We start from the raw sequence: 56,900 nt of genomic DNA on the forward strand, positions 1-56,900 counted from the left end.
GCGGATCTTGCTGGTGGAAGACGATGTCATGATCGGCGAGGCCATTGTCGGAGCGCTCAAGGACGCGGGCCACGCCGCCGATTGGGTGCGCAATGGGGGCAGCGCTCTGGCCGCCCTGGACACCCAGCATTATGACCAGGTGCTGCTGGATCTCGGGCTGCCGGGCAAGGACGGGCTGCAAGTCCTTGACACCCTGCGCCGCGGCGGTAACCCGGTGCCGCTGTTGATCATCACCGCCCGCGACAGCCTGGATGAGCGTTTGCGCGGCCTCGACGGCGGTGCGGATGACTACCTATCCAAGCCCTTTGCCATGGCCGAGCTGTTGGCGCGCATGCGTGCGGTGATGCGCCGCAAGGGCGGAAGTGCGACGCCGCTGTTGAGCAATGGCGTGGTGTCGCTGGACCCGGTCTCGAAGCAGGCGAGCACCGCGCAGCAGGCCGATGTGCAGCTGTCGAACCGGGAGTTTGCCCTGTTGCAGGCGCTGTTGATCCGGCCCGGGGCGATTCTCTCGCGCAGTGAGCTCGAGGACCGCATCTACGGTTGGGGCGACGAAGTGGAAAGCAACGCCGTGGAGTTTCTGATCCACGCCTTGCGCCGCAAGCTGGGCAGCCAGGTGATCAAGAACGTCAGGGGGATGGGATGGATGGTTTCAAAAAGCGTCTGAGCGAGTCGGTCCAGCTCCGGCTGTCCATCGTGCTGTCGACGGCGATCCTGATCGTTGCCCTGCTGGCGGCGGTCTTCGCCTTTGTTACGGCATTCGACGAGGCTCGGGAAATGCAGGACAACACCCTGCGCCAGGTCGCGGCCTTGTTCGAGCGCCAGCAGATGAGCCTGAGGTACTCCGAGCCTGAGCAACCGATCGAGGGCGACAACGAGGAGTCCCGGGTGGTCATCCAGTACCTGGCCGATGGCGCCAGGGCGAGCGCAGATGACGACAGCAGTGCGCCTTTGCCCTTGCCGACCACGCTGGCCGATGGTTGGTCGACGCAGAAAGTGGGGGACGAGCCGTTCCGGGTACTGGTCAAGACCACTGCCCAGGGGCAGCGCATTGCCGTGGCTCAGGAAATGGGCGCCCGGGACAAAGAGGCGCGCGAGAGTGCTGCGCGCAGCCTGCTTCCGTTCCTGTTTTTGTTCCCCGTGCTGTTGCTGGTGCTGGCCAACCTGGTGCGCACGTTGTTTCGTCCGATCGAGGTCCTGGCGGCGGAGATCGATCAGCGAGGCGAGCAGGAGTTGCATCCGATCGATGAAGGGCATTTGCCTACGGAAGTCCGCCCCTTTGTGCGGGCGATCAATCGACTGCTGGCCCGGGTGACCCGTTCCATGGAGGTGCAGCGACGTTTTGTTGCGGATGCGGCCCATGAGCTGCGTTCGCCGATGACGGCCCTGTCCCTGCAGGCCGAGCGACTGGCCACTGTGGAAATGTCGAGCCAGGCCATGGAGCGTCTGCTGCTGTTGCGGCGGGGCATCGAGCGCAGCAAGAAGTTGATCGATCAGCTGTTGAGCCTGGCGTTTGCGCAGTCCGGTGCCGGGGCCAGTGTGGCCCTGGTTTCAGTGCACGGGGTCTATCGGCAGGTACTGGAGGACCTGCTGCCGCTGGCGGAAGAAAAGGCGATCGATATCGGCGTGGAGGGTGGGCAGGACGGCCAGGTGCGCATCAGCGAGGTGGACTTGCAGGTGCTGGTGAAGAACCTGGTGGACAACGCCATTCGCTATACCCCGCCGGGGGGCAAGGTGGATTTGTCGGTGAGCCTGGAGCGCGGCGCGGTGCGGCTGAAGGTCTGCGACACGGGCCCGGGTATCGCGCCGGAGGAGCGTGATCGGGTGTTCGACCCGTTCTATCGCTGCCTGGGGAGCGAGGAGCTGGGTTCGGGGCTGGGGCTTTCCATCGTCAAGGTCATCGCCGAGCGCTACGGCGCCCGGATCTGTTTCGCTTACAGCGATGAGCGGGCCAGGACCGGGTTGTGCGTCTGGGTGGAGTTTGCACGGGGCGAGCCGGGTCGTGAGGATTAGACGCGGGGCAGAATTGGCTTTTGAATGCCCCGGATATTCTGTAGCCTTGCGCGGCTCCAATGCTGTCCGTACCTGATGAACTCACTCTCCCGGCGGGGCCCTAGACGGTCCGGAGCCGGTGGTATACTCGACTTTCGCGCCTAAGCGCCTGCAGGTCTTGCGAACATGACGCAAATTTCCGAACGCCTTCTGGTTCAAGCCCACCTCGACGCCAAACAGCCCAAACCCTTGAGTGCTGAGCAAGAGGCCCATTTTCGTGCCGCCATCGCTGCCGAGCTCAAGGCTCAGGACGCGGTGCTGGTTGCGCATTTCTATTGTGATCCGGTGATTCAGGCCCTGGCTGAAGAGACCGGTGGCTGTGTTTCCGACTCCCTGGAAATGGCCCGTTTCGGCAACGCGCATCCGGCCAAGACCGTGGTGGTGGCCGGGGTGCGCTTCATGGGTGAGACGGCGAAGATTCTCAACCCTGAAAAACGCGTGCTGATGCCGACGCTGGAGGCCACTTGCTCGCTCGATCTGGGTTGTCCGGTGGACGAGTTCTCGGCCTTCTGCGATCAGCACCCCGAGCGCACCGTAGTGGTTTATGCCAATACTTCGGCGGCAGTCAAAGCCCGTGCCGACTGGGTGGTGACGTCCAGCTGCGCGCTGGAGATCGTCGAAAGCCTGATGGATAACGGCGAGAAGATCATCTGGGGCCCGGACAAGCACCTGGGCACCTACATCCAGCGCCAGACCGGGGCCGACATGCTGCTCTGGGATGGGGCCTGCATCGTTCACGAAGAGTTCAAGTCCAAGCAACTGGAAGACATGAAGGCGCTGTACCCGGATGCGGCCATCCTGGTGCACCCCGAGTCCCCCAGCTCGGTGATCGAACTGGCGGATGCGGTCGGTTCCACCAGCCAGCTGATCGCCGCCGCACAGCGTCTGCCGAACAAGACCTTCATCGTCGCCACCGACCGCGGCATCTTCTACAAGATGCAGCAGCTGTGCCCGGACAAGGTGTTCATCGAGGCGCCTACGGCCGGTAACGGCGCAGCGTGCCGTAGTTGCGCCCACTGCCCGTGGATGGCGATGAATACCCTGGAGCGCACCCTGCAGTGCCTGCAACAAGGCAGCAACGAGATTCAGGTGGACCCGGCGCTGATCCCCAATGCCGTTCGGCCGCTCAAGCGCATGCTGGACTTCACTCAGGCGGCGCGGATGAAACTGGCGGGCAATGCCTGATCGGTTGTCTCGTGTGCAAGCAAAAACGCCCCGATCGGTCGGGGCGTTTTTGTGTGTGGCGTATTACTTTTTCTTCTGCTTGGGAATGCGCACCAGCTGGGTGTTGGAGTAAATGTCGTGCCAGCTGCGTTTCTGCTTGTCCACCAGCACCCAGAAGAAGCCCAGGCCAGCGCAGAGCCAGGAGGCAATGGACACCATGAAGCGCAACAGCGCCTGCCACAGGCTGATACGGCTGCCATCGGCATTCTGTACGCGGATGCCCCAGACCTGCATGCCCAGGGTCTGCCCTGAATGGGTCCAGAATTTGGCGAAGAAGCCGAACAGCACAAACAGCAGGACGGTGGAGTAAAGCGGGTCGCCATCCAGAGCGCCGGATTCGGTCAAGGCACGCATCCGCGCTTCGCCGATGATCTGCATCTGGATCAGCTTGTAGAGGCCGCCCGTGACGATCAGCAGGGCGACGCACAGCAGAAAATCATAGAACATCGCTGCCAGGCGACGACCCAGGCCGGCGGCGGGAAACTCGCCTTGGGGGCTTAGCAGATGTTTCGACATGACAGGCTCTCGACTGAAAAAAGAAGCCATTTTACGGAATTGCGCGCACAAAAAAGCCCCTGATGTCAGCATCAGGGGCTTTTTCGTTACAGACGATTAAGCTTCTGCTTGTACTTCGTCAGCTTGCATGCCTTTCTGGCCTTGCACAGCGATGAAGGTCACTTTTTGGCCTTCTTTCAGGCTCTTGAAGCCGTTGCCCTGAATAGCGCGGAAGTGTACGAACAGATCCGGACCGCTTTCAGGAGTGATAAAACCAAAACCTTTCTCGTCGTTAAACCACTTGACGGTACCGCTCTGACGTTGGGACATTTCTTATTTCCTTTGACGCTAAAAAATTAATGACAGTCTCTTCCTCATGGAAGAGTACTGGGCTGGGTTGCAGGAAAGTAAGAGACGTCGAACGGGTTGTAGCAAACTTGTTAGCTACTGCCCAGGTCACGATTCCAAGCGACCCATGCAAACACAGTGGGGAAACTCTACGCCAACTACGGGAGAAAAAACAAGCCCCGCGAAGCCCCGGTTTTACTCAGCTTGCCGAGGTTTGGCGCAACTAGCGTGCAGGGCTTATTCGATAGAGTTGTTCAATTGTTTTCAGACGTTATAAGTGAAATTCAGTATCGAAAATATGCACTGTTTTATGGCGGTTGCGTTACAGATTAGTGCACTTTTAACGCAACCGCGTTACTTATAGAAACAGTCCCTCAGCCTCGATAGTAGCGTTGGGGTACGAATGGCATTTTGCTTACAAGCATTTGCACCTTTTTCCCACGTACTATCGCTGCAACTGGCGTATCAAGTGCGCAGTGCTGGATATCGAGGTAACCCATCGCCAATGGACCACCGAGTGTCGGACCGAAGCCACCGCTGCAAACGCTGCCGATGATGTTCCCTTCGGCGTCGACGATTTCCGCGCCTTCGCGCACGGGGGTACGTTCCTGAGGCAGCAGGCCGACACGTTTGCGAGCGACGCCGCCCTGTTGTTGGGCAAAGATCACCTCGGCACCAGGGAAACCGCCGGCGCGTGGGCCATCCGCGCGCCGGGCCTTGGAGATGGCCCACAGCAGGCTGGCCTGAATCGGCGTGGTGTCGCTGTTCATGTCGTGGCCGTACAGGCACAGGCCGGCTTCCAGGCGCAGGGAGTCGCGGGCGCCGAGGCCGATGGCCGCCACTTCCGGTTCGGCCAGCAGGGCACGGGCGAGTTTTTCCGCGTGCTCGGCAGGGACCGAGATTTCGAAACCGTCTTCGCCGGTGTAGCCCGAACGGCTGACAAAGCAGTCCAGGCCCAGCACGGTCACCGGCTTGAACTGCATGAAGGTCATCTTCGCTACTTCCGGCGCCAGGCGCGCCAGCACTGTGACCGCAGCCGGGCCTTGCAGGGCCAGCAGGGCGCGTTCTTCGAACAGCGGCTGAATGTCGCACTGCTTGCCGATGTGCTGGCGCAGGTGGGCCAGGTCCTGCTCCTTGCAGGCGGCGTTGACCACCAGGAACAGCTGGTCGTCGCCCAGATTGGCGACCATCAGGTCGTCGAGGATGCCGCCTTGGTCATTGGTGAACATGGCATAGCGCTGCATGCCCACCGGCAGGTCGATGATGTCAACCGGCACCAGGGTTTCCAGGGCCTGGGCGGCATTGGCGCCGCGCAACAGAATCTGCCCCATGTGGGACACATCGAACAGCCCGGCCTGCTCACGGGTGTGCTGGTGTTCCTTCATCACCCCCAGCGGGTACTGCACCGGCATGTCGTAGCCGGCGAACGGCACCATGCGGGCGCCGAGTTCCAGGTGCAGGCTGTGCAATGGGGTTTTCAACAGTGTTTCGGTGGACATGGGCAACTCCTGAAAAAACTGCGGATACGGGCGACGTATCAGCACTCGATAATGTTCACGGCCAGACCGCCACGGGCGGTCTCCTTGTATTTGCTTTTCATGTCGGCGCCGGTCTGGCGCATGGTGCGGATGACCTTGTCGAGGGAGACGAAGTGCTGGCCGTCGCCGCGCAGTGCCATGCGCACCGCATTGATGGCTTTCACTGAACCCATGGCATTGCGCTCGATGCAGGGCACCTGCACCAGGCCGCCGATCGGGTCGCAGGTCAGCCCGAGGTTGTGTTCCATGCCGATTTCCGCGGCGTTCTCCACCTGCTGCACGCTGCCGCCGAGGACTTCGCACAAGGCCCCGGCGGCCATCGAGCAGGCCACGCCGACTTCGCCCTGGCAGCCGACTTCGGCGCCGGAGATCGAAGCGTTTTCCTTGTACAGAATGCCGATGGCCGCAGCCGTGAGGAGAAAACGCACCACCCCGTCTTCGTTGGCCCCGGGAATGAAGCGCATGTAGTAGTGCAACACCGCCGGGATGATCCCGGCCGCACCATTGGTGGGCGCAGTGACCACGCGTCCGCCGTTGGCGTTTTCCTCGTTGACCGCCAGGGCGTAGAGATTGACCCAATCCAGCACCGACAGCGCATCACGCAGCGCCGCTTCCGGGTGCTGGCACAACTGGCGGTGCAGGGCGGCGGCGCGGCGCTTGACCTTGAGCCCGCCCGGCAGGATGCCCTCGTTGCGACAACCGGCGGCCACGCAGTCCTGCATCACTTGCCAGATCTTCAGCAGGCCGGCGCGGGTTTCCGCTTCCGGGCGCCAGGCGCTTTCGTTGGTCAGCATCACTTGGCTGATGGACAGGCCGTAAGTGCTGCAGTGTTGCAGCAGCTCCTTGGCGGTCTTGAAGGGGAAGGTCAGGCGAGTGGTGTCTTCGACGATACGGTCGGCGCCGGCGGCGTCTTCGTCGACCACGAAACCGCCGCCAACGGAGTAGTACTCACGGCTGCGGATCTGCAGGCCGGCGCTATCGAAGGCACGGAAAATCATGCCATTGGGGTGATAGGCCAGGGGTTTGCGGATCATTGCCAGGTGTTCTTTCTCGTTGAACGCAATGCTGTGTTCACCGAGCAGGTTGATTCGTCCGCTGCTGCGTATGGCCTGCAGGCGAGCGCCGATGTTCTCGGTATTCACGCTGTCCGGTTGTTCGCCTTCCAGGCCCAGCAACACCGCCTTGTCGCTGCCGTGGCCCTTGCCGGTGGCGCCCAGCGAGCCGTACAGCTCGACCTTGACGCAAACGGTCGGCGCCAGCAGGTCATCGCGGCGCAGGCCTTCGACAAAGCGCGCGGCCGCGCGCATCGGGCCAACGGTGTGGGAGCTGGAGGGGCCGATGCCAATCTTGAACAGGTCGAACACGCTCAGGGACATGTTGGTTCTCCGGTTTCTTGTTATGGAGGCAGCGGCAAGCGGCAAGCTGCAAGCTGCAAGTCAGACGCCGATCGGCTCTTTCTTGCAGCTTGAGGCTACTAGCTTGTGGCTGCCTTAGGCGTAGCTTTCGATCGACGGGCAGGCACACACCAGGTTGCGGTCGCCGAACACGTTGTCGACCCGGCCAACCGGCGGCCAGTACTTGCCTTCGATCAGCGAGGCCACTGGGTACACGGCCTGCTCACGGCTATACGGATGGGACCATTCACCCACCAGTTCCGCTGCCGTGTGCGGAGCGTTCTTCAGTGGGTTGTCGTCCTTGTCCAGGCTGCCGTTTTCCACCGCGCGGATTTCCTCGCGGATGCGGATCATGGCGTCGCAGAAGCGGTCCAGTTCTTCCTTGGATTCGCTTTCGGTCGGCTCGATCATCAGGGTGCCGGCCACCGGGAAGGACATGGTCGGGGCGTGGAAGCCGAAATCGATCAGGCGCTTGGCCACGTCATCGACGCTGATGCCGCTGCTGTCTTTCAAAGGACGCAGGTCGAGGATGCATTCGTGGGCCACCAGGCCGTTGCTGCCGGTGTAGAGCACGGGGTAGTGCTCTTCCAGGCGCCGCGAAATGTAGTTGGCGTTGAGGATCGCCAGCTCCGAGGCGCGCTTGAGGCCGGCGCCGCCCATCATGCGGATGTACATCCAGGTGATCGGCAGGATGCTGGCGCTGCCGAACGGTGCGGCACACACCGCGCCCTTCTTGTTTTCCAGCGCGGCGTGGCCGGGCAGGAAGGGCGCCAGGTGCGACTTGACGCCGATCGGGCCAACGCCCGGGCCGCCACCGCCGTGGGGAATGCAGAAGGTCTTGTGCAGGTTCAGGTGCGACACGTCGCCACCGAACTTGCCCGGGGCGCAGAGGCCGACCATGGCGTTCATGTTGGCGCCGTCGATGTACACCTGGCCGCCGTTGTCATGAATGATGCCGCAGATTTCGCGGATGCCTTCCTCGAACACGCCGTGGGTCGACGGGTAGGTGATCATCAGCGCGGCGAGGTGCTCGCGGTGCTCGATGGCCTTGGCTCGCAGGTCTTCGATATCGACGTTGCCGCGTGCGTCGCAGGCGGTGACCACCACGCGCATGCCGGCCATGTTGGCGGTGGCCGGGTTGGTGCCGTGGGCCGACGAAGGAATCAGGCAGATGTCGCGGCGCTCGTCGCCACGGCTCTGGTGATAGGCACGAATGGCCAGCAAACCGGCGTATTCACCCTGGGAGCCGGCGTTGGGCTGCAGGGACACGGCGTCGTAGCCGGTGGCGGCGCAGAGCATCGCTTCCAGCTCGGTTGTCAGTTGCTGGTAGCCGGCGCTTTGTTCGGCCGGGGCGAAGGGGTGCAGCGCACCGAACTCGGCCCAGGTGATCGGGATCATTTCGCTGGCGGCGTTGAGCTTCATGGTGCAGGAGCCCAGCGGGATCATGGTGCGATCCAGGGCCAGGTCCTTGTCCGCCAGCTTGCGCAGGTAACGCATCAGCTCGGTTTCCGAGTGATAGCGGTTGAACACCGGGTGGCTGAGGATCGCCGACTGACGGACCAGGGCCGCTGGGATGCTGCTGCTGACCGAAGCCGCCAGTGCGGCGAAGTCCGGCGCGGCCTGGCCATCGCCCAACAGGCTCCACAGGCCTTCAACGTCGGCCTGGGTGGTGGTTTCGTCCAGGGACAGACCGAGGCGCTCGGCGTCGATCACCCGCAGGTTGATGCCCTGGGCGCGTGCCTTGTCGTGCAGCGCGGCGGTGTTGGCACCGGTGCGCAGGCTCAGGGTGTCGAAGAAGTTGTCCTGCTCAACGACCAGCCCCAGATCCTTCAGGCCCTTGGCCAGGATCGCGGTCAGCTGGTGGATGCGCTGGGCAATCTGAATCAGGCCCTTGGGACCGTGATACACGGCATACATGCTGGCGATGTTGGCCAGCAGGACCTGGGCGGTGCAGATGTTGCTGGTGGCCTTTTCGCGGCGGATATGCTGCTCGCGGGTCTGCATGGCCAGGCGCAGGGCCGGCTTGCCGAAACGGTCTACCGAGACGCCGACCAGACGGCCCGGCATGTCGCGCTTGAACGCATCGCGAGTGGAGAAGTAAGCCGCATGCGGGCCACCGAAGCCCAGCGGTACACCGAAGCGCTGGGCGCTGCCGATGGCCACGTCGGCGCCGAATTCGCCCGGCGGGGTCAGCAGGGTCAGGGCCAGCAGGTCGGCGGCCACGGCCACCAGGGCGTTGGCGGCGTGGAAGCGCTCGGCCAGTTCGCGGTAGTCGAACAGATCGCCGTTGCTCGCCGGGTATTGCAGCAGGGCACCGAAGAACGGGCTGACGTCGGTCAGCTGGCGCTCATCGCCCACCACCACGTTGATTCCCAAGGGTTCGGCACGGGTGCGCAGTACGTCCAGGGTTTGCGGGTGGCAATGCACGGAGGCGAAGAAGGCGTGGCTGCCCTTGTTCTTGCTCAGGCGCTTGCAGAAGGTCATGGCTTCGGCGGCGGCGGTGCCTTCGTCGAGCAGCGAGGCGTTGGCGATCGGCAGGCCGGTCAGGTCGCTGATCAGGGTCTGGAAGTTCAGCAGGGCTTCCAGGCGGCCCTGGGAGATTTCTGGCTGGTAGGGGGTGTAGGCGGTGTACCACGCCGGGTTTTCCAGAAGGTTGCGCAGGATTGGCGAAGGCGTGTGACAGCTGTAGTAGCCCTGGCCGATGTAGGTCTTGAACAGCTGGTTCTTGGCGGCGATGGCCTTGATCGAGGCCAGGGCCTGGGCTTCGCTCTGGCCCTGGCCCAGGTCCAGCACGCTGGTGCCCTTGATGCTCTCGGGAATCACGCTGGCGCTCAGGGCTTCCAGGGAGTCGAAGCCCAGGCTGTTGAGCATGGCTTGCTCATCGGCCTGGCGCGGGCCGATGTGGCGCGCGATGAATTCGTTGGCGGTAGTCAGGTTGACGGTCATGACGGGCTCCTCAAGCTTCGGCGCTGGCTTTGATCAGGCGATCGTAGGCGTCCTGATCCAGCAGTTGGCCAACGGCGGCGGCATCGGCGGGAATGAAGCGGAAGAACCAGCCTTCGCCCAGCGGGTCTTCGTTGACCAGCTCCGGGCTGTCTTCCAGGGCCGGGTTGGTGGCGACCACTTCACCGTCCAGCGGCATGTACACGCCGCTGGCGGCCTTGACCGATTCCACGGTGGCGGCTTCGGCGCCCTTTTCGTAGCTCTGCAGCTCCGGCAGTTGCACAAACACCACATCACCCAGGGCGTTCTGGGCGAAAGCCGTGATGCCGACGGTGACACTGCCATCCGCTTCGCTACGCAGCCATTCGTGATCTTCAGTAAAACGCAACTCGCTCATGGAAACTCCTCAGGGGCCAGACTCGTCTGGTGGACGCGATTGAATGCTCGTGCGGGGCCGAGCCGGATGGCAATACCCATAGCAAGAATGCGGCCAATAAATAGTTAATCCTTTAAAATCAACAGCTTGAGTATCTTTCCCGAGTGCTGGCGATGTTCGCCTGTAGCGAAATCGCTACAGCTGGCAGCGTGGAGAAAAGGCTTTGAGGATCAAAGCCTTGCACGGCAGCGATTACAAGGAGGTGTAGCGAAATCGTTCCGCTGTAGCGCTTTCAGTACAGTTGCAGGTCGCTTCTGGAACGGTAGGCGCGGCGGGAAGTAGGCGCTGGCTTGCCAGCGAAAGCGCCCTCAAGAGCGACACAGGGCTTGAGGGGCTCTCAAGGGCGAGCCGGCTCCTACGGATCAGCGGGCAGCTCAGGCCTTGCCCGGAATGCCGTACTTGCGCAGGCGATGGGCGATGGCGGTGTGGGAGGTCTGCAGGCGGTTGGCCAGTTGCCGGGTCGAAGGGTAGTGGACGTAGAGGTTTTCCAGCAGCTGTTTCTCGAAGGCTTCCACGGCCTGTTCCAGGCTTTCGACTTCGGTGTCGTTCTGCCGCGCCACCGAGGTGCCGGCGATGTCCAGGTCGCCGATGTCCACCAGGTTGCTTTCGCAGATGGCCGCCGCGCGAAAGATCACGTTCTGCAACTGGCGCACGTTGCCCGGCCAGCGGTTGCTCAACAGCGCCGGGTAGGTGCCCGGGGTCAGGCGGCACACCGGGCGCTGGATCTGCGCGCAGGCCTGCTGCATGAAGTAGCGGGCCAGCAGCAGGATGTCCTGGCCGCGCTCGCGCAGCGGCGGCACTTCCACATTCAGGACATTGAGGCGATAGAACAGGTCTTCACGGAAGCTGCCTTCGCTGACCATTTTCTCCAGGTCGCGGTGGGTGGCGCTGAGGATGCGCACATTGACCTTGATCTCGCGATCACCACCGACCCGGCGAAAGCTGCCGTCATTGAGAAAGCGCAGCAGCTTGGCTTGCAGGTAAGGCGACATCTCGCCGATTTCATCGAGAAACACCGTGCCCTGGTTGGCCAGCTCCATCAGCCCCGGCTTGCCGCCGCGCTGGGCCCCGGTAAAGGCGCCGGGGGCATAGCCGAACAGTTCGCTCTCGGCCAGGTTCTCCGGCAGCGCCGCGCAGTTCAGGGCCAGGAATGGCGCGCTGTGCCGGGCGCTGATGGCGTGGCAGGCGCGGGCCACCAGCTCCTTGCCGGTGCCGGTTTCACCCTGGATCAGCAGCGGCGCATCCAGCGCTGCCACCCGTTGCGCCCGGGCCTTGAGGGTACGGATCGCCGGGGATTCGCCGAGCAGGGCATCGAAGCCCTCGGCGTGATCGTGGTGCAGGGCCGACAGCCGTTCGCCGATGCGGTTGGGCTGGTACAGGGTCAGCAGCGCGCCGGCATCGGTAATGGGCGTGGCGTCCAGCAGCAGGGTCTGGCCATTGACCATGATTTCTCGCAGCGGCAGGCGAAAGCCGTTTTCCAGCAGGGCCTCCAGCAGCGCGGGATCGGCAAACAGTTCGGCGACGCTTTCTCCTGCCGGCTCGCGGCCATACAGAGCGATCAGCGCCGGGTTGGCCAGCAGCACCTTGCCGGCGCTGTCCAGGGCCAGCACCGGATCGGTCATGGCCGCCAGCAAGGCGTCCAACTGCAAGTGCCGGCGCTGGCCGGGGAGGATGTCGACCACCGTCACCGCCTGCACGCCGCGCACGTTGAACAGCGCGTCGCGCAACTCTTCCAGAACTTGGGGGCTCAGGGTCGGGGCATCGATATAGACGTTGGGCGGCACCATTTCCACCGCATCCAGGTTGAGATTGCGTCCGCCCAGCAGGGCCAGGACTTCCTGGGTGATGCCGACGCGGTCGATGAAGCTGACGTGGATACGCATGGGGCGACAGAGGCTTCTGGAACACTGAAGGGCGCCAGTATGCCTTGGGCGAGAGCCTTAGTCGAAATCGCTGGAGCTGTTGTAGGAGCCGGCTTGCCGGCGAAGGCGGACCAGGTACCCGGGCACGGCGGTGGTCATTTCGCCGGCCGGCCGGCTCCTACAGAAGAGGGGTCATGCCAGGTGTTCGGGGTTGATCGGGTCGCCGGGCTTGACGTTCAGTTGCTTGCGCACGTCTTCGAACATCTCATCGTAGTACTTGTGCATGGAGGCAATGCTGGCGCTCTTGGGCAAACCGTACTGCTGGGCGATGCGGGTGGCGTGACGGGCAAAGTCGAAGGCCAGGTCCTTGGCCAGGAAGAACTGCTCTTTCAAGGATTTGCCTTCGATGGTGCCGTGCAGGGTGAACAGCATGCCGTGACCCTCCTTGGGGTCCTGGGCCAGTTCGTAGTCGATGCACAGGTTGTAGCTGAAGTCGTCCTTGCTCAGCGCATGGCGCTCGATATGCAGGTGACCGGGCTCAAACATGGCCATAGGCGTCTCTCCTCCAGGGCTTTGACGGGAGGGCAGGCGCCGGGCCTGCCCCGAGTTCTTACAGCAAGCGTTTTACAGGTAGCGGATGCCGGGCTGTGCCGTGCTGATGCGGGTGCCGGCCTTGCCCTGGACGATCGCTTCGATGTCCGAGAGTGAACCGATCACCGCGACTTTGCCAGTGTGCCGGGCAAATTCGCAGGCGGCCTGGACCTTGGGGCCCATGGAGCCGGCGGCAAAACCCAGCTTGTCCATTTCATCCGGATGGGCCTGGGCAATGGCCTTCTGGGTCGGCTTGCCGAAGTCGATGAACGCCGCGTTGACGTCGGTGGCGATCACCAGCAGGTCCGCCTCCAGCTGCTCGGCCAGCAGCGCCGAACACAGGTCCTTGTCGATCACCGCCTCGATGCCCTTGAGCTTGCCGTCCTCGCCGTACATGGTCGGAATGCCGCCACCGCCGGCGCAGATCACGATGCTGCTTTTTTCCAGCAGCCACTTGATCGGGCGGATCTCGAAGATGCGCTTGGGTTTCGGGCTGGCCACCACCCGGCGGTACTTGTCGCCATCCGGGGCGATGGCCCAGCCTTTTTCCTTGGCCAGTTTCTCGGCTTCTGCCTGGCTGTAGACCGGGCCGATGGGCTTGGTCGGGTTCTTGAAGGCCGGGTCCTTGGCGTCCACTTCCACTTGGGTCAGCAAGGTGGCGAAGGGCACTTCGAAGTCCAGCAGGTTGCCCAGTTCCTGTTCGATGATGTAGCCGATCATGCCTTCGGTTTCGGCACCGAGCACATCCAGCGGGTAGGGCGAAACCTGGGTATAGGCCGCCGCCTGCAGCGACAGCAGGCCCACCTGCGGGCCATTGCCGTGAGCAATCACCAACTGGTTGCCGGGATGGATCTTGGCGATCTGTTCGGTGGCGATGCGGATGTTGGCGCGTTGGTTGTCCGCGGTCATGGGTTCACCACGGCGGAGCAGGGCGTTACCGCCCAGTGCAACGACGATACGCATAATGCAGTCCTTCTGGAGGTTGCAGGCGCTGGCAAGCCAGCACCTGCAGGGGGAGGCGGGTTAGAGGTCGGCTAGGGTCGAAACCAGGATCGCCTTGATGGTGTGCATGCGGTTTTCCGCTTGCTCGAAGGCGATGCAGGCTGGCGATTCGAACACGTCGTCGGTCACTTCAATGCCGTTGGCCAGGTGCGGATACTGCTCGGCGATCTGTTTGCCGACCTTGGTATCGCTGTTGTGGAAGGCCGGCAGGCAGTGCATGAACTTGGTCCGCGGGTTGCCGGTGGCTTTCATCAGCTGGGCGTTGACCTGGTACGGCAGCAGTTGCTCGATGCGCTCGGCCCAGGCTTCCACCGGCTCGCCCATGGAGACCCAGACGTCGGTGTGGATGAAGTCCACGCCCTTGACCGCAGCTTTCGGATCCTCGGTGAGGGTGATGCGGGCACCGCTTTCCTCTGCATATTTCTTGCAGCGGCCCACCAGGTCGTCATGGGGCCACAGCGCCTTGGGCGCGCAGATGCGCACGTCCATGCCAAGCTTGGCGCCCACCAGCAGCAGCGAGTTGCCCATGTTGTTGCGGGCGTCGCCCAGGTAGGCGTAGCTGATCTCGTGGATCGGTTTGTCGGCATGCTCACGCATGGTCAGCACGTCGGCGATCATCTGGGTCGGGTGGTATTCATCGGTCAGGCCGTTGAACACCGGGACGCCTGCAAATTTCGCCAGTTCTTCGACGATTTCCTGCTTGAAGCCGCGGTACTCGATGGCGTCGTACATGCGCCCCAGCACCCGGGCGGTGTCCTTCATGCTCTCCTTGTGGCCGATCTGCGAGGAGTTGGGGTCGATGTAGGTGACGTTGGCGCCCTGGTCATAGGCCGCCACTTCGAAGGCGCAACGGGTACGGGTCGAGGTCTTTTCGAAGATCAGGGCGATGTTGTTGCCCTTGAGGTGCTGCTGCTCGGTGCCGGTGTACTTGGCGCGCTTCAGGTCGCGAGACAGGTCCAGCAGGTAGCGCAGTTCGCGTGGGGTGTGGTGTTCCAGGCTCAGCAGGTTACGGTTGTGAATATTGAAAGCCATGATGGATCTCCTTTGATTTCGGTCGTCCACTTGCCGAGGCCCTTTGTGGGGGCAACGACAAGCTGCTATGTCGGATAAGGGCGCTTAGTAGTCGATCGGGTCGCGGATGATCGGGCAGGTCATGCAGTGGCCGCCGCCACGGCCCCGGCCCAGTTCGCCGGCGCTGATGGTGATGACCTCGACCCCGGCCTTGCGCAGCAGGGTGTTGGTGTAGGTGTTGCGGTCGTAGCCGATGACCACGCCCGGCTCCACGGCCACCACGTTGTTGCCGTCGTCCCATTGCTCGCGCTCGGCGGCGAAGCTGTTGCCACCGGTTTCCACCACGCGCAGGGCCTTGAGGTTGAGAGCCTTGGCCACGGTGTCGAGGAAGCTGCTTTCCTCGCGGCGCACGTCGATGCCGCCGGGCTTGCTTTCGTCAGGGCGCAGGCTGAAGGCGACGATCTGGCTCACCACTTCCGGGAAGATCGTCACCAGGTCGCGGTCGCAGAAGCTGAACACGGTGTCCAGGTGCATCGCCGCGCGGGATTTCGGCAGGCCGGCGACGATCACCCGTTCCACGGCCTTGTGCTTGAACAGGTTCAGCGCCAGTTGGCCGATGGCCTGGCGCGAGGAGCGCTCGCCCATGCCGATCAGGACCACGCCATTGCCGATCGGCATCACGTCGCCGCCTTCCAGGGTGGCGTTGCCGTGTTCCTGGTCCGGGTCGCCGTACCAGATCTGGAAGTCGGCCTGGGTGAACTCGGGGTGGAACTTGTAGATGGCGGTGGTCAGCAGGGTTTCCTGGCGTCGCGCCGGCCAGTACATCGGGTTCAGGGTTACGCCGCCGTAGATCCAGCAAGTGGTGTCGCGGGTGAACTGGGTGTTGGGCAGCGGCGGCAGGATGAAGCTGGAGTGGCCGAGGAAGTCGCGGAACATCTCGATGGTCTTGCCACCGAAGCTGGTGGGCAGGTCATCGGCGGATACGCCGCCGATCAGGTACTCGGCGACCTTGCGCGGCTCCAGGCTGCGCAGCCACGAACCGACTTCGTTGACCAGGCCCAGGCCGACCTGGTTGGCGGTGATCTTGCGCTCCAGGATCCAGTCCAGGGCTTCGGGCATGGCGACGATGTCGGTCAGCAGGTTGTGCATTTCCAGCACATCAATATCCCGCTCGCGCATCTTGGTGACGAAGTCGAAGTGGTCGCGTTTGGCCTGGGCCACCCACAGCACATCATCGAACAGCAGTTCATCGCAGTTGTTCGGGGTCAGCCGCTGATGGGCCAGGCCTGGGGAGCAAACCATGACTTTGCGCAGTTTGCCGGCTTCGGAATGGACGCCGTACTTAACTTTTTCCGTGGTCATTACTGTGATCCTCCAGAGACAAAACAATCGGGGTGTTGCTTCAAAGGCAGTGCTACAGGGTCAGGAAGCCGTCGTAGAGTCCGTAGGCCGCCACCAGGGCGCCTATGACCACCGCGGCAAAAATCAGCTTCTCGACGTTGGTGAAAATCGGTTTGTGCAGTTCCATCTTGGCCTTGGCGAACAGCACCACGCCGGGGGCGTAGAGCAGCGCCGAGAGCAGCAGGTACTTGACCCCGCCGGCGTACAGCAGCCAGATCGCGTAGAGCAGGGCGATGCCGCCGATGATCAGGTCCTTCTTGCGTTCGGCCAGGGCCTGTTCGTAGCTTTCGCCGCGCACCGCCAGCAGCACCGCATAGGCCGCCGACCACAGGTAGGGCACCAGGATCATCGAGGTGGCGAGGTAGATCAGCGACAGGTAGGTGCTGGCCGAGAACAGGGTGATGATCAGGAAGATCTGCACCATGGCGTTGGTCAGCCACAGGGCGTTGGCCGGTACGTGGTTGGCGTTCTCGCGGCGCAGGAACTCCGGCATGGTGTGGTCCTTGGCCGCGGCGAACATGATCTCCGCACACAGCAGCACCCAGGACAGCAGCGCCCCCAGCAGCGAGATGATCAGGCCGACGCTGATCAGCACCGCGCCCCAGTGGCCCACCACATGCTCCAGCACGGCCGCCATGGACGGGTTCTGCAGCTTGGCCAGTTCCGGCTGGGTCATGATCCCCAGGGACAGGACGTTGACCAGCACCAGGAACAGCAGCACGGTGATGAAGCCGATGACGGTGGCCTTGCCCACGTCCGAGCGTTTTTCCGCCCGGGACGAGAAGATGCTCGCGCCCTCGATGCCGATGAACACCCAGACGGTGACCAGCATCATGTTGCGCACCTGGTTCATCACGCTGCCCAGGTCCGGGTTTTTCACGCCCCAGATGTCGGCGGTGAAGATGTCCAGCTTGAAGGCGAACAGGGCAATCAGCACGAACAGCAGCAGCGGCACGACCTTGGCGACCGTGGTCACCAGGTTGATGAAGGCGGCTTCCTTGATGCCGCGCAGCACCAGAAAATGCACGGCCCAGAGCAGCACCGAGGCACCGATCACCGCGGCCGGGGTGTTGCCCTCACCGAAGATCGGAAAGAAATAGCCCAGGGTGCTGAACAGCAGGACGAAGTAGCCGACGTTGCCCAGCCAGGCGCTGATCCAGTAGCCCCAGGCCGATGAAAAGCCCATGTAGTCGCCGAAACCGGCCTTGGCGTAGGCGTAGACGCCGCCGTCCAGATCCGGTTTGCGGTTGGCCAGGGTTTGAAAGACGAATGCCAAGGTCAACATGCCGACAGCGGTAATCGCCCAACCAATAAGAACTGCACCAACATCGGCGCTGGCCGCCATGTTTTGCGGTAAGGAAAAGATCCCTCCGCCAATCATGGAACCCACTACCAGGGCGACTAAGGCGCCCAGTCTTAGTTTTCCGGGAGATTCAGACATTGCATGACTCCAATGCAGGAGAAGAGAGACGTCAGAGTAAATCCGCTGGCAATCCGAACAGCTGACTTAGATCAGTTCATTGCGGTATTCCGTTGTGAATGAATGACTTAAGATTTATTGCGGAAGGTAGAATGCTGCCCTGAGAGGGCCATTCCAGAGGCTTTGAACTACCTTTTAGTGATTGTTGGGATTGTTGGTGTCGTTTGAAACTAGACCCTTTTGACGAATGTGCAAACCCACTAAGGTGGTTAACTAATAACCAGCCAGTGATGGCACTTAGTACATATATTTAACAAAACAGTCGGTTATTCAGTGCCTTCTGAAGGCTATTCCGAGATCCGTTCATAAAGGCTGTTTAATTGACTGTTACTATTGGATGCACATTTCTGGAAGTTGATTAATGGCCTATCGTCTTATTGCCCCATCGACTCACTGAAGCAGAGGTAGGAATGTCACAACCGGCGCAGAAGCTTCAACTCGGTGCACTGATCGCTCTGGTCGTGGGCTCGATGATTGGTGGCGGGATTTTCTCGCTGCCGCAGAACATGGCGGCCCGGGCCGATGCCGGGGCCGTGCTCATTGGCTGGGGCATCACGGCGGTGGGCATGCTGACCCTGGCGTTCGTCTTCCAGACCCTGGCCAACCGCAAGCCGGAGCTGGACTCCGGGGTCTATGCCTACGCCAAGGCCGGCTTCGGCGACTACATGGGTTTTTCATCGGCCTGGGGCTACTGGATCAGTGCCTGGCTGGGCAATGTCGGCTACTTCGTCCTGCTGTTCAGCACCCTGGGCTATTTCTTTCCGGTGTTCGGCCAGGGCAATACCCCGGTCGCCATCGGCTGCGCTTCCTTGCTGCTGTGGGCCGTGCATTTTCTGGTGCTGCGGGGGATCAAGGAGGCCACCTTCATCAACCAGCTGACCACGGTGGCGAAGATCGTGCCGCTGGTGATGTTCATCGTCATCGCCGCCGTGGCATTCAAGGCGGAGATCTTTACCCGGGATATCTGGGGGCGCAGCAACCCGAACTTCGGCGGGGTGATGGACCAGGTGCGCAACATGATGCTGGTCACGGTGTTCGTGTTCATCGGCATCGAGGGCGCCAGCGTGTATTCGGCCCGGGCGCAGAAGCGCGCCGATGTCGGGCGGGCCACGGTGATCGGTTTTCTCGGGGTGCTGGCGCTGCTGGTGCTGGTCAACGTCTTGTCCCTGGGGATCATGAGCCAGCCGGAGCTGGCCAAGCTGCAGAACCCGTCCCTGGCGGCGGTGCTGGAGCATATCGTCGGCCCCTGGGGCGCCTTGCTGATCAGCATTGGCCTGGCGGTTTCGCTGTTGGGCGCCTTGCTGTCCTGGGCCCTGCTGTGCGCCGAGATCCTTTACGCCACCGCCCGGGACCGGACCATGCCGGCTTTCCTGAAGAAGGAAAACGCTAACCATGTGCCGGTCAATGCCCTGTGGCTGACCAACGTCATGATCCAGATCTTCCTGCTGATCACCCTGTTCTCCGCCGGTACCTACACCAACCTGATCTACCTCGCCTCGTCAATGATCCTGGTGCCCTACCTGTGGTCGGCGGCCTATGCGGTGCTGCTCAGCGGCCGAGGGGAAACCTACGAGCAGGCGTCCCGTGAGCGACTGAAGGACCTGTGCATCGCGGTGGTGGCCCTGAGCTACGCCATCTGGCTGTTGTACGCCGGTGGCTTGAAGTACCTGCTGCTTTCGGCGCTGCTCTATGCACCCGGGGTGATTCTGTTTGCCCAGGCCAAGCGCGAGCAGGGCCAGCCGCTGTTCACCCCGCTGGAAACACTGATCTTCAGTGCCGTGATCATCGGTGCCTCGCTGGCGGCTTATGGCCTGTACAGCGGTCTGCTGGCGCTGTAATCAAGGGCTCACCACCATCGGGGGCGATGGGCGCCCAGGGTGCCGGCGGGGCAATCCCACTGCACGGGGGTTCCTGCGATATGCAACGGCACCCGCAGGCGTCGGGCCGGTCCCCAAGGGGTCTGTTCCTGAACCAGCCCCTGATCGTCAGCCTCTTCCGGGCGCAGCGGCGTTGCGTTTGCCGCTGACGGAGGATGCTCAACCAGCAGTTTGGCGGTGCGTGCCAGGGACAGGCGCGCCGAGCGGCCCTGGCCGCCGCTCAAGGACAGGTTCAGGGCGCGCAGAGCGCTGGCGGCCATCAGGTAGCCGGTGGCGTGATCCAGGGCCTGGACCGGCAGCGGCAGCGGTTGGTCCGCAGCTTTCCAGTGCATGCCGGCTGCGGCGATGCCGGCGCTCATCTGTACCAGGCTGTCGAAGCCCCGGCGGTTGCGCCAGGGGCCGCTCCAGCCATAGGCGTTGAGGCTGACCTCGATCAGCCCCGGGGCGATGCGCTGGCGTGCCTCGGCGTGGTAACCCAGGTGTTCCAGGGCATCGGCGCGATAGCCGTGCAGCAGCAGGTCGGCGTCGGCCAGCAGGCCCTCGAATACCGCGCGCTGTTCAAGGTCGTGCAGGTCCAGGCGTGCGCAGCGCTTGCCCAGGGTCACCTCGGGCTCCAGGGCCGGTTCGTTCCAACCCGGCGGGTCGATGCGCAGTACCTCGGCGCCCAGCCCCGCCAGCAGGCTGCTGGCCACGGGGCCGGCCAGGACCCGGGTCAGGTCCAGCACTTTCAGGCCGGCCAGGGGCCGGGCGCTGGAACCGCTCCAGGTGCTCGGCCGCGAGCCGCTGTGCGGCAGCCAGTGCACCAGGGGTTCGGCGTTGACCGCCTGACCCTGCGGGTGCGCCTGCCACTGTGCCCAACTGCGCATCTGCGCGGCGCAACCGCCTTGATCGACGATGGCTTGTTCCAGCTCCAGGGCATCCCAGGTGGCCACTCGGGCGGCCATGGCGTCGCGCCCGGTCACCGCGCCCAGCACCCGTTCGGCGGCGGCGCGGTGGTGGGGCGCGTTGGTGTGCAGGCGAATCCAGCCGTCGCGGCTGGGGTAATCCCCGGCTATCGGGTCCCAGGGAGAGGGCAGGCTCCAGCCTTGCGGGCGGATTGAACCGGCGAACCAGAACGAGGCCAGGCGCCGGTCGACGCTGACCTCTGGCCGGCGTCCGGTCTGGCTGTACAGGAGTTCTGCCAGGGCTTGCCCGGCGGCGGCGATGCTGGCGCAGGCCAGGTCGGTCACGGCGAAGGCCGAGGGCAGGGCGCCCTGGCCGGTTTGTCGGACGCTTGCGGGCGCCAGGCCCAGCGCGGCCTGGAGGGTTGCCAGTAGTTCGGTCATGACGCACTCCCCGGTTCAGAGGAGGGCATTGCACCTTGAAAGCGCCGCCCCTGTCGATCACCTCCGGTCATCGGCCGCCGTGGGCGGCCGGGGTGGCGAGAACCTGCGCTTATACCCGGAACTGGTCCATCAGTTTCATCTGCTGGGTGGCCAGGGCATTGAGCTGGCTACTGACCTGGGCTGACTCGCTGGCTTGCTCGGTCAGGGTTTCGGTCACGCTGCGAATCGCCGAGACGTTGCGGTTGACCTCTTCGGCGACGGCGCTCTGCTGTTCGGCGGCGCTGGCGATCTGCAGGTTCATGTCGCTGATCACGGTGACCGCGTCGCTGATCTTGCCCAGGGCCTGGACCGCCTGCTGGATCTGTCCGGCGTTGTTCTGCGCCTGGCTCTGGCTGGCGTGCATGGTGTTGACCACATCGCGGGTGCCGTTCTGGATGCGCTCGATGACCACGCGGATTTCCTCCACCGAGTCCTGGGTGCGTTTGGCCAGGTTGCGCACTTCATCGGCCACCACCGCGAAGCCGCGGCCGCTTTCGCCGGCGCGGGCCGCCTCGATGGCGGCGTTGAGGGCCAGCAGGTTGGTCTGTTCGGCGATGCTGCGGATCACTTCCAGCACCGAGCCGATCTGTTCGCTGCTCACCGCCAGGGCCTCGACTTCGCCCACGGCCTTGCTCACTTCGTCGGCCAGCAGGCTGATGTCCCGGGTGCTGCGCTCGATGATGGTCATGCCGTCCTTGGCCGACTGATCGGCGCCACGGGCGGCCTGGGCGGCGTTGGAAGCACTGTTGGCGACGTCGTGGGCGGTGGCGCTCATTTCATTGGAAGCGGTGGCCACCTGGTCGATCTCGCGGAACTGCACCTGCATGCCTTCGCTGGTCTGGCGGGCGATCTCCGAAGACTGGTCGGCGGTGCCGCGGGCCTCGATGATGCTCTGCTTGATCTGGGCGATGGTCGGTTGCAGCTTGTCGAGGAATCGGTTGAACCAGCTCACCAGCTCGCCCAGTTCATCCTTCTTGCTGTAGTTCAGGCGCTGGGTCAGGTCGCCGTCGCCGCTGGCGATGGCCTTGAGCATCTGCGCCACGCTGTTGATCGGCCGGGTCACGCCCGAGGCGCTGAGCCAGATCAGCAGCAGGCCCAGCAGGCCGGCGCCGATGGCCACCAGCACGGTTTTCACCGTGCCGCTGGTCTGGGCCTCATCCAGCAGGTTCTGCAGTTTGACCGAGTCTGCCAGCAGCACCTGTTGCGGCAGGTCGATGGTCACGCCCCAGGGCTTGGCATCGGCAATCGGGCTGAAGGGGTAGACCGCACGGATCAGCTCACCCTGTTGCAGGACTTTGCTCTGGCTGCCGGCGAGCACCGCCAGGATGTCCTTGCCCTGGGCGCCGAGGGTTTCATTGATGTTCTTGCCGACCTGGCTGGCATCGGCGCCCACGGCCGCCAGCAGACCGCTGCCGGCGACGATCATCATGTGCCCGGCGCCGTTGAACAGGAAACGCTGGGATTCACCGGCGGCGGCTTGCAGGGAGTCCAGGGCGATATCGACACCGATCACCCCGATCACCTTGCCGTCCACCAGCAGCGGCAGAGAGATGGTGGTCATCAGCACCTGTTTCTTGTCTTCGCCGATGGTGTCGGCATAAGGGTCGAGCAGGCAGGTGCGGCGGCTGTCGCGGGGGCAGGTGTACCAGATGTTGTAGGGAGTGCCGCTGAGGTTGAGGGTGGTCTTGGTCAGGTCGTCTTCCACCATCACGGTGTTCAACTGCTGGCCACCGGAGCGGCTCCAGTAGGTGGCAAAGCGCCCGCGTTCGTTGGAGGCGTGGCCCGCGTCGTTGAGAAACTCGCTGTCCTTGCCATCCAGGGCATTGGGCTCATAGGCCAGCCAGATGCCGAGCACCTTGGGATTGCGCTCGAAGGCGGTCTTCAGGCTGTGGTTGAGCTCCTCGCGCAGGGCCGCGGCGTCCAGGCCACGTTTGCTCGCCAGGTCGCGCAGGTCGCGCACCTGATCGGCCAGGGCGGTGATCACCAGGTTGCTTTCACCGAAGGTTTTCTGCACCCGTACCGCCTGGTCGGCGGCCTTGGCCTGTAGCAACTCTTCAACCCCGGCGGTGAGCATCCGCGAGCTGGAGGTATTGACCAGCTGGTTGTTCTGCTGGCTCTGGTAGAGATTCATGCCGACGATCAGCGCCACCACGCCCAACAGGCACAGTCCGGACAACAGCACTATTTTCAGGCGAATGGAGAGAGAGTCGAGCATGGGGGCGATCTCGCTAAAGGACGGATGGAAAGCACGGAATCGGATGACTCCGTTCGCCAAGTCCATTCAGCGCTATGCCCGGAACATCGGCTTGGGCGGCCTTTGCGTGAGGGAGTGCCGACGAACGGTCATGTGCTTGACATATGTGGCCTCGGGATCGAGGGCATAGCTGCCAGAGAACGTCAATCAGGAGGTTTGCGGCAGGGCTTCGGGGCGCGACCAGATCCACAGGTTGCCCAGGGCCATGCCGGCAATCGCCGCATACATGGTCCAGTGATGGTTGAGCAAGGTCAGCATCAGGACGGCGCACAGCAGCATGCTGACGGTGGCGCTGATCTTGGCCTTGCGGCTGACGATCCGGCCGTTGCGCCAGTTGCAGAGGATCGGGCCGAACAGGCGATGGTTCTCCATCCAGGCGCTGAGGCGGGGCGAGCTCTTGGTGGCGGCCCAGGCGGCCAGGAGGATGAACTCGGTGGTCGGCAAGCCCGGTACGACGATGGCGATCAGGCCGATGGCCAGGCTGACGTAGGCCAGCGCGCCGAACAGCAGGCGGGAAATTTTCGACGAGGAGGGGCGAGTGGGGGTCATGGTTTCGATGATGAGGTAACACGCCTTGCGGCTCAATCTGCAGAGCACGTCGGCCGACAAAATACCGTTGCGGGCCCGCGGCGCAAACGCTCGCCACGGGCCCGCAACGACGGGGTCAGGCTGGTTGTGCGGCGCTGGCGTAAGCCTGTTCCAGCAACACGGTGAAGCGGTTGAAGGCATCCAGCGCGCCTTTTTCCGCCGCGGCTTCTTCTTCGGCGGTGAACTCCAGGCCGTCGAGGATGCGGGTGAAGGTCTTCCAGCCTTCGGCGCGGCCACCGGCGGGTTCGCCCAGGTGCCGGGCGCCGAAGGTTTCGCTCAGGCCCAGGCCCACGGCGCGCTTGATCAGGAACGCGGCGCCGAGCTTGGAACCCTCGGAAACGAAGATCCAGCCCAGGGCTTCGGCCTGGCTCGGGTTGCGCACCGCGCCGGCCACCGGGGCCGGGACTTCGGTGTCCAGGTCGGCGAGGTCGGCCTTGGCCGCTTCGGCGCGGCAGCGCTGGGCCAGGTCAGGCACGATCTGGTTCAGTTCGGCGTCGTTGTACAGGTCCACCAGTTCCGACTGGAACAGGTACTGGGCGACCACGAAGCGGGCGAAGGCGCCCTGCGTCTCGAACGGTGCGTGGGCCTTGACCAGGGCGTCGAGCTTGGCATGGGGTTCGTGGGTGATCTGGTTCAGGCGTTGCGAACGCAGGTGATGACGCTGGGAGGAATCCTGGGAGCTCATGCTGATGTCCTTGAGAATGAGAGGCAGTTAGTAACTAGACGAACAAGAAGACGCGACACCGTAAAAAATCCTCACTGCCCCGGCTGAAAAAGGGCAGTGAGGTGCTTGGGCGTCAGATATCCCAGACCAGATTGACCGAGAAGTTGCGGCCCGGCTGGGTCAGGCGGTCGAGGTTGGCGGGTGCGGTTTGCCCGGCCTCGCCGACACTGTCGTAGCCGCGCACGTCGTCCCAGTTCCAGTATTTCTTGTCGGTCAGGTTGTACAGGCCGGCGTTCAGGGTCAGGTCGTCGGTGACCTTGTAGAAGCCACTGAGATCGAGGATGCCGTAGCCCGGGGTCTTGAACTGGCCGCTGGTGGTGCGGCCGTCCGGAGCCTTGAAGGTGCTGTCGTCGACCCGGTCCTTGCGCTTGACCAGGGTCCAGCTCAGCAGCGCGCCGTAGGTGTCCTGGTCGTAGCCGAGGCCGAACACGCCCTTGAGCGGGTTGACGCTGTTGATCGGCTCGCCGTTGTCATTGTTGCGACCGTAGGCGTAGGCCAGCGAGCCGATGCTGTACAGGCCCTGGGGCGCGCCGAAGGCATCCAGATTCAGGCGGCCGCGGGCTTCGGCGCCCTTGATGGTGGCGTGCTTGATGTTGTTGCTCTGGATCACCGACTGCAGCGCGCCGGCGGTGATGGCGTCTTCGTTGATGAAGTCGCGGTACTGGTTGTAGAACACCGAGACATCGAAGGAGCCCGCGCCGAAGTTGCCGCGCAGGCCGGTTTCATAGCCTTTGCTGGTTTCCGGCTTGAGGTTGGAGTTGGGCTCGACCACGTAGCCGGTGGCGAGGTTTTCGAAGCGGCCGTAGAGCGCCTTGGCCGACGGCGTGCGGAAGCCCTCGGAGTATTGACCGTAGGCCGTGTAATGCTCATCGAAGGCGTAGGTCAGGCCGAACTTGGGCGAAACCCGGTGCCAGGTCTTCTTGTCGTCACTGACGGGAAAGGTGCCGTTGGGGTTGGCGACATTGAGGAATTCCTGGGTCAGTTTCGGCTTGAGCTGGGTGTAGTCGTAGCGCAGGCCTGGGGTGAAGGTCCAGGCGTTCCAGCTGATCTGGTCCTGGGCGAACAGGCTGTAGGTGCTGACGGTGGGATCCGGGAAGTCGCTGGATTTTTTCACGCTGTCGCCGGCGCTCGGGCTTGGCGCGCCGATGGCGGTGCAACCGGCACCGACCTTCAGGCAGGTGGCGGTGCCATAGCGTGAGCCGGTGACCTTCTGCTGCTTGAGGGTGGTGCCGTAGGTCAACTGATGCTCGGTTTCACCGAGGGTGAAAGCCTTGTCCAGTTGCGCGTCCAAGACCCATTGTTTTTCCTGGTACAGGGTTTGCCGTTCACGCAGCACGTCGCGGGCGTTGGGCGAGAACGCCGAGACCGGGTTGTAGCGCTCGGAGGTGGTCTGGTCGGTCTTGGCGATCTGGTAGTTCAGGCTCCACTTGATCCGATCGGCGATCGGCGACTCCAGGGCAAAGCTGTTTTCCAGGCCGAAGCGTTCCCGGGTGATGGTGTCGTTGCCGACACGGGAGCGATACCAGTTCTGCCCGACGCCGTTGAGAAACAGGCCGCCTACCGCGCTTTTCTGGTTGGTGTCGCGGTCGTCCTTGTACTTTTCGTAGGTCAGGCCCAGGCGGGCATCCGGCGCATAGTTCCAGCCGAGCTTGGCCAGGACGTTGGTAGTGCGGGCGTCTTCCGGGTTGGCGGCGGTGCGGTTGAGGCCGGTGCCGTTGTTGCTGCCGTAGGACTCGGTTTCGTGGCCGTCACGCCGGCTCAGGTGCAGCAGGGCGTCGAAGTCGCTGGCCCGTCCGGCGACGGTGGCGGATTTCAGCCAGCTTTCGTCAGCCGAGCTGTAGCCGCTCTTCAGGCGCGCGCCAACGTCCTGGCCGGGCTTGATGATGTCGTCGGCGTCCAGGGTGTAGTAGCTGACGGCGCCGCCGATGGCGCTGCTGCCGTAGAGCACCGAGGCCGGGCCCCGGAGGATTTCCACGCGCTTGACGATTTCCGGGTCGACATAGTTGCGGTTGGTCTTGGCGTAGGGGCCGCTGAAGAAGTGATCCGGCACTTCCACGCCATCGACCTGGGTGAGAATCCGGTCGCTGTCGATGCCGCGGATGTTGTAGCCGCTGAGTCCCGCGCGCTGGCCGGCACCGCCGACGGAAACGCCCGGCTCGTAGCGCACCAGTTCCTTGATGGTGTTGACGTTCTGGCGGTCCAGTTCTTCCCGGGTCTGCACGCTCACGGTGCTGGGCACCGCATTGATGTTCTGCTCCTGGCGGGTGGCGCTGACGGTCACCTGTTGCAGGTTCACCGCATTGGCGGCGCTGCGCCGTTCCAGGACGATGTTGTGGTTGCCCAGTTTGCGGTAGCTCAGTTGGGTGCCGCCGAGCAGGCGCTCCAGGGCCTGTTCCGGGGGCAGCGAGCCGCGCACGCCCGGTGACGAAACCCCGCTGCCCAGCTCGGCCGGCAGCCCGACTTGCCAACCGGTGACCGCGGTAAAGGCGTTGAGCGCCGAGACCAGCGGTTGCTGGGCGATGGCGAAGTTGTAGTGGCCCATGCGCTGGCTGGAGGAGGCCGGGGCGTCGGCGGCCATCACTGGCGTGGCTTGGGCGCCGGCCAGCAGGATCGCCGCGGTCAGCAGCGACAGGGTGCAGTGTTGCAGGCGGGCACAGGGAACAGAGGATCGGCTGTTGAGGCGAGGGGACATCGAGAGCGCTCCGGGTCGCACGAATCTTTTATAGGTGCAGATGCGCATTCAAAAATGCGAATCAGTTGCATTGGCTATAACGAGACGTTCGACCTGCGGCAATCGCGTAAAAATAATTATTCTCAGTTGAGGATGACCAGGGCCGGGTATTCCGAAAGGCGTGCCGAGGTGATGTGGGCCAGGGAACGCAGCACGTCCAGGGGCTGGTCCAGGCGGTAGTTGCCGGTGACCGCGACATTCGCCAACTGCTGGTTGTTGTTGACGATCCAGCCCGGGTAATAGCGCCGCAGTTCCGCCAGCACCTGGCTCAGGGGACAGTTCTCAAACACCAGGCGGCCGTCGATCCAGGCCAGGTCCTTGCCGGCATCGAGTCGGGCCGGTGGGCCGAAGCCTTCGGGGCCGACGCGAACGCTCTCGCCGGCGCTCAGGCGAATGCGCTGATCGGCGTGGGTGGCGCGCAGGTCGATATCGCCGCGCTGCACCTGGACCTGGGCGATGCCGTCCAGGTAGCGCACGGCGAAGGCGGTGTCGGCCACGCTGGCCTTGACCGGGCCGGCGTCCAGCTCCAGGGGCGGGCCCGGGGTGCCGGGGATCTCGAAGAAGGCTTCGCCCTGGTACAGCCGCGCCACGCGCCGGTGATCGTTGATGTCGCTGGAAAACGCCGAGTTGGTGTTGAGCAGCACCTTGGAGCCGTCTTCCAGTTGCAGGCGCTGGCGTTCGCCGACTTGAGTCAGGTGGTCGGCTTGCAGGCGCAGCGGCAGGTTGCTGAAGCTGAACAGCCCGAGCAGCAGCACTGCGGCGGTGGCCAGGGGTTTCCAGTGCGGGCGCAGGCGTGCCAGGCGCGAGACTTTCGGCGGTGTCGCCAGGGTCAGGGCGCATTGCGCCACTTGCGGCCCGTCCCAGATCGCCCGGGCCTTTGCAAAGGCCTGGGCATTGAGCGGTGAAGCCGCCAGCCACTGATGAAACCGGCGCAGTTGTTCTTCGTTCGGATGTTCCAGCTCGATCAGCCAATCCAGTGCCTGATCCATGGCCAGGGTGCTTGAGTGCGGGCCGGCGGGGGTGGGCGGCTCGGCGCTGTGAAAATCCGTCACGGGTGTTCCTCGGCGGCGTCTGTGCGCAGCTGTTTTTTCAAGAGAGAGCGAAAGCCGGCCAAGGTTAACAAAGGCCCGGTGCTGACGCAGTCATTGTGCTCAGCGGTTGAGACTCACTGGCCGTCGAGACGTTCGGCGACGCCGATGCAGATGGCCATGATCAATTTCAATTCCTTTTGTACCGTGCTCAGCGAAACCCCGAGCTCGTCGGCGATCTCCTGATAGCTGTGGCCGTGCAAGCGACTGAGGATGAAGATCTGCTGCTGGCGCGGGCTGAGCTGGCCGAGGCTGAGGTTCAGGCGTTCGAGCAGTTGCTCGGCGTGGGCCGCGTCCTCGGCGCTGCTGACAGGGGCGGCGACGCTCTCCAGCACCTCGGCAGGCACGTCTTCGAGCAGGGTGCGGCCCTGGATGCGCCGGGCCCGCAGGTGATCGAGGGCGAGGTTGCGTGCGGTCTGGAACACGAAGGGTTCGAGGTGGGTGATCGGCCGCTCGCTGAGGGCCCGGGTCACCCGCAGGTAGGTTTCCTGCAGCAGGTCTTCGGCGGTGCTGTGGTTGTTGACCATCCGCTCCAGGGTCCGCAGCAGGGAAATGCGCTGGGTGAGGAAGACGTGGTTGAAGTGCGATTGACTCACGGCAAGGCCTGATCCATTTTTTCAGCGGATGATAATGATTGTCATCTGCGTCAGTGGTCAAGCCTTGTGTGAATTATCCCCGGCCGGCCAGGTAGGCCTGGTAGTCGGGAATCCGGTGCTCGTGGGCCTGGTTCATCAGCGGACTGCTGAGCAGGTAGTCGGCGCTGCATTCGTTGCAGGCCACGGGAATGTTCCACACCGCCGCTACCCGCAGCAGGGCCTTGATATCCGGATCGTGAGGCTGGGGCTCGAAGGGGTCCCAGAAGAACACCAGCAGGTCGACCCGTTGTTCGGCGATCTGCGCGCCCAGTTGCTGATCGCCGCCCAGAGGGCCGCTGATCATGCTTTGCACCGGCAGCCCCAGGCGTTTGCTCAGCAGCAGCCCGGTGGTGCCGGTGGCCAGCAGTTCATGTTCGGCCAGGCGTGACTTCTGCCGCTCGGCCCAGTCCAGCAGAAAGACCTTGCAGTGGTCATGGGCGACCAGGGCGATGCGCTTGCGCGCCGCCATGGTCTTTTGCGTGAAACTGATACCGATCATCGACGAATATCCGTTTTATTCCGCGTTGCACAGGGCCAGGCAGTTATCCAGCATGCGGTTGGAGAAGCCCCACTCGTTGTCGTACCAGGCCAGCACCTTGAGCAAGCGACCGCCGCTGACCTTGGTGTGGTTGGCGTCGAAGATCGACGACAGCGGGTTGTGATTGAAGTCGCTGGAGACCAGCGGCAGGGTGTTGTAGCCGAGGATTTTCGAATGCTGGCTGGCGCTCTTGAGCAGGGCGTTGACCTCTTCGGCGGTGGTGTCGCGCTTGAGGGTCACGGTCAGGTCCACCAGGGATACGTTGATCACCGGCACGCGCACCGCCATGCCGGTCAGCTTGCCGGCCAGTTCCGGCAGCACCAGGCCCACTGCTTCGGCGGCGCCGGTCTTGCTCGGGATCATGTTCTGGGTGGCCGAACGGGCGCGGTACGGGTCGCTGTGATAGACGTCGGTGAGGTTCTGGTCGTTGGTGTAGGCGTGGATGGTGGTCATCAGGCCGTTGTCGATGCCCAGCTCGCGGTGCAGCACCTGGGCCACCGGGGCCAGGCAGTTGGTGGTGCACGAAGCGTTGGAAATGACCTGGTGCGACTGGCGCAGGATGTCGTGGTTGACCCCGTAGACCACGGTGGCGTCGGCGCCCTTGGCCGGGGCCGAGATGATCACTTTGCGGGCGCCGGCAGTAAGATGGGCGGCGGCCTTGGCGCGGTCGGTGAACAGGCCGGTGCATTCGAAGACTACGTCGATCTTTTCCGCGGCCCAGGGCAGTTCCGCCGGGTTGCGGATGGCGCTGACGGCGATGCGGTCGCCGTTGACGGTCAGGCTTTCCTGATCGTGCTGGACCTCGGCGTCGAAAGTGCCGTGCACGGTGTCGTATTTCAGCAGGTGGGCATTGATCGCGCTGTCCCCCAGATCGTTGATGGCGACGATCTGCAGATCCTGACGATAGCCTTGGGTATAGAGTGCGCGCAGGACGTTACGGCCAATACGGCCAAAACCGTTGATTGCGATTCGAAGAGTCATGTGCAAGCGCCTGTCGTTGAATTTGTTGTTGGAATTACAAGATTATTCGCATAGAAATAGAAAACAAGCCTTTTTAGTGGCAATATTTTGTTTTATCTACAACGAGTGACCTGAATCAACTGGTCCAAATGGTCAGAAACTCCTCCGCTGTCTCTGAGTGGCGGTGCGTCTGATCAGCATAGACAAACAGGTCGCCACATCCGTTAGCCTGGAGTTCTACATATGCATCCCCGCGTTCTTGAGGTCACCGAACGGCTTATCGCTCGCAGTCGCGCCACTCGCCAGGCCTATCTGGCGTTGATCCGCGGTGCCGCCAGCGATGGGCCGCAGCGCGGCAAGCTGCAGTGCGCGAACTTCGCCCACGGCGTGGCCGGTTGCGGCGCCGAAGACAAGCACAGCCTGCGGATGATGAACGCGGCCAACGTGGCAATTGTTTCGTCATATAACGACATGTTGTCGGCCCACCAGCCTTACGAACGTTTTCCCGAGCAGATCAAGAAAGCCCTGCGCGAGATCGGTTCGGTGGGGCAGTTCGCCGGTGGCACCCCGGCCATGTGCGATGGCGTGACCCAGGGCGAGGCCGGCATGGAGCTGAGCCTGCCGAGCCGTGAGGTGATCGCGCTGTCCACCGCTGTGGCCCTGTCGCACAACATGTTCGACGCTGCGCTGATGCTGGGGATCTGCGACAAGATCGTTCCGGGCCTGATGATGGGCGCCCTGCGCTTTGGTCATCTGCCGATGGTCTTCGTCCCGGGCGGGCCGATGGTGTCGGGGATTTCCAACAAGCAGAAGGCCGATGTGCGCCAGCGCTATGCCGAAGGCAAGGCCAGCCGCGAGGAGCTGCTGGAGTCGGAGATGAAGTCCTACCACAGCCCCGGCACATGCACCTTCTACGGCACCGCCAACACCAACCAGTTGCTGATGGAAGTCATGGGCCTGCACCTGCCGGGCGCCTCCTTCGTCAACCCCAACACGCCGCTGCGCGACGCCCTGACCCATGAGGCGGCGCAGCAGGTCACGCGCCTGACCAAGCAGAGCGGCAGCTTCATGCCCATCGGCGAGATCGTCGACGAGCGTTGCCTGGTCAACTCCATCGTCGCCCTGCACGCCACCGGCGGTTCCACCAACCACACCCTGCACATGCCGGCCATCGCCCAGGCGGCGGGCATCCAGCTGACCTGGCAGGACATGGCCGACCTGTCCGAGGTGGTGCCGACCCTGTCCCACGTCTATCCCAACGGCAAGGCCGACATCAACCACTTCCAGGCCGCAGGGGGCATGTCGTTCCTGATCCGCGAACTGCTCGAAGCCGGCCTGCTGCATGAAGACGTCAACACCGTGGCCGGCCCCGGCCTGAGCCGTTACACCCAGGAGCCGTTCCTCGACAACGGCAAGCTGGTATGGCGCGACGGCCCGATCGAAAGCCTCGACGAAAACATCCTGCGGCCGGTGGCCCGGGCGTTCTCCCCGGAAGGCGGCTTGCGGGTCATGCAAGGCAACCTCGGCCGTGGGGTGATGAAAGTCTCCGCCGTGGCCCCCGAACATCAGATCGTCGAAGCCCCGGCCGTGGTGTTCCAGGACCAGCAGGACCTGGCCGACGCGTTCAAGGCCGGTCTGCTGGAAAAAGATTTCGTCGCGGTGATGCGCTTCCAGGGCCCGCGCTCCAACGGCATGCCCGAGCTGCACAAGATGACCCCCTTCCTCGGGGTGCTGCAGGACCGCGGCTTCAAGGTGGCGCTGGTGACCGATGGACGTATGTCCGGTGCCTCAGGCAAGATTCCGGCGGCGATCCATGTCAGCCCCGAGGCCCAGGTCGGCGGTGCGCTGGCCCGGGTGCTGGACGGCGACATCATTCGCGTGGACGGGGTCAAGGGCACCCTGGAGCTCAAGGTCGACGCCGCCGAATTCGCCGCCCGGGAACCGGCCAAGGGGCTGCTGGGCAACAATGTCGGCACCGGCCGCGAACTCTTCGCTTTCATGCGCATGGCCTTCAGCTCGGCAGAGCAGGGCGCCAGCGCCTTTACCTCTGCACTGGAGACGCTTAATTGAAACTGGCCCTGGTCGGTGACATCGGTGGGACCAACGCGCGGTTCGCGTTGTGGAAGGATCAGCAGCTGGACGCGATCCAGGTGCTGGCAACGGCGGACTACCGCTGCCCGGAAGACGCCATCCTGGCCTATCTGCACGCCCAGGGCCTGGCCCCGGGCGCCATCGGTTCGGTGTGCCTGTCGGTGGCCGGTCCGGTCAGCGGCGATGAGTTCCGTTTCACCAACAACCACTGGCGCCTGAGCCGCCAGGCGTTCTGCCAGGCGCTGCAAGTGGAACGCCTGTTGCTGGTCAACGACTTCTCGGCCATGGCCCTGGGCATGACCCGTCTGCAGCCCGATGAGTTTCGCGTGGTTTGCGAAGGCGTCGCCGAGCCCTTGCGTCCGGCAGTGGTGATCGGCCCGGGCACCGGCCTTGGCGTCGGCACCCTGTTGAACTTCGGCGACGGCCGCTACATGGCCTTGCCGGGGGAGGGCGGCCACGTCGACCTGCCCTTGAGCAGCCCGCGGGAAACCCAACTCTGGCAACACATCCACGCCGAGATCGGCCATGTCAGCGCCGAGACGGCCTTGAGCGGCAGCGGCTTGCCCCGGGTGTACCGGGCGATCTGTGCGGTGGACGGCCATGAACCGCGTCTGGACACCCCCGAAGCCATCACCGCGGCCGGTCTGGCCGGCGATCCGATTGCCCGGGAAGTGCTGGAGCAGTTCAGCTGCTGGCTGGGTCGGGTGGCGGGCAACAACGTGCTGACCACGGGCGCGCGGGGCGGGGTGTACATCGTCGGTGGGGTGATTCCGCGCTTTGCCGATTTCTTCATCCAGAGTGGCTTTGCCAAGAGTTTTGCCGACAAGGGCTGCATGAGTGATTACTTCAAGGGCATTCCGGTATGGCTGGTTACCGCGCCCTACTCCGGGCTGACCGGTGCCGGCGTGGCCCTGGAGCAAGCCCAGGGCTGACACCGAGCCACATGGCGCAGGAGCCGGCTTGCCGGCGAAGAGGCCGTAACAGGCCTCCCGCCATCAGGCATAATCGCGCTCCCTGCCCAACAATGAGGACGGCCCCGGTGAGTTCAGTCAGTAAGTCGATCTTGTTGGTTGACGACGATCAGGAAATTCGCGAGCTGCTGGAAACCTACCTCAGCCGTTGCGGTTTCCAGGTGCGCACGACCGCTGATGGCGCCGGCTTTCGTCAGGCCCTGAACGAGGCGCCCAGCGACCTGGTGATCCTCGACGTGATGCTGCCCGACGAAGACGGCTTCAGCCTGTGCCGCTGGATTCGCCAGCACCCACGGCGCAGCCAGGTGCCGATCATCATGCTCACCGCCAGCTCCGACGAAGCCGACCGGGTCATCGGCTTGGAGCTGGGGGCCGACGACTACCTGGGCAAGCCCTTCAGCCCCCGGGAGTTGCAGGCGCGGATCAAGGCGCTGCTGCGCCGGGTGCAGTTCGCCCAGGAGCGGGTCGCCGGTGAAGTGTTGTGCTTCGACGAATGGCGCCTGGACGTGATCAGTCACCGGCTGTTCCACAACGACGGCGAGGAGGTGATTCTCTCCGGTGCCGATTTCGCCCTGCTCAAGCTGTTCCTCGACCATCCCCAGGAAATCCTCGACCGCGACACCATCGGCAATGCCACCCGCGGCCGCGAACTGATGCCCCTGGACCGCATCGTCGACATGGCGGTCAGCCGCCTGCGTCAGCGCCTGCGGGACACGGAAAAACCGCCGCGGCTGATCCGCACCGTGCGTGGCAGCGGCTATCAGTTGGCAGCCAATGTGGTTGCCGGCAATGCTCTCTGAGGCCGTGCGCGGTCTGCTGCGGCGGGTGCCGGTGCCCCGTTCCCTGCTGGGCCGCATGCTGCTGTTGACCTTGCTCGCGGTGTTATTCGCCCAGGCGCTGTCCAGCGTGATCTGGGTTTCGCAGTTGCGCGCCACCCAGCTCGAAGGCCTGGTGACCAGCGCCCGCAGCCTGGCCCATTCGATGACCGCCAGCGTCAGTTACTTGCGTTCGTTGCCGGTGGCGTACCGGCCCCTGGTGCTCGACCAGTTGCGCAGCATGGGCGGCACCCGTTTTGTCGTGACCCTCAACGACAAGCCCCTGGGCATGCAGGTGCTGCCCGCCACCCCACGCAAAGAAGCGGTGCTGCAGGCGGTGGAACAGGTGCTGCGCCAGTCCCTGGGCAACGACGCGGATCTCTCGGTGACCTTTGTCAGCCCCGATGACCTGCGGATCTTCAATGGCGGCCTCAAGCTCGACGAGTTGCCGCGCTCCTGGGCCCATTACGCCCTGACCCTGGAGCCGGTGAACCCGCCGGTGCTGGTGACCCAGATCCAGATGGCCCCGGGGGAATGGCTGTACATCGCCTCGCTGCTGCCCGAGCCCTACACCAGTCTCGAAGAACAGGGCCTGCCGGCGCAGCAGGTGTGGTTCATCCTGCTCACCAGTGGTTTTCTGCTGCTGTTCATCGGCCTCTTGGTGCACTGGCAGAGCCGGCCCCTCAAGCGCCTGGCCCGGGCCGCGCGGGACATGTCCCTGGGCGCCGACGTCGAGCCGGTGGCGGAGGGCGGCGGCAGTGAAGTGGTGGAAGTGGGGCGGGCCTTCAACAGCATGCGCGAACGCATCAGCCGCTACCTGACCGAGCGCAGCCAGCTGTTCAGTGCCATTTCCCACGACCTGCGCACCCCCATCACCCGCCTGCGCCTGCGGGTCGAACTGCTGGAGGACGAACAACTGCAAGCCAAGTTCGGCCGCGACCTGGACGAGCTGGAACTGCTGGTCAAGGGCGCGTTGCAATGCGTCAAGGACACCGACATCCACGAGAACATCGAGCCGGTGGACCTCAACCAGGTGCTCGACTGCCTGGTGGAGCCTTACCTGGCGCCCCACGGCAATGGCCGAGTGACCCAGCAGGGCCGGGCGCAGGCCAGCTATCCCGGCAAGCCCCTGGCGCTCAAGCGCTGCATGGGCAACCTGATCGACAACGCCCTGAAGTACGGGCAGAACGCCCACCTGTACATCGAAGACGATGACAACGCCTTCGTCCTGCACGTGGACGACGAAGGCCCGGGCGTGCCGGAGCAGCGCCTGGAGCAGGTGTTCGAACCGCACTTTCGCCTGGCCGGCCAGCAGCAGGGCTACGGCCTGGGCCTGGGCATCGCGCGCAACATCGCCCACAGCCACGGTGGCGAAGTCAGCCTGCAGAACCTGCGCGAAGGCGGCCTGCGCGTGACCCTGTGCCTGCCCCGGACCTTCGACTGACGGAGTACGGCAGGCTTGTGTAGGAGCTGGCTTGCCAGCGAAGGCGTCCTCAAGGGCACCACAGGACCCAAGGGCCTCTTCGCCGGCAAGCCGGCTCCTACGGGTGGAGCCGTGCAATGTCACGGTTTGGTGACATTGTGCGGGTCCTTCGTTACCTGCGGTTGTGCGCGGCTTGATTAGACTCAGGCCTTCGATAAAAACAGCAACAGGTCACCCATGAACCGTCTTTCCCTGCCATTGAGCAGTTGGCTGAACGCGCCCGCTCACCATTCCTGGCTCGCCGCCGAAGGCCTGCGCCTGCTGGATTTCGCCAAGGCTTCACGACTCGCCGAAGGCTTCGGCAACCTCGATGCCCAGGGCTGCCTGCCCGCCGGTGCCCAGGCCGAAACCATGAACACTGCACGCATGACCCACAGCTTCGCCATGGCGCACATCCAGGGCCTGCCGGGTTATGCCGGGCTGGTGGATCACGGTATCGCCGCGCTCATGGGGCCGCTGCGCGATGCCGAGCACGGCGGCTGGTTCGCCGTCGCCGGGCAGGCCGATGGCAACGCCACCAAGGCCGCCTACCTGCATGCCTTTGTCGCCCTGGCCGCCAGCTCTGCGGTGGTGGCCCGGCGGCCGGGTGCCGAGGCGCTGCTTGAGGAGGCGATCCGGATCATCGACGGGTATTTCTGGAGCGAGGAGGAGGGCGCCATGGGCGAATCCTTCAACCGCGACTGGAGCGAGCAGGAAGCCTATCGCGGCGCCAACAGCAACATGCACGCCACCGAGGCCTTCCTGGCCCTGGCCGATGTCACCCAGGACCCGCGCTGGCTCAACCGCGCCCTGCGCATCGTCGAGCGGGTGATCCATCAGCACGCCGCCGCCAACGACTTCATGGTGATCGAGCATTTCGACCCTGACTGGCAGCCCTTGCGCGACTACAACCGGGCCTTTCCCGCCGATGGTTTCCGCCCCTTCGGCACCACGCCGGGCCACGGTTTCGAGTGGGCACGCCTGCTGTTGCACCTGGAGGCGTCGCGCGGCCTGGCCGGGATGCTGACCCCGGGCTGGCTGGCGCTGGATGCGCAACGTCTGTTTGCCAGCAACTGCCGCCACGGCTGGGACGTGGATGGCGCCCCGGGCATCGTCTACACCCTGGACTGGGACAACCGGCCAGTGGTGCACCAGCGCCTGCACTGGACCCACGCCGAGGCCAGCGCCGCCGCCAGCGCCTTGCTCAAGCGCACCGGCCAGGAGCAGTACGAGGTCTGGTACCGGCGTTTCTGGGAGTTCTGCGAAGCCCATTTCATCGATCGCCAGCAGGGCAGTTGGCATCACGAACTGGGTCGCGACAATCGCCCTGCTGCCGAGATCTGGGGCGGCAAGCCGGACCTCTATCACGCCTGGCAAGCCGTGCTGATTCCGCGCCTGCCGCTGGCGCCGAGCATGGCCTCGGCTTTGGCCCAGGCGTCTGTTCCGGGCCTTGTGTAACCATGTCGTGACATTTCACCGTCGCTTCGTTACCCGAACGTTCGACTAGGCTGTTTAGACTCGTGTGCAGCGCAAGCACCAGACTTGCATGCATAACAACAAGAAAGGTACTTCAAATGAATGCGATTTCTCGCCTCGCCACTGTCATTTCCCTTGCCTCTCTGTTTCCCCTGAGCGCCCTCGCCGCCGACTCCAAAGGTTCCGTGGAAGTCGTCCACTGGTGGACCTCGGGTGGTGAAAAAGCCGCTGTCGATGTGCTCAAGGCCCAAGTGGAAAAAGATGGTTTCACCTGGAAGGACGGCGCCGTGGCCGGTGGTGGCGGCTCTACCGCAATGACCGTGCTGAAAAGCCGCGCCGTGGCCGGCAACCCGCCGGGCGTAGCCCAGATCAAGGGCCCGGACATCCAGGAGTGGGGCAGCACCGGCCTGCTCAGCACCGACACCCTCAAGGACGTGGCCAAGGCGGAAAACTGGGACGGCCTGCTCTCGTCCAAGGTGGCCAATACCGTCAAGTACGAAGGTGATTACGTAGCGGTGCCGGTGAACATCCACCGGGTCAACTGGCTGTGGATCAACCCTGAAGTGTTCAAGAAGGCCGGGATCGACAAGGCCCCGACCACCCTCGAAGAGTTCTATGCCGCCGGCGACAAGCTCAAGGCCGCGGGCTTCATCGCCCTGGCCCACGGTGGCCAGCCGTGGCAGGACAGCACCGTGTTCGAAGACGTGGTGCTCTCGGTCATGGGCCCTGAAGGCTACAAGAAAGCCCTGGTGGACCTGGACCAGAAAACCCTCGCCGGCGCGGAAATGACCAAGGCCTTCACCGAGCTGAAGAAGATCACCGGCTACATGGACCCCAACCGCGCCGGGCGTGACTGGAACATCGCCGCCGCCGACGTGATCGGCGGCAAGGCCGGCATGCAGATGATGGGCGACTGGGCCAAGAGCGAGTGGACGGCGGCGAAGAAAATCGCCGGCAAGGACTACCAGTGCGTGCCGTTCCCAGGCACTGACAAGGCCTTTACCTACAACATCGACTCCCTGGCGGTGTTCAAGCTCAAGGCCGATCGCAAGGGTGACATCGCCGCCCAGCAGGACCTGGCCAAGGTGGCGTTGGGCAAGGACTTCCAGAAGGTCTTCAGCATCAACAAGGGCTCGATCCCGGTGCGTACCGACATGCTCAATGACATGAGCGCCGAGGGCTTCGACTCCTGTGCCCAGGCTTCGGCCAAGGACTTCCTGGCGGACGAGAAGACCGGCGGCCTGCAGCCGAGCATGGCGCACAACATGGCCACTTCCCTGGCGGTGCAGGGCGCGATCTTCGACGTGGTCACCAACTTCATGAACGACAAGGATGCGGACCCGGCCAAGGCCAGTGCGCAACTGGCCTCGGCGGTCAAAGCCGCGCAGTGACTGCGCACGCCGCAGGTTTGCCTGCGGCGATTTATCTGACGATGCTTCCCCCCTTCTGTAGGAGCGAGCTTGCTCGCGATGACGGCCTGACATTCACCCTGGGTGTCGACGGTTGAATCGCTATCGCGAGCAAGCTCGCTCCTACGGAGGGCGCGTCGGACTTCATTCCTTCAACTGGATTATCCCGATGAGCTCTGTCGCGGTTTTCAGCAAAGCCTCACCCCTGGACGCACTGCAGCGCTGGCTACCCAAGCTGGTGCTGGCGCCGAGCATGGTGATCGTGCTGGTGGGTTTCTACGGCTACATCATCTGGACGTTCATTCTGTCCTTCACCAATTCCAGCTTCATGCCGAGCTACAAGTGGGTCGGCCTGCAGCAGTACCTGCGCTTGATGGACAACGACCGCTGGTGGGTGGCGAGCAAGAACCTCGCGGTCTTCGGCGGCATGTTCATCGCCATCAGCCTGGTGCTGGGGGTGTTCCTCGCGGTGCTGCTGGACCAGCGCATCCGCAAGGAAGGCTTCATCCGCACCGTGTACCTGTACCCCATGGCGCTGTCGATGATCGTCACCGGCACCGCCTGGAAGTGGCTGCTCAACCCCGGCCTGGGCCTGGACAAAATGCTCCGCGACTGGGGCTGGGAAGGCTTTCGCCTGGACTGGCTGGTGGATCAGGACCGGGTGGTCTACTGCCTGGTGATCGCCGCCGTGTGGCAGGCCTCGGGCTTTGTCATGGCGATGTTCCTCGCCGGCCTGCGCGGTGTCGATCAGTCGATCATCCGTGCCGCCCAGGTGGACGGTGCGAGCCTGCCGACCATCTACCTGAAGATCGTCCTGCCGAGCCTGCGTCCGGTGTTCTTCAGCGCCTTCATGATCCTCGCCCACATCGCCATCAAGAGCTTCGACCTGGTGGCGGCGATGACCGCGGGCGGCCCGGGCTACTCCTCCGATCTGCCGGCGATGTTCATGTATTCCTTCACCTTCAGCCGCGGCCAGATGGGCATCGGCTCGGCCAGCGCGATGCTGATGCTCGGTGCCGTGCTGACCATCCTGGTGCCGTACCTGTACTCCGAACTGCGGGGCAAGCGCCATGACTAACTCCCTCGCCAAGCCGACCCTGAATTTCAGCCGGATCGCCATCTACGCCACCTTGCTGCTGGCGGCGGCGGTGTACCTGATTCCCCTGGTGGTGATGCTGCTGACCAGCTTCAAGACCCCGGAAGACATCCGCACCGGCAACCTGCTGAGCTGGCCCCAGGTGGTGGACGGCATCGGCTGGATCAAGGCCTGGGACACCGTGGGCGGCTACTTCTGGAACTCGGTGAAGATCACCGTGCCGGCGGTGCTGATCTCCACCTTCATCGGTGCGATGAATGGCTACGTGCTGTCGATGTGGCGCTTTCGCGGCTCCCAGCTGTTCTTCGGCCTGCTGCTGTTCGGCTGCTTCCTGCCGTTCCAGACTGTGCTGCTGCCGGCCTCGTTCACCCTCGGCAAGTTCGGCCTGGCCAACACCACCACCGGCCTGGTGCTGGTGCACGTGGTCTACGGCCTGGCCTTCACCACGCTGTTTTTCCGCAACTACTACGTGAGCATCCCCGATGCCCTGGTCAAGGCCGCGCGCCTGGACGGCGCCGGGTTCTTCACCATCTTCGGCAAGATCCTGCTGCCGATGTCGGTGCCGATCATCATGGTCTGCCTGATCTGGCAGTTCACCCAGATCTGGAACGATTTCCTGTTCGGCGTGGTGTTCGCCAGTGGCGACGCGCAACCGATCACCGTGGCCCTGAACAACCTGGTCAACACCAGCACCGGGGCCAAGGAATACAACGTTGATATGGCGGCGGCGATGATCGCCGGGCTGCCGACACTGCTGGTCTACATCTTCGCCGGCAAGTATTTCCTGCGCGGGCTGACGTCCGGCGCAGTCAAGGGGTAAAGCATGGCCACTCTCGAATTACGCAACGTCAACAAGACCTACGGTGCCGGCCTGCCGGACACCCTGAAGAACATCGAGCTGAAGATCGACGACGGTGAGTTCCTGATCCTCGTCGGCCCGTCCGGCTGCGGCAAATCCACCCTGATGAACTGCATCGCGGGCCTTGAGAACATCAGCGGCGGGGCGATCCTGGTGGACGACGCCGACATCAGCGGCATGAGCCCCAAGGACCGCGACATCGCCATGGTGTTCCAGTCCTACGCGCTGTACCCGACCATGAGCGTGCGCGACAACATCGCCTTCGGCCTGAAGATCCGCAAGATGCCCAGCGCCGAGATCGACGCGGAAGTGGCGCGGGTGGCCAAGCTGTTGCAGATCGAACACCTGCTGACCCGCAAGCCGGGCCAGCTCTCCGGTGGTCAGCAACAGCGGGTGGCCATGGGCCGGGCCCTGGCGCGGCGGCCGAAGATCTACCTGTTCGACGAACCGCTGTCCAACCTCGACGCCAAGCTGCGGGTCGAGATGCGCACCGAAATGAAACTGATGCACCAGCGCCTGAAGACCACCACGGTCTACGTCACCCACGACCAGATCGAAGCCATGACCCTGGGCGACAAGGTGGCGGTGATGAAGGACGGGATCATCCAGCAGTTCGGTACGCCGAAGCAGATCTACAACGACCCGGCCAACCTGTTCGTGGCGAGCTTCATCGGGTCGCCGCCGATGAACTTCATTCCCCTGCGCCTGCAACGCAAGGACGGCCGCCTGCTGGCGCTGCTGGACAGTGGCCAGGCTCGCTGCGAACTGCCCCTGGGGCCGCAGGATGCCGGCCTGGAAGACCGCGAGGTGATCCTCGGCATCCGTCCGGAGCAGATTGCCCTGGCCGCCACTGAAGCCAATGGCTTGCCGACCCTGCGCGCCGAGGTCCAGGTGGTCGAGCCCACCGGTCCCGACACCCTGGTGTTCGTCACCCTCAATGGCACCAAGGTCTGCTGCCGTCTGGCTCCGGATCAGGCGCCCGATGCCGGGCAAACCCTGACCCTGCAGTTCGATCCGGCCCGGGTGCTGCTGTTCGATGCCCAGAGCGGCGAGCGCCTGGGGACGGCCGCAGCGTCGCCGACGCAAACCCTCGGCAACGTTGCGCAGTTCAAGGGTCGTTGAATCCATGGCGGATGGCCTGTCATCCGTCGCACCCGCTGTAAACCACGTTGGATAGATCGTTAATAACAATAAAGACGAGGATGTAGGGATGAAAAAGCGACACAGCAACACCCGGCTGCTTTGCCAGTTGTCAGCGGCTGCGGCACTGGTCCTGTCGGCCAATGCCATGGCCGACGAGGCGTTCAGCGCCGACTCCAAGTGGATGACCGGCGACTGGGGCGGTGAGCGCACCAAGCTGATCGAGCAGGGGATCGACATCAAGGCCGACTACGTCGGGGAAATGGGCGCCAACCTGCGGGGTGGCTACAACGACGACAAGACCGGGCGCTACAGCGATCAGTTCGGCCTGGGCGTGGCCTTCGATCTGCAGAAACTGCTGGGCTGGGACAACACCCAGGCGAAGATCCAGCTGACCAACCGCAACGGTCAGAACATCTCCAACGACCGCATCGGCGACCCGCGTGCCGGCACCCTGAGTTCCTCCCAGGAAGTCTATGGCCGCGGCCATATGGTGCGTCTGACCCAGTTGTGGGTGCAGCACCAGTTCCTCGACGGCAAGCTGGACGTCAAGGCCGGTTATTTCGGTGAAGGCGAAGACTTCAACACCTTCCCCTGCGACTTCCAGAACCTGGCCTTCTGCGGCTCCCAGGTGGGCAACTGGGCCACCGGCATCTGGTACAACTGGCCGGTCAGCCAGGCGGCGTTGCGCATCAAGTACCACATCACCCCCGAGCTGTATGCGCAGATCGGCGCCTACAACCAGAACCCGTCGCAGCTGGAACATGGCAACGGCTTCAAGCTCAGCGGCAGCGGCACCAAGGGCACGGTATTGCCGGTGGAACTGGTCTGGTCGCCCAAGCTCAACAGCCTGCCGGGCGAGTACCGCGTCGGTTACTACAAGAGCACGGCCGACGCCAATGATGTGCGCAAGGACGTCAACGGTCTGGACGCCGCGGACACCGGTGACGCCTATCGCGTGCACAACAGCAAGCACGGCTACTGGTTCGTCGGGCAACAGCAGCTCACCACCCACAACGGTGATGCTTCCCGTGGCCTGAACATCGCCGCCAACGCCACCTTCCACGACAAGGACACCAACGTCGTCGACAACTACCAGTCGTTGATGTTCGTCTACAAGGGCCCGTTCGACGCGCGTCCGAAGGATGACGTGGGCATCGGTTTTGCGCGGATCCACGTCAACGACGATGTGCGCAAGAACGCCCAGCTGATCAACGAGGACAACGGCATCAGCAACTACGACAACCCGCTGTACATGCCACTGCGCGACACCGAATACAACTACGAGATCAACTACGGTTTCCACGTGACCAACTGGCTGACCGTGCGCCCCAACCTGCAATACATCACCCATCCGGGCGGTGTGGATGAAGTGGATAACGCGTTGGTGGCCGGGCTGAAAATTCAGTCGGTGTTCTAGAGCTGTTGCGATAAGCTCCTCCTCCATGTGCGCATTTTGCGGATGGCCTGTGCCGTCCGCTTTTTTTTGTGGGGTCGGCGCAGCCCCCTCATGAATATCGAGACAGCAGTGATTTTCAGGACCGCGGCCCATGCATGAGCATCCGCTACAACGCTTTTTCAAATCCCTGCGCGAACGCCCGGTGTTCGCCTGGGAGCGCTATCAGATGCGCGATGTGCTGGTGATCGATCACCCGCTGTGCCAGGCGGTGTTCAGTCGCCAGGGCGCCCAGTTGCTGCACTTCCAGCCGGCCGGGCAGAAGCCCTGGTTGTGGTGCGCCTCGAAGTGGCCGCAAGTGGGGGCGATCCGTGGCGGGGTGCCGGTGTGCTGGCCCTGGTACGGTCGCCATCCCAGCGAGAATGCCTGGCCGTCCCACGGTTGGGCGCGGCTGCTGGACTGGAAACTGCTGGACAGCAGTAACGATGAGGACGGCGTGCGCCTGCACTGGCAATTGCAGCTGTGCGACTGGAAGGTCGACCTGCATGCGCACCTGGGCCAGAGCATGGACCTGCGCCTGAGCACCGAGCACCAAGACAGTGAACCCTGCCAGTTGAGCCAGGCTTTGCACGCCTACTGGCGTATTGGCGACGTCGGTGAGGTAGCGCTGTCTGGGCTTGATGGCGCCCAGGGTTACGACCAGTTGAATCGCCAGGTTTGCCAGCAGCAGGGCGAGTTGCGGGTCGAAGGCGGTTGCCAGCGGGTGTTCCAGCATGAAGGCGAATTGCAGCTCAAGGACCACGCCTGGCAGCGCGAGCTGTGCATCGATACCGGTGACGACGCCGACACCGTGGTCTGGCATCCGGGCACCCGGCCGCTGCTGGGGGTGAGCTGGAATGAGGTGTCGCGGTTTGTCTGCGTCGAAGCGGCTGTCGGGGGCACCGACAGCCTGTGCCTGGCGCCGGGGGAGCAGGCGCACCTGAGCTTGCAGGCGCGGGCTGCGGGGTAGGTGCCGGCTGGCCTCAGTTGAACTCGTCGCCCACCGGGTAGCGGCTGGCGTTGAGGCTTTCCTTGATCTTGCGCAGGTGCGGCTGGAAGTCCACGCCACGGCGCAGGGTCATGCCGGTGGCCAGCACGTCGAGCACGGTGAGCTGGATGATCCGCGAGGTCATCGGCATGTAGATGTCGGTGTCTTCCGGCAGCGGGATGTTCAGGCTCAAGGTGCTGGCCTTGGCCAGGGGCGAGTTTTCCGCGGTCAGCCCCAGCACCGAGGCGCCGTTTTCCCGGGCAATGCGTGCCACTTCCACCAGTTCGCGGGTGCGGCCGGTGTAGGAAATGATCACGAACAACTCGCCGGTGTGGGCCACCGAGGCGATCATGCGCTGCATCAGCACGTCGGCGTGGGCGGTGACGGCCAGGTTGAAGCGGAAAAACTTGTGCAGCGCATCCATGGCCACCGGGGCCGAGGCACCGAGACCGAAGAAGTGGATCTGCCGCGCCTGGATCAACAGGTCGACGGCCTTGCTGATCAGGTTCGGGTCCAGGGCCTGGCAGGCGCTGTCCAGGGAAGCGATGGCGCTGCCGAAGATCTTTTGCGTGTAGGCTTCGGGGTTGTCGTCGGCCTCCACCGCGCGGCTGACGTAGGCCGCGCCGCTGGCCAGGCTCTGGGCCAGTTGCAGCTTGAGTTCCGGGTAACCGCTGACACCGAAGGAGCGGCAGAAGCGATTGACCGTCGGCTCGCTGACCGAGGCGGCCTGGGCCAGGGCGGCGATGCTGAAGCGAGTCGCCTGCTGCGGGTTGAGCAGGATGACTTCGGCGACTTTACGTTCCGCTTTGTTCAGTTCTTCAAGGCGGTTCTGGATCTGCTCCAGAAGATTTCGCACTCGGTCCATTAAAGTTTCCTAGATCGGCTAGACAGGCGCCGCGGCAGAGCCGCGACAAGCGCCCGCAATGCGAAGTTGAGAGGAGGCCTATCCTACTGATGGCTCGGAACGACCACCACCTGGAATCTGTATTTTGTAAAAATGTTGTGTTTATTACTACATTTTTCCTTGAGTGATGCCTTGAAAAAAGGTATTTGTAGCTTAACTTGATAAAAGAACAAACATCATGCCTTCGATTACGGTTGAACCCTGCACCTTTGCCTTGTTCGGCGCGCTGGGCGATCTGGCGCTGCGTAAGCTGTTTCCTGCCTTGTACCAACTCGATGCCGCTGGTCTGTTGCACGACGATACGCGGATCCTGGCCCTGGCCCGTGAGCCGGGCAGCGAGCAGGAGCACCTGGCGAACATCGAAACCGAGCTGCGCAAGTACGTCGGCGACAAGGACATCGATGCCGCGGTTCTCAAGACCTTCCTGGCCCGCCTGAGCTACCTGCATGTGGATTTCCTCAAGGCCGAGGACTACGTGGCCCTGGCCGAGCGCGCCGGCAGCGAACAGCGCCTGATTGCCTACTTCGCCACTCCGGCCGCGGTGTATGGCGCGATCTGCGAGAACCTGTCGAAGGTCGGGCTCAACCAGCACACCCGCGTGGTCCTGGAAAAACCCATAGGTTCGGACCTGGATTCCTCGCGCAAGGTCAACGACGCGGTGGCCCAGTTCTTCCCGGAAAACCGCATCTACCGGATCGACCACTACCTGGGCAAGGAGACGGTGCAGAACCTGATCGCCCTGCGTTTCGCCAACAGCCTGTTCGAAACCCAGTGGAACCAGAACTACATCTCCCACGTGGAAATCACCGTGGCCGAGAAGGTCGGCATCGAAGGCCGCTGGGGTTACTTCGACAAGGCCGGCCAGCTGCGGGACATGATCCAGAACCACCTGCTGCAACTGCTGTGCCTGATCGCCATGGACCCGCCGGCCGACCTGTCCGCCGACAGCATTCGTGACGAGAAGGTCAAGGTGCTCAAGGCCCTGGCGCCCATCAGCCCGGAAGGCCTGACCACCCAGGTGGTGCGCGGCCAGTACATTGCCGGTCACAGCGAGGGCCAGTCGGTGCCGGGTTACCTGGAGGAAGAAAACTCCAACACCCAGAGCGACACCGAAACCTTCGTCGCCCTGCGCGCCGATATCCGCAACTGGCGTTGGGCCGGGGTGCCGTTCTACCTGCGTACCGGCAAGCGCATGCCGCAGAAACTGTCGCAGATCGTCATCCACTTCAAAGAGCCGTCGCACTATATCTTCGCCCCCGAGCAGCGCCTGCAGATCAGCAACAAGCTGATCATCCGCCTGCAGCCGGACGAAGGTATTTCGCTGCGGGTGATGACCAAGGAGCAGGGCCTGGACAAGGGCATGCAGCTGCGCAGCGGTCCGTTGCAACTGAATTTTTCCGATACCTATCGCAGCGCGCGGATTCCCGATGCCTACGAGCGGTTGTTGCTGGAAGTGATGCGCGGCAATCAGAACCTGTTTGTCCGCAAAGATGAAATCGAAGCCGCGTGGAAGTGGTGTGACCAGTTGATCGCCGGGTGGAAAAAATCCGGTGATGCGCCCAAGCCCTATGCGGCCGGGTCCTGGGGGCCGATGAGCTCCATTGCACTGATCACGCGGGACGGGAGGTCTTGGTATGGCGATATCTGATTTGCAACTGCCGGCGGCTGTAGCGGCCCACGAATTCCGCAGCCCGACCCTGTTGGCCGAAGGCCAGGCATTGCGCGTGGCCGAGCTGCTGCGCGAGGCCATTGCCGCTCGCGGCCAGGCGACCCTGGTGGTGTCCGGCGGCCGTAGCCCGGTGGCGTTTTTCCAGGCCCTGGTCAAGCAGGAACTGGACTGGTCCAAGGTGTTGATCACCCTGGCGGACGAGCGTTGGGTGCCGGTGGAACATGCCGACAGCAATGCCGGTCTGCTCAAGCGTTACCTGCTCCAGGGGCCGGTGGCCAAGGCGCGTTTCCTCGGCCTCTACAGTGCCGCGGCCAATCTTGAAGAGGCGGCGCAGCAAGCGGACAGCCTGCTGGCCGAACTGCCGGGCATCGATGTGCTGGTACTGGGCATGGGCGATGACGGGCACACCGCGTCGCTGTTTCCCAACAGCCCGAACCTGGCCGAAGCGCTGCAGGCCGACGGCACTCGCCGCTGCTGGCCGATGCTGGCGCCGAGCGTGCCCCACCAGCGCCTGAGCATGAGCCGGGCCTTGCTGGCCTCGGCCCGGCATTCGCTGTTGTCGATTTCCGGTCAGTCCAAGCTGGCCACCCTGAGTGCCGCACTGGCTGGTGACGCTGTCGCCGAAATGCCGATTCGCGCCTTCCTGCAAACCCCGTTAGAGATTTACTGGTGCCCATGAGCCAAGGATCAGCCGCTATGACAAACCTACCCCCGACCGTTTCCATGGCGGACAAAGTTGCCCTGATCGACAGCCTCTGCGCCAAGGCGCGGATCCTGCCGGTGATCACCATCGCCCGGGAGCAGGACGTGCTGCCCCTGGCCGATGCCCTGGCCGCCGGTGGCCTGACGGCCCTGGAAGTGACCCTGCGTTCGCAGTTCGGCCTCAAGGCGATCCAGATCCTGCGTGAGCAGCGTCCGGAGCTGGTGACCGGTGCCGGCACCGTGCTCGATCCGCAGATGCTCGCCGCGGCGGAGGCGGCCGGCTCGCAGTTCATCGTTACCCCGGGGATTACCCGTGACCTGCTGCAAGCCAGCGTGGCCAGCCCGATCCCGCTGTTGCCGGGGATCAGCAACGCCTCTGGAATCATGGAGGGTTATGCCCTGGGTTACCGCCGCTTCAAGCTGTTTCCGGCGGAAGTCAGCGGTGGCGTGGCGGCGATCAAGGCCCTGGGCGGCCCGTTCGGCGAAGTTAAATTCTGCCCGACCGGCGGCGTCGGCCCGGCCAACATCAAGAGCTACATGGCCTTGAAGAATGTGATGTGCGTGGGCGGTAGCTGGATGCTCGATCCCGAGTGGATCAAGAACGGCGACTGGACGCGGATTCAAGAGTGCACGGCCGAGGCCCTGTCTCTGCTGGACTGAAGTTTTACCTGATTCGTTGGTGTGTTCTACGGCTTTACGGTGCGCTTGGTCGGTGCACCGTTTTTTTTTGCCTGGAGAAAATCGGTTGCCTTTCGGGCCGAAGGGGCAGGGGCATCGGCTAGCGGCGTGGGTGGCGCTGCCAGGGGGGTAGTTGGTGGTGCAAAAGGCTGTCAAAAGTGACTGTAAGCATGTGCTGGACCTTCAGCCTCCGGTGCGGGGGCCTGTATTTCAGTGTCTGGGCTTGGGTTTGCCGTGTTTGGCGCGCAGCGGGTCCAGCAGGTCGGACAGGCCGTTGTGATCGATTTCCTGCATCAGGGCCAGCAGGCCGCCGAGTTCGCCCTTGGGGAAGCCTTCACGGGCGAACCAGTTCAGGTAGGGGCCGGGCAGGTCGGCGAGGATGCGGCCCTTGTACTTGCCGAAGGGCATTTCCCGGGTGACCAGCAGTTCAAGTGTTTCAGGAGTCATGGGGGTCGCCTGGCGGTGGTTCGAACGCCTGTGAAAATACAGGCATTCTGCATGCAGGCCAAATGACAGATCATGCAAATAACGCGGAGACAGATTTTTAGTTAATTATTAACTTATTGAAAAATAAACAAAAAATTTAAATTCAAAGTCTGGCATGACGGGTGCAAAGGTTACTTCAGCAGTTAACTCAGCCGTTGACTCAACTCTCCCAACCCGTAAGGAACCAGAAAATGACTGACTTGAATAAAGAAGCAATTTCGGTACTCAACAGCCTGATCGAGACCAGCAAGGACGGTCAGGAGGGGTTCAAGACCTGTGCCGAAGACATCAAGCATCCGGAGCTCAAGGCACTGTTCATCAAACGCTCCAGCGATTGCGCGACTGCCGCCGCCGAACTGCAGTCCGTGGTGCGTTCCATGGGCGGCGAACCGGAAACCTCCACCAGCGTCAGCGGCGACCTGCACCGCCGTTGGGTCGACCTCAAGTCGCTGGTGACCGGCAAGGACGAGGAGTCGGTGCTCAACGAGGCCGAACGCGGCGAAGATCATGCGCTGAAGTCCTACAAGGAAGCCCTGGAGAAAATCAGCAAGCACAACCTGGTGGGGATTCGTGATGTGGTGGAGCGCCAGTACCACGGCGTGCAACGCAATCACGATCAGGTCAAAGCCCTGCGCAACCAGGCCCGTGCCCGTTCGTAAGTCGTAAAGCCTGTCAAAAACGCCAGCCAGTCTGGCGTTTTTTTATGCCTTGGATTTAATGCTGGACGGGATTTAGTTAGCTAGCTAATAATTAGCTCGCGCCCGCTTGTGGCGATCCCGACTATGGTTAATTCATCCCTTCGAGAGTCCCGCTTCGTGCCTATTACCTTGCAGGCGTTGCTTGCTCCCAGCCTTCCCGCGTTGCAGTTCGCGATCAAGACCCTGTTGGGCGGTGGTCTGGCGCTGTGGCTGGCCTTGCGCTGGGGCCTGGAGCAGCCGGCCTGGGCGCTGATGACCGCGTTCATCGTCGCTCAGCCGTTGTCCGGAATGGTCCTGCAAAAGGGGCTGGCCCGGCTGCTGGGGACCCTGGTCGGTACCCTGATGTCGGTGCTGTTCATGGGCCTGTTCGCCCAGACGCCCTGGTTGTTCCTGCTGGCCCTGGCCCTGTGGCTGGGCTTGTGCACCGCCAGTTCCACGCTGCTGCGCAGTGCCTGGTCCTATTCCTTCGTGCTGGCGGGCTACACCGTGGCGATCATCGCCTTGCCCGCCATCAGCCACCCGTTGACCGTGTTCGATCAGGCCGTGGCCCGTTGCACGGAAATCTCCCTGGGGATCATCTGCGCCACCGCCAGCAGTGCCCTGATCTGGCCGATGCGGGTCGAGCGGCAATTGGCGGATCAGGCCCGCAGCGCCTGGCACAGTGGCATGCAGGCGGCCCGCGCGACCCTGGCCGGCGATGCGCTGGCCCGCCAGGGCTTGCTGGAGATACTCGGGCGCATTGTCGCTGTGGATTCCCAGCGCGAACACGCCTGGTTCGAAGGCCCGATGGGCCGCCAGCGAGCCCGGGCCATCAGTGGCCTGAGCCAGAAGCTGCTGATGCTGTTGCGGATTTCCCGTTCGGTACGCCGCCAGTGGAAACAGTTGGACACCGACGAGGCCCGACAGCTGCAGCCCTGGATGGAGCCGGTGCAGGAGGCCCTGGGCGGCACCGACAAGCAGGCCTTGCAGGCGTTGCGTCCGCGCCTGCTGGAGGCCTCCCATGATGCCCGGCTCAGCGCGGCGCAGAGCTTTTGCCTGGCGCGTCTGGCGCTGCTGCTGGATACCGCCCTGGCGGCCAGCAATGCGCTGGAAGCGGTGCAGGAGGGGCGGGCGCCGCAGGAGCAGCCGGCGACCCTCACGCCTCATCGCGACCTGTCGCTGGCCCTGGTGTTCGGTGCGCGCAGTGCCTTGGCGTTCCTGACCGTGGCCAGCTTCTGGCTGGCCACGGCCTGGCCTGCCGCCTCCGGGGCCATGCTCCTGACCTGCGTGGTCTGCAGCCTGTTTGCCAGTCGTGAAAACGGCGCGCAGATCGGTATGAGCTTCATGCGCGGGATCTTCCTGGCGATTCCGGCGGCGTTCCTGGTGGGGCAGATCCTGCTGCCGCAGTGGAGCGGTTTTGCGATGTTGGCCATGGCCATGGGGGTGCCGTTGTTCTTCGGGGCACTGGGCATGGCCAAGCCGCAGATCGGCGCCACGGCCACCTCGTTCTGTCTGCACTTCATCGTGTTGATCTCGCCGATGAACCACATGAGTTTCGATGTCGCCAGTTTCTTCAATAACGCCCAGGCCATGGTGCTGGGGGTGGGGGCTGCGGTGCTGGCCTTTCACCTGCTGATCCTGCGCAACCCGGCCTGGCATGGCCGGCGGCTGTTGGCCGCGACCCTGAGCGATCTGGTGCGCCTGACCCGGCGTAACCTGCGGGGCGCGGAAAGCTGGTTTGGCGGGCGCATGGCCGACCGCCTGCTGCAACTGGCGCGGCATTATCCGGAACTGCCGGAACCGGCCCGCAGCCGCTGGGACGATGGTTTGCTGGGCCTGGATATCGGCGACGAACTGCTGCACCTGCGCCTGAGTCTGGCGGTGGCCCAGGTGCCGGTCAGTGCCGCGCAGCGTGAATACTTCGAACAGTTGCAACGGGTTCTGGAACAGGGCCCGGCGGGCCCCTGCCAGGAAGCGCTGGCGCAGCCCAGCGCCAGCTTGCTCGCCGCCCTGGAGCAACAGCCGCCCAGCGACGCCTTGAAGCTGGCCAAGGGCGCGGTGGTGCAATTGCACAACAGCTGGCGCAGTTGGTGCCGGCAGCAGGAGGACAGCCATGGGGCTGCGTGAGTGGTCGTTGGGCGGGGTGCTGCTCAGCCCGTTTCTGATTTATGTGGTGCTGGCCCTGGTGGTCACCACCGGCCTGCGGATGCTGGTGCGAGTCACCGGACTGGGGCGCTGGATCTGGCATGAAGCCCTGTTCGATTGCGCCCTGTACGTGTGTGTCCTGACCCTGATCACTGTGGTCCTGGGACCTTTATAAGGAGTTGATTATGCGTACACCTGTACGTGTCGTAGTGACCTTGTGCCTGGTGGCGGTGGCGATCTTCGCCGGGTATCACCTGTGGCAGTACTACATGCTCACGCCCTGGACCCGGGATGCGCGGATCCGTGCCGATGTGGTGATCGTGGCCCCGGATGTCTCCGGTTGGGTGCGCGAGCTCAAGGTGGCGGACAACCAGCAGGTCAAGGCCGGTGAGTTGCTGCTGAGCATTGATCGCGAGCGTTTCGAGGCCGCGCTGGAGAAGGCCCAGGCGGTGGTGCAGACCCGCCAGCAGCAACTGAGCCTGCGCGAGCACGAGGCCAGCCGCCGCGCCGCCCTGGGGCCCCAGGCCATCAGTGCCGAACTGCGGGAGAACGCCCAGATCAACGCCGGGATCGCCCGGGGCGAACTGCGCCAGGCCCAGGCCGAGGCCAAGGTGGCGGAGCTCAACCTGGCCCGCAGCCAGGTGCGCGCGCCCCGCGATGGGCACATCACCAATCTGCGTCTGGCCGAGGGCAACTATGTCAACGCCGGGCAGCCGGTGATGGCGCTGATCGATGATTCGACGTTCTACGTGCAGGCCTACTTCGAGGAAACCAAGCTGCCGCGGATCCGCGTCGGCGATCCGGTGAAGGTCTGGCTGATGAGCGCCGGCGACGCCTTGCAGGGTCACGTGCAAAGCATCAGCCGGGGCATTACCGATCGCAACGCGACCCCGGACGGGCAACTGCTGGCGGAAGTGGAACCGACCTTCAACTGGGTGCGTCTGGCCCAGCGGATACCGGTGCGGATCCAGCTCGACAAGGTGCCTGAAGGCATCAATCTGAGTGCCGGGATGACCGCCAGCGTGCAGGTGGAGGAGGGTGGCAAGCGCTAGGAGCCGGCTTGCCGGCGAATGCACTGGCAAGCCATGACGCGAGGAACGTCTTCGCCGGCAAGCCGGCTTCCAGGGGGCGCGAGACTTAGCCGATGGTGATGGCGGGCAGGGTCGGCAGGGTGACGGTCTGTTGCTTGCGCGGGGCGAGGATCTCGGCTTCGCCGTCCACCACCAGCTCATCGCGCTGGTTGAATACGCGGGTGGCGATGCGCACGCGGAATTTTGGCAGTTTTTCGAGGATTTCCAGGCGCACGGTCAGGGTGTCGCCAATCTTCACCGGCTTCTGGAAGCTCATCTGCTGGCCGATGTAGATGGTGCCCGGGCCGGGCAGCTCGCAGGCCACCGCGGCGCTGATCAGCGCGCCGCTGAACATGCCGTGGGCGATGCGCTCCTTGAACATGGTGGCGGCGGCGAACTCGGGGTCCAGGTGCACCGGGTTGTGGTCGCCGGACATGGCGGCAAACAGCTGGATGTCACGCTCTTCGACGGTCTTGCTGTACTGGGCGGTCTGGCCGACTTCCAGGGCTTCGTAAGGGGTGTTGGTAACCTGGGTCATGTTGCTGAAATCCTCTGACAGATAAATGAACGTAGCGACTGCGCCAGCCCTTACTCCGCGCGGGGCGGGCGACGGTGTAGCAGGGCCTGATCGAGCCAGGCCAGGACGTCGTGGGTCACTTGGTCACGGTTGCTTTCGTTGAACAGCTCATGACGCGCTTGCGGGTAGATAGTGAGTTGCAGGCACTGGCTGCCGGCCTCGCGCAGCGCGCTGGCCAGATCCTTGAGACGCTTGCCGGCGCTCACCGGATCACATTCACCGCCGATCACCAGCAACGGCAGGCCCGGATCGATCTGCGCCAGGTTGGAAATCTTGCTGATCTGCTGCAGGCCGCCCAGCAGGTCGATCCATAACTGGTTGCTGCAGCGGAAGCCGCACAAGGGGTCATTCACGTACTTGTCGACTTCCGCCGGGTCGCGGCTGAGCCAGTCGAAGGCGGTGCGATTGGGTTTGAAGGCCTTGTTGAACGATCCGAAGGACAGCCACTCGATCAGCGCGCTGCGTCCCGTTGCGCCCTGGCGCCAGCGCTCGAAACGGGCGATCAGGCTGGCGATGCGGTACAGGGCCACGGGCTGGAAGTTCGAGCCGCTGAGGATCGCCCCATGCAGGCTGGCGCTGTGGTGCAGCAGGTAGGCCTGGGCGATGTAGCTGCCCATGCTGTGGCCCAGCAGCACGATGGGGGTGCCCGGGTGCTGCTGGCCGATGTACTGGTTGAGGCTGGCCAGGTCGCCGACCACCTTGTTCCAGCCGCCGTGGTCCGCGTAGTGGCCGAGTACGCCGTGCTGCGCGGTGTTGCCGTGGCCGCGCTGATCTGGCGCATAGAGGCCATAACCTGCGGCACACAGGGCCGCCGCCAACCGGGCATAGCGCCCGCTGTGCTCGGCCATGCCGTGGGACAGCAGGATCACCGCCTTGAGCGGGGGCTCGGGCAGCCACTGGTTGACGAAGAGGCGTTGGTGGTCGCTTGTGGTCAACCAGAAGGTGTCGTGGGTCATGGCGATTCCTTTGCTCGGAGACGCTGCACTTTATAGCGCATCAATGGGTGTGCGTCCGATTCGTCGGCCTGTTGGACGCAAGATTCACACAGTTAATGACACACTTGCGCATATTTGCCTGAATCGTCATAGCTGCTAACGTCCGAGGAGCCCCGCCGCTGATAGCGTTACAGTGGCGGCCCGGACCGTTCAGGCAATAAGAGGACAAGAATAATGCAACCTGATTTCTGGAATGATAAGCGCCCCGCCGGCGTCCCCAACGAGATCGATCTGGGGGCCTACAAGTCGGTGATCGAGGTGTTTGAGCGTTCCTGCAAGAAGTTTGCTGACCGCCCGGCGTTCAGCAACATGGGGGTGACCCTCACCTACGCCGAGCTGGAACGCTACAGCGCGGCCTTCGCCGGTTATCTGCAAAGCCGTACCGACCTGGTTCCGGGGGATCGTATCGCGGTGCAGATGCCCAATGTCCTGCAGTACCCGATCGCGGTGTTCGGCGCGTTGCGGGCCGGCCTGGTGGTGGTCAACACCAACCCGCTGTACACCGCGCGGGAGATGCGTCATCAATTCAAGGATTCCGGGGCCCGGGCCCTGGTCTACCTGAACATCTTCGGGCAGAAGGTTCAGGAAGTGCTGGGCGACACCGACATCCAGTTCCTGATCGAAGCCAAGATGGGCGACATGCTGCCCAGTGCCAAGGGGTGGCTGGTCAATACCGTGGTGGACAAGGTCAAGAAGATGGTGCCGGCCTATCACCTGCCCCAGGCCATTTCCTTCAAGAGTGCCTTGCGCCTCGGGCGTGGCCTGGGGATCAAGCCGCTGCAGGCCGGGCTGGAGGATGTCGCCGTGCTGCAGTACACCGGTGGCACCACCGGCCTGGCCAAGGGGGCGATGCTGACCCACGGCAACCTGGTGGCCAACATGCAGCAGGCCCGGGCCTGCCTCGGCCAGCACGGGCCCGATGGCCATACCCAGTGGCGCGAAGGCCAGGAAGTGATGATCGCGCCGCTGCCGCTGTACCACATCTATGCCTTCACCGCGAACTGCATGTGCATGATGGTGACCGGCAACCACAACGTGCTGATCACCAACCCGCGAGACATCGGCGGCTTCATCAAGGAGCTGAAGAAGTGGCGGTTCTCCGCGCTGCTGGGGCTGAACACGCTGTTCGTGGCGCTGATGGATCATCCGGAATTCAAGCACCTGGATTTTTCCAACCTCAAGCTGACCAACTCCGGCGGCACGGCCCTGGTCAAGGCCACGGCGGAACGCTGGCAGCAGCTCACCGGCTGCCGGATCACCGAAGGCTATGGCCTCACCGAAACCTCGCCGGTGGCCTGCACCAACCCCTATGGCGACCGCTCGCGGTTGGGCACGGTCGGTCTGCCGGTGCCGGGCACCACCTTGAAGGTCATCGATGACCAGGGCACCGAGTTGCCGCTGGGCGAGCGCGGCGAGCTGTGCATCAAGGGACCGCAGATCATGAAGGGCTACTGGAACAAGCCCGAAGCCACCGCGGAGGTGCTGGACGCCGAAGGCTGGTTCAAGTCCGGGGATATCGCGGTGATCGATCCGGACGGTTTCGTGCGCATTGTCGATCGCAAGAAGGACATGATCATCGTCTCGGGTTTCAACGTGTATCCCAATGAGATCGAAGATGTGGTCATGGCTCACCCCAAGGTCGCCAACTGCGCGGTGATCGGCGTGCCGGACGAGCGTTCCGGCGAGGCGGTGAAGCTGTTTGTGGTGCCCCGTGAAGCGGGGGTCAGCCTGGAAGAGCTCAAGGCCTACTGCAAGGAGAACTTCACCGCCTACAAGGTGCCCAAGCACATTGTCCTGCGTGAGTCGCTGCCGATGACGCCCGTGGGCAAGATCCTGCGCCGCGAGTTGCGTGACATCGCCTGATTCGTGAGTTCCTCCCTCGGGGGCCAGCCGGTTGACGCAGCGGGCTGGCCCCCGAGTCGTTTCAGGGGCGCAAAGCCACGGGCTAGAGAGGAATTCGCAGGGATAGAATTTTTACTCTAAAAATGACCATTGAATGGTCTTGAGTCATAAAGGTGACTATTCAGGCCTTCTTTGGCTCTAGGCGGCCTTTTTCAAAGCTGCTACTCTCGGCGCGCTTTGTGACTTCTCGGCCTAAGTAAACAGCCAGACTCACCAACAATAGACACCAATAAAAAACACAGACAAATAATAATCGCATCAACTGCGGTGATGAATTCGCGTTGCTGAGGAGTGGGCTTCCATGATCGAAGACTTTTGGAAGGATAAGTACCCAACTGGGATTGCTGCCGATATCAATCCAGACGAGTATCCGAATATTCAGGCGGTATTGAAACAATCCTGCCAACGTTTCGCTGACAAACCGGCCTTTAGCAACCTTGGCAAGACAATCACCTATGGTGAGTTGTATGAATTGTCCGGTGCCTTCGCCGCGTACCTGCAGCAGCATACCGATTTGCGGCCCGGCGATCGAATCGCGCTGCAACTGCCCAACCTGCTGCAATACCCGATCGCGGTATTCGGTGCGATCCGCGCCGGCCTGATCGTGGTCAACACCAACCCGCTGTACACCGCGCGGGAAATGGAACACCAATTCAATGACTCCGGGGCCAAGGCCCTGGTCTGCCTGGCCAACATGGCCCATCTGGCAGAGAGCGTGGTGCCCAAGACCGGGGTCAAGCACGTGATCGTCACCGAAGTGGCGGACCTGTTGCCGCCCCTCAAGCGCCTGCTGATCAACAGTGTGGTCAAGTACGTGAAG

Annotated in this window: 49 protein-coding genes (2 of these 49 running past the window's edge); 24 read left to right on the top strand and 25 right to left on the bottom strand. The window is 63.5% G+C overall.

Going from position 1 to position 56,900, the window contains the following annotated elements; all coding sequences use genetic code 11:
• The 3 genes from GWQ44_RS23075 to nadA all read left to right on the top strand — a co-directional run.
• Positions 1 to 664, top strand: the 3' portion of a protein-coding gene (locus tag GWQ44_RS23075; RefSeq protein WP_275928327.1) for a response regulator. The gene continues 2 nt to the left of window position 1, outside the view; the window shows 664 of its 666 coding nt (coding positions 3-666); its start codon straddles the left edge of the window (only 1 of its three bases is visible, at position 1); it ends in the stop codon at positions 662 to 664.
• Positions 640 to 2,010, top strand: coding sequence for an ATP-binding protein (locus GWQ44_RS23080; protein WP_275928328.1), 1,371 nt, complete (start codon positions 640 to 642; stop codon positions 2,008 to 2,010). Before GWQ44_RS23075 ends, GWQ44_RS23080 begins: the two co-directional genes overlap by 25 nt.
• Positions 2,011 to 2,175: 165 nt before the next feature.
• A complete protein-coding gene (gene nadA, locus GWQ44_RS23085) occupies positions 2,176 to 3,234 on the top strand; it encodes a quinolinate synthase NadA (RefSeq protein ID WP_016967342.1) in 1,059 nt (352 codons plus the stop codon).
• Positions 3,235 to 3,297: 63 nt separating this feature from the next.
• Here nadA and GWQ44_RS23090 read toward each other — a convergent pair whose 3' ends face one another.
• From GWQ44_RS23090 to arcD (GWQ44_RS23145), 12 genes are all read right to left on the bottom strand, one after another.
• Positions 3,298 to 3,789 (bottom strand): RDD family protein, encoded by a 492-nt coding sequence (locus GWQ44_RS23090; protein WP_016967341.1) that lies wholly within the window; start codon positions 3,787 to 3,789, stop codon positions 3,298 to 3,300.
• A gap of 96 nt (positions 3,790 to 3,885) precedes the next feature.
• Entirely contained in the window at positions 3,886 to 4,098 is a 213-nt protein-coding gene (locus tag GWQ44_RS23095; protein ID WP_007977299.1) for a cold-shock protein, read from the bottom strand.
• Positions 4,099 to 4,490: 392 nt separating this feature from the next.
• Entirely contained in the window at positions 4,491 to 5,615 is a 1,125-nt protein-coding gene (gene gcvT, locus GWQ44_RS23100) for a glycine cleavage system aminomethyltransferase GcvT (RefSeq protein WP_275928329.1), read from the bottom strand.
• A gap of 38 nt (positions 5,616 to 5,653) precedes the next feature.
• Positions 5,654 to 7,030, bottom strand: coding sequence for an L-serine ammonia-lyase (locus tag GWQ44_RS23105; RefSeq protein ID WP_275928330.1), 1,377 nt, complete (start codon positions 7,028 to 7,030; stop codon positions 5,654 to 5,656).
• 114 nt (positions 7,031 to 7,144) lie between these two features.
• Positions 7,145 to 9,994 carry an aminomethyl-transferring glycine dehydrogenase gene (gcvP, locus tag GWQ44_RS23110; RefSeq protein WP_275928331.1) on the bottom strand — a complete coding sequence of 950 codons (2,850 nt, stop codon included), beginning with the start codon at positions 9,992 to 9,994 and terminating at the stop codon, positions 7,145 to 7,147.
• A 10-nt stretch (positions 9,995 to 10,004) separates the two neighbouring features.
• A complete protein-coding gene (gene gcvH, locus GWQ44_RS23115; RefSeq protein WP_016967337.1) occupies positions 10,005 to 10,388 on the bottom strand; it encodes a glycine cleavage system protein GcvH in 384 nt (127 codons plus the stop codon).
• 413 nt (positions 10,389 to 10,801) lie between these two features.
• On the bottom strand, positions 10,802 to 12,310 hold the full coding sequence (locus tag GWQ44_RS23120; protein ID WP_016967336.1) for a sigma-54-dependent transcriptional regulator: 1,509 nt from the start codon (positions 12,308 to 12,310) through the stop codon (positions 10,802 to 10,804).
• A gap of 171 nt (positions 12,311 to 12,481) precedes the next feature.
• Complete coding sequence (locus GWQ44_RS23125; RefSeq protein WP_016967335.1) at positions 12,482 to 12,841, bottom strand: DUF5064 family protein; 360 nt, start codon at positions 12,839 to 12,841, stop codon at positions 12,482 to 12,484.
• A 72-nt stretch (positions 12,842 to 12,913) separates the two neighbouring features.
• Positions 12,914 to 13,843 (bottom strand): carbamate kinase, encoded by a 930-nt coding sequence (gene arcC, locus GWQ44_RS23130; protein WP_016967334.1) that lies wholly within the window; start codon positions 13,841 to 13,843, stop codon positions 12,914 to 12,916.
• 60 nt (positions 13,844 to 13,903) lie between these two features.
• Positions 13,904 to 14,914, bottom strand: coding sequence for an ornithine carbamoyltransferase (locus GWQ44_RS23135; RefSeq protein WP_275928332.1), 1,011 nt, complete (start codon positions 14,912 to 14,914; stop codon positions 13,904 to 13,906).
• Positions 14,915 to 14,998: 84 nt separating this feature from the next.
• Positions 14,999 to 16,255, bottom strand: a complete 1,257-nt coding sequence (arcA, locus tag GWQ44_RS23140) for an arginine deiminase (protein WP_047305740.1) — start codon at positions 16,253 to 16,255, stop codon at positions 14,999 to 15,001.
• A gap of 52 nt (positions 16,256 to 16,307) precedes the next feature.
• Complete coding sequence (arcD, locus tag GWQ44_RS23145; RefSeq protein WP_179600150.1) at positions 16,308 to 17,735, bottom strand: arginine-ornithine antiporter; 1,428 nt, start codon at positions 17,733 to 17,735, stop codon at positions 16,308 to 16,310.
• 449 nt (positions 17,736 to 18,184) lie between these two features.
• Here arcD (GWQ44_RS23145) and arcD (GWQ44_RS23150) point away from each other — a divergent pair, with 449 nt between their 5' ends.
• Entirely contained in the window at positions 18,185 to 19,612 is a 1,428-nt protein-coding gene (gene arcD, locus GWQ44_RS23150) for an arginine-ornithine antiporter (RefSeq protein ID WP_275928333.1), read from the top strand.
• 8 nt (positions 19,613 to 19,620) lie between these two features.
• Here the strand turns inward: arcD (GWQ44_RS23150) and GWQ44_RS23155 are convergent, their stop codons facing one another.
• From GWQ44_RS23155 to gap, 9 genes are all read right to left on the bottom strand, one after another.
• The gene (locus GWQ44_RS23155; RefSeq protein WP_275928334.1) at positions 19,621 to 20,976 is read right to left on the bottom strand and encodes a CoA transferase; all 1,356 of its coding nucleotides are present in this window, start codon (positions 20,974 to 20,976) and stop codon (positions 19,621 to 19,623) included.
• Between the two features lie 109 nt (positions 20,977 to 21,085).
• Positions 21,086 to 23,230 (bottom strand): methyl-accepting chemotaxis protein, encoded by a 2,145-nt coding sequence (locus GWQ44_RS23160; RefSeq protein WP_275928335.1) that lies wholly within the window; start codon positions 23,228 to 23,230, stop codon positions 21,086 to 21,088.
• A gap of 186 nt (positions 23,231 to 23,416) precedes the next feature.
• Positions 23,417 to 23,818, bottom strand: coding sequence for a YbaN family protein (locus GWQ44_RS23165; RefSeq protein WP_047305737.1), 402 nt, complete (start codon positions 23,816 to 23,818; stop codon positions 23,417 to 23,419).
• 115 nt (positions 23,819 to 23,933) lie between these two features.
• Complete coding sequence (locus GWQ44_RS23170; protein WP_103742178.1) at positions 23,934 to 24,542, bottom strand: biliverdin-producing heme oxygenase; 609 nt, start codon at positions 24,540 to 24,542, stop codon at positions 23,934 to 23,936.
• Positions 24,543 to 24,654: 112 nt separating this feature from the next.
• The gene (locus GWQ44_RS23175) at positions 24,655 to 27,273 is read right to left on the bottom strand and encodes a TonB-dependent receptor (protein ID WP_275928336.1); all 2,619 of its coding nucleotides are present in this window, start codon (positions 27,271 to 27,273) and stop codon (positions 24,655 to 24,657) included.
• A gap of 122 nt (positions 27,274 to 27,395) precedes the next feature.
• Positions 27,396 to 28,364 (bottom strand): FecR domain-containing protein, encoded by a 969-nt coding sequence (locus GWQ44_RS23180; RefSeq protein WP_275928337.1) that lies wholly within the window; start codon positions 28,362 to 28,364, stop codon positions 27,396 to 27,398.
• 113 nt (positions 28,365 to 28,477) lie between these two features.
• Positions 28,478 to 28,996: a sigma-70 family RNA polymerase sigma factor gene (locus GWQ44_RS23185; RefSeq protein ID WP_016962955.1), complete on the bottom strand. Its 519-nt coding sequence runs from the start codon at positions 28,994 to 28,996 to the stop codon at positions 28,478 to 28,480.
• Between the two features lie 73 nt (positions 28,997 to 29,069).
• Complete coding sequence (locus tag GWQ44_RS23190) at positions 29,070 to 29,534, bottom strand: methylglyoxal synthase (protein ID WP_016962957.1); 465 nt, start codon at positions 29,532 to 29,534, stop codon at positions 29,070 to 29,072.
• Between the two features lie 15 nt (positions 29,535 to 29,549).
• Complete coding sequence (gap, locus tag GWQ44_RS23195; RefSeq protein ID WP_102880664.1) at positions 29,550 to 30,554, bottom strand: type I glyceraldehyde-3-phosphate dehydrogenase; 1,005 nt, start codon at positions 30,552 to 30,554, stop codon at positions 29,550 to 29,552.
• Positions 30,555 to 30,776: 222 nt separating this feature from the next.
• Between gap and edd the strand changes: the two genes are divergently transcribed.
• The 11 genes from edd to GWQ44_RS23250 all read left to right on the top strand — a co-directional run bounded on the left by edd (position 30,777) and on the right by GWQ44_RS23250 (position 44,257).
• Positions 30,777 to 32,603 (top strand): phosphogluconate dehydratase, encoded by a 1,827-nt coding sequence (gene edd, locus GWQ44_RS23200; RefSeq protein ID WP_016962959.1) that lies wholly within the window; start codon positions 30,777 to 30,779, stop codon positions 32,601 to 32,603.
• The gene (locus GWQ44_RS23205) at positions 32,600 to 33,556 is read left to right on the top strand and encodes a glucokinase (protein WP_016962960.1); all 957 of its coding nucleotides are present in this window, start codon (positions 32,600 to 32,602) and stop codon (positions 33,554 to 33,556) included. Before edd ends, GWQ44_RS23205 begins: the two co-directional genes overlap by 4 nt.
• A gap of 107 nt (positions 33,557 to 33,663) precedes the next feature.
• Entirely contained in the window at positions 33,664 to 34,395 is a 732-nt protein-coding gene (locus GWQ44_RS23210; RefSeq protein WP_016962961.1) for a response regulator transcription factor, read from the top strand.
• Positions 34,385 to 35,854, top strand: a complete 1,470-nt coding sequence (locus tag GWQ44_RS23215) for an ATP-binding protein (protein ID WP_275928338.1) — start codon at positions 34,385 to 34,387, stop codon at positions 35,852 to 35,854. Before GWQ44_RS23210 ends, GWQ44_RS23215 begins: the two co-directional genes overlap by 11 nt.
• A 216-nt stretch (positions 35,855 to 36,070) precedes the next feature.
• Complete coding sequence (locus GWQ44_RS23220; RefSeq protein ID WP_275928339.1) at positions 36,071 to 37,330, top strand: AGE family epimerase/isomerase; 1,260 nt, start codon at positions 36,071 to 36,073, stop codon at positions 37,328 to 37,330.
• A gap of 116 nt (positions 37,331 to 37,446) precedes the next feature.
• Positions 37,447 to 38,739 (top strand): ABC transporter substrate-binding protein, encoded by a 1,293-nt coding sequence (locus GWQ44_RS23225; RefSeq protein ID WP_016962964.1) that lies wholly within the window; start codon positions 37,447 to 37,449, stop codon positions 38,737 to 38,739.
• A 187-nt stretch (positions 38,740 to 38,926) separates the two neighbouring features.
• Complete coding sequence (locus GWQ44_RS23230) at positions 38,927 to 39,835, top strand: sugar ABC transporter permease (protein ID WP_011062870.1); 909 nt, start codon at positions 38,927 to 38,929, stop codon at positions 39,833 to 39,835.
• Positions 39,828 to 40,673 carry a carbohydrate ABC transporter permease gene (locus tag GWQ44_RS23235; protein WP_047305723.1) on the top strand — a complete coding sequence of 282 codons (846 nt, stop codon included), beginning with the start codon at positions 39,828 to 39,830 and terminating at the stop codon, positions 40,671 to 40,673. The genes GWQ44_RS23230 and GWQ44_RS23235 overlap by 8 nt, the downstream gene beginning before the upstream one ends.
• A gap of 3 nt (positions 40,674 to 40,676) precedes the next feature.
• The gene (locus GWQ44_RS23240) at positions 40,677 to 41,834 is read left to right on the top strand and encodes an ABC transporter ATP-binding protein (RefSeq protein WP_016963035.1); all 1,158 of its coding nucleotides are present in this window, start codon (positions 40,677 to 40,679) and stop codon (positions 41,832 to 41,834) included.
• An 88-nt stretch (positions 41,835 to 41,922) separates the two neighbouring features.
• Positions 41,923 to 43,272, top strand: coding sequence for a carbohydrate porin (locus tag GWQ44_RS23245; protein WP_016963036.1), 1,350 nt, complete (start codon positions 41,923 to 41,925; stop codon positions 43,270 to 43,272).
• Positions 43,273 to 43,402: 130 nt separating this feature from the next.
• Entirely contained in the window at positions 43,403 to 44,257 is an 855-nt protein-coding gene (locus tag GWQ44_RS23250; RefSeq protein ID WP_016963037.1) for a D-hexose-6-phosphate mutarotase, read from the top strand.
• Positions 44,258 to 44,270: 13 nt separating this feature from the next.
• Here the strand turns inward: GWQ44_RS23250 and GWQ44_RS23255 are convergent, their stop codons facing one another.
• Positions 44,271 to 45,131, bottom strand: coding sequence for a MurR/RpiR family transcriptional regulator (locus GWQ44_RS23255; RefSeq protein WP_170001736.1), 861 nt, complete (start codon positions 45,129 to 45,131; stop codon positions 44,271 to 44,273).
• A 226-nt stretch (positions 45,132 to 45,357) separates the two neighbouring features.
• Between GWQ44_RS23255 and zwf the strand changes: the two genes are divergently transcribed.
• From zwf to GWQ44_RS23270, 3 genes are read left to right on the top strand one after another with little or no spacing between them, the layout of a single operon-like run.
• Positions 45,358 to 46,827 (top strand): glucose-6-phosphate dehydrogenase, encoded by a 1,470-nt coding sequence (gene zwf, locus GWQ44_RS23260; protein ID WP_275928340.1) that lies wholly within the window; start codon positions 45,358 to 45,360, stop codon positions 46,825 to 46,827.
• The gene (gene pgl / locus GWQ44_RS23265; RefSeq protein ID WP_016963040.1) at positions 46,814 to 47,527 is read left to right on the top strand and encodes a 6-phosphogluconolactonase; all 714 of its coding nucleotides are present in this window, start codon (positions 46,814 to 46,816) and stop codon (positions 47,525 to 47,527) included. The genes zwf and pgl overlap by 14 nt, the downstream gene beginning before the upstream one ends.
• A 17-nt stretch (positions 47,528 to 47,544) precedes the next feature.
• Positions 47,545 to 48,210: a bifunctional 4-hydroxy-2-oxoglutarate aldolase/2-dehydro-3-deoxy-phosphogluconate aldolase gene (locus GWQ44_RS23270; RefSeq protein WP_275928341.1), complete on the top strand. Its 666-nt coding sequence runs from the start codon at positions 47,545 to 47,547 to the stop codon at positions 48,208 to 48,210.
• Between the two features lie 228 nt (positions 48,211 to 48,438).
• Here GWQ44_RS23270 and GWQ44_RS23275 read toward each other — a convergent pair whose 3' ends face one another.
• Complete coding sequence (locus tag GWQ44_RS23275) at positions 48,439 to 48,675, bottom strand: DUF3820 family protein (RefSeq protein WP_015636734.1); 237 nt, start codon at positions 48,673 to 48,675, stop codon at positions 48,439 to 48,441.
• A 230-nt stretch (positions 48,676 to 48,905) separates the two neighbouring features.
• On the opposite strand from GWQ44_RS23275, the gene GWQ44_RS23280 reads away from it, so the two are divergent.
• The 4 genes from GWQ44_RS23280 to GWQ44_RS23295 all read left to right on the top strand — a co-directional run bounded on the left by GWQ44_RS23280 (position 48,906) and on the right by GWQ44_RS23295 (position 52,588).
• Complete coding sequence (locus GWQ44_RS23280) at positions 48,906 to 49,373, top strand: PA2169 family four-helix-bundle protein (protein WP_016963043.1); 468 nt, start codon at positions 48,906 to 48,908, stop codon at positions 49,371 to 49,373.
• Positions 49,374 to 49,529: 156 nt separating this feature from the next.
• Positions 49,530 to 51,518: an FUSC family protein gene (locus GWQ44_RS23285; protein WP_275928342.1), complete on the top strand. Its 1,989-nt coding sequence runs from the start codon at positions 49,530 to 49,532 to the stop codon at positions 51,516 to 51,518.
• The gene (locus tag GWQ44_RS23290; protein WP_016963045.1) at positions 51,505 to 51,711 is read left to right on the top strand and encodes a DUF1656 domain-containing protein; all 207 of its coding nucleotides are present in this window, start codon (positions 51,505 to 51,507) and stop codon (positions 51,709 to 51,711) included. Before GWQ44_RS23285 ends, GWQ44_RS23290 begins: the two co-directional genes overlap by 14 nt.
• A gap of 10 nt (positions 51,712 to 51,721) precedes the next feature.
• Positions 51,722 to 52,588, top strand: coding sequence for an HlyD family secretion protein (locus GWQ44_RS23295; protein WP_016963046.1), 867 nt, complete (start codon positions 51,722 to 51,724; stop codon positions 52,586 to 52,588).
• Between the two features lie 85 nt (positions 52,589 to 52,673).
• On the opposite strand, the gene GWQ44_RS23300 is transcribed toward GWQ44_RS23295, so the two are convergent.
• Together GWQ44_RS23300 and GWQ44_RS23305 are read right to left on the bottom strand one after the other, a co-directional pair.
• On the bottom strand, positions 52,674 to 53,144 hold the full coding sequence (locus GWQ44_RS23300) for a MaoC family dehydratase (RefSeq protein WP_011062855.1): 471 nt from the start codon (positions 53,142 to 53,144) through the stop codon (positions 52,674 to 52,676).
• A gap of 50 nt (positions 53,145 to 53,194) precedes the next feature.
• Positions 53,195 to 54,139 carry an alpha/beta hydrolase gene (locus tag GWQ44_RS23305; protein WP_016963047.1) on the bottom strand — a complete coding sequence of 315 codons (945 nt, stop codon included), beginning with the start codon at positions 54,137 to 54,139 and terminating at the stop codon, positions 53,195 to 53,197.
• Between the two features lie 213 nt (positions 54,140 to 54,352).
• Here GWQ44_RS23305 and fadD2 point away from each other — a divergent pair, with 213 nt between their 5' ends.
• Both fadD2 and fadD1 read left to right on the top strand, forming a co-directional pair.
• Entirely contained in the window at positions 54,353 to 56,041 is a 1,689-nt protein-coding gene (fadD2, locus tag GWQ44_RS23310) for a long-chain-fatty-acid--CoA ligase FadD2 (RefSeq protein ID WP_016963048.1), read from the top strand.
• A 340-nt stretch (positions 56,042 to 56,381) separates the two neighbouring features.
• Positions 56,382 to 56,900, top strand: the 5' end (the start) of a protein-coding gene (gene fadD1 / locus GWQ44_RS23315) for a long-chain-fatty-acid--CoA ligase FadD1 (RefSeq protein ID WP_047305714.1). 1,173 nt of this gene lie beyond the right edge of the window; 519 of the gene's 1,692 nt are visible here — the first part of the coding sequence; its start codon is at positions 56,382 to 56,384; its stop codon lies beyond the right edge, outside the window.

The organism is Pseudomonas sp. 3MA1, from assembly GCF_029237275.1.
GTDB classification, from domain to species: Bacteria; Pseudomonadota; Gammaproteobacteria; order Pseudomonadales; family Pseudomonadaceae; genus Aquipseudomonas; species Aquipseudomonas fluorescens_AP.

What these genes read in the sequence shown, in the direction of transcription:
- GWQ44_RS23080 (WP_275928328.1), top strand. Translation starts at nt 640, where the DNA reads ATGGATGGTTTCAAAAAGCGTCTGAGCGAGTCGGTCCAGCTCCGGCTG.
- nadA (WP_016967342.1), top strand. Translation starts at nt 2,176, where the DNA reads ATGACGCAAATTTCCGAACGCCTTCTGGTTCAAGCCCACCTCGACGCC.
- GWQ44_RS23090 (WP_016967341.1), bottom strand. Translation starts at nt 3,789, where the DNA reads ATGTCGAAACATCTGCTAAGCCCCCAAGGCGAGTTTCCCGCCGCCGGC.
- GWQ44_RS23095 (WP_007977299.1), bottom strand. Translation starts at nt 4,098, where the DNA reads ATGTCCCAACGTCAGAGCGGTACCGTCAAGTGGTTTAACGACGAGAAA.
- gcvT (WP_275928329.1), bottom strand. Translation starts at nt 5,615, where the DNA reads ATGTCCACCGAAACACTGTTGAAAACCCCATTGCACAGCCTGCACCTG.
- GWQ44_RS23105 (WP_275928330.1), bottom strand. Translation starts at nt 7,030, where the DNA reads ATGTCCCTGAGCGTGTTCGACCTGTTCAAGATTGGCATCGGCCCCTCC.
- gcvP (WP_275928331.1), bottom strand. Translation starts at nt 9,994, where the DNA reads ATGACCGTCAACCTGACTACCGCCAACGAATTCATCGCGCGCCACATC.
- gcvH (WP_016967337.1), bottom strand. Translation starts at nt 10,388, where the DNA reads ATGAGCGAGTTGCGTTTTACTGAAGATCACGAATGGCTGCGTAGCGAA.
- GWQ44_RS23120 (WP_016967336.1), bottom strand. Translation starts at nt 12,310, where the DNA reads ATGCGTATCCACGTCAGCTTCATCGACCGCGTCGGCATCACCCAGGAA.
- GWQ44_RS23125 (WP_016967335.1), bottom strand. Translation starts at nt 12,841, where the DNA reads ATGGCCATGTTTGAGCCCGGTCACCTGCATATCGAGCGCCATGCGCTG.
- arcC (WP_016967334.1), bottom strand. Translation starts at nt 13,843, where the DNA reads ATGCGTATCGTCGTTGCACTGGGCGGTAACGCCCTGCTCCGCCGTGGT.
- GWQ44_RS23135 (WP_275928332.1), bottom strand. Translation starts at nt 14,914, where the DNA reads ATGGCTTTCAATATTCACAACCGTAACCTGCTGAGCCTGGAACACCAC.
- arcA (WP_047305740.1), bottom strand. Translation starts at nt 16,255, where the DNA reads ATGACCACGGAAAAAGTTAAGTACGGCGTCCATTCCGAAGCCGGCAAA.
- arcD (WP_179600150.1), bottom strand. Translation starts at nt 17,735, where the DNA reads ATGTCTGAATCTCCCGGAAAACTAAGACTGGGCGCCTTAGTCGCCCTG.
- arcD (WP_275928333.1), top strand. Translation starts at nt 18,185, where the DNA reads ATGTCACAACCGGCGCAGAAGCTTCAACTCGGTGCACTGATCGCTCTG.
- GWQ44_RS23155 (WP_275928334.1), bottom strand. Translation starts at nt 20,976, where the DNA reads ATGACCGAACTACTGGCAACCCTCCAGGCCGCGCTGGGCCTGGCGCCC.
- GWQ44_RS23160 (WP_275928335.1), bottom strand. Translation starts at nt 23,230, where the DNA reads ATGCTCGACTCTCTCTCCATTCGCCTGAAAATAGTGCTGTTGTCCGGA.
- GWQ44_RS23165 (WP_047305737.1), bottom strand. Translation starts at nt 23,818, where the DNA reads ATGACCCCCACTCGCCCCTCCTCGTCGAAAATTTCCCGCCTGCTGTTC.
- GWQ44_RS23170 (WP_103742178.1), bottom strand. Translation starts at nt 24,542, where the DNA reads ATGAGCTCCCAGGATTCCTCCCAGCGTCATCACCTGCGTTCGCAACGC.
- GWQ44_RS23175 (WP_275928336.1), bottom strand. Translation starts at nt 27,273, where the DNA reads ATGTCCCCTCGCCTCAACAGCCGATCCTCTGTTCCCTGTGCCCGCCTG.
- GWQ44_RS23190 (WP_016962957.1), bottom strand. Translation starts at nt 29,534, where the DNA reads ATGATCGGTATCAGTTTCACGCAAAAGACCATGGCGGCGCGCAAGCGC.
- gap (WP_102880664.1), bottom strand. Translation starts at nt 30,554, where the DNA reads ATGACTCTTCGAATCGCAATCAACGGTTTTGGCCGTATTGGCCGTAAC.
- edd (WP_016962959.1), top strand. Translation starts at nt 30,777, where the DNA reads ATGCATCCCCGCGTTCTTGAGGTCACCGAACGGCTTATCGCTCGCAGT.
- GWQ44_RS23215 (WP_275928338.1), top strand. Translation starts at nt 34,385, where the DNA reads ATGCTCTCTGAGGCCGTGCGCGGTCTGCTGCGGCGGGTGCCGGTGCCC.
- GWQ44_RS23220 (WP_275928339.1), top strand. Translation starts at nt 36,071, where the DNA reads ATGAACCGTCTTTCCCTGCCATTGAGCAGTTGGCTGAACGCGCCCGCT.
- GWQ44_RS23225 (WP_016962964.1), top strand. Translation starts at nt 37,447, where the DNA reads ATGAATGCGATTTCTCGCCTCGCCACTGTCATTTCCCTTGCCTCTCTG.
- GWQ44_RS23230 (WP_011062870.1), top strand. Translation starts at nt 38,927, where the DNA reads ATGAGCTCTGTCGCGGTTTTCAGCAAAGCCTCACCCCTGGACGCACTG.
- GWQ44_RS23235 (WP_047305723.1), top strand. Translation starts at nt 39,828, where the DNA reads ATGACTAACTCCCTCGCCAAGCCGACCCTGAATTTCAGCCGGATCGCC.
- GWQ44_RS23240 (WP_016963035.1), top strand. Translation starts at nt 40,677, where the DNA reads ATGGCCACTCTCGAATTACGCAACGTCAACAAGACCTACGGTGCCGGC.
- GWQ44_RS23245 (WP_016963036.1), top strand. Translation starts at nt 41,923, where the DNA reads ATGAAAAAGCGACACAGCAACACCCGGCTGCTTTGCCAGTTGTCAGCG.
- GWQ44_RS23250 (WP_016963037.1), top strand. Translation starts at nt 43,403, where the DNA reads ATGCATGAGCATCCGCTACAACGCTTTTTCAAATCCCTGCGCGAACGC.
- zwf (WP_275928340.1), top strand. Translation starts at nt 45,358, where the DNA reads ATGCCTTCGATTACGGTTGAACCCTGCACCTTTGCCTTGTTCGGCGCG.
- pgl (WP_016963040.1), top strand. Translation starts at nt 46,814, where the DNA reads ATGGCGATATCTGATTTGCAACTGCCGGCGGCTGTAGCGGCCCACGAA.
- GWQ44_RS23270 (WP_275928341.1), top strand. Translation starts at nt 47,545, where the DNA reads ATGACAAACCTACCCCCGACCGTTTCCATGGCGGACAAAGTTGCCCTG.
- GWQ44_RS23275 (WP_015636734.1), bottom strand. Translation starts at nt 48,675, where the DNA reads ATGACTCCTGAAACACTTGAACTGCTGGTCACCCGGGAAATGCCCTTC.
- GWQ44_RS23280 (WP_016963043.1), top strand. Translation starts at nt 48,906, where the DNA reads ATGACTGACTTGAATAAAGAAGCAATTTCGGTACTCAACAGCCTGATC.
- GWQ44_RS23290 (WP_016963045.1), top strand. Translation starts at nt 51,505, where the DNA reads ATGGGGCTGCGTGAGTGGTCGTTGGGCGGGGTGCTGCTCAGCCCGTTT.
- GWQ44_RS23295 (WP_016963046.1), top strand. Translation starts at nt 51,722, where the DNA reads ATGCGTACACCTGTACGTGTCGTAGTGACCTTGTGCCTGGTGGCGGTG.
- GWQ44_RS23300 (WP_011062855.1), bottom strand. Translation starts at nt 53,144, where the DNA reads ATGACCCAGGTTACCAACACCCCTTACGAAGCCCTGGAAGTCGGCCAG.
- GWQ44_RS23305 (WP_016963047.1), bottom strand. Translation starts at nt 54,139, where the DNA reads ATGACCCACGACACCTTCTGGTTGACCACAAGCGACCACCAACGCCTC.
- fadD2 (WP_016963048.1), top strand. Translation starts at nt 54,353, where the DNA reads ATGCAACCTGATTTCTGGAATGATAAGCGCCCCGCCGGCGTCCCCAAC.